The 55,484-nt window shown below is 61.3% G+C and carries 60 protein-coding genes (1 of these 60 running past the window's edge); 10 read left to right on the forward strand and 50 right to left on the reverse strand.

Annotated elements, in window-relative coordinates; all coding sequences use genetic code 11:
• Nucleotides 1–123: 123 nt before the first annotated feature.
• The 23 genes from ATY75_RS12815 to ATY75_RS12925 form a co-directional block, all read right to left on the reverse strand.
• A complete protein-coding gene (locus tag ATY75_RS12815) occupies nt 124–663 on the reverse strand; it encodes a hypothetical protein (RefSeq protein WP_064836609.1) in 540 nt (179 codons plus the stop codon).
• Complete coding sequence (locus ATY75_RS12820; protein ID WP_003570277.1) at nt 663–1,028, reverse strand: hypothetical protein; 366 nt, start codon at nt 1,026–1,028, stop codon at nt 663–665. Before ATY75_RS12820 ends, ATY75_RS12815 begins: the two co-directional genes overlap by 1 nt.
• Nucleotides 1,029–1,151: 123 nt before the next feature.
• Complete coding sequence (locus tag ATY75_RS12825) at nt 1,152–1,715, reverse strand: rod-binding protein (RefSeq protein WP_064836607.1); 564 nt, start codon at nt 1,713–1,715, stop codon at nt 1,152–1,154.
• 31 nt (nt 1,716–1,746) lie between these two features.
• The gene (locus ATY75_RS12830; RefSeq protein ID WP_088937854.1) at nt 1,747–2,160 is read right to left on the reverse strand and encodes a hypothetical protein; all 414 of its coding nucleotides are present in this window, start codon (nt 2,158–2,160) and stop codon (nt 1,747–1,749) included.
• 4 nt (nt 2,161–2,164) lie between these two features.
• Complete coding sequence (locus tag ATY75_RS12835; protein ID WP_064836602.1) at nt 2,165–2,917, reverse strand: flagellar biosynthetic protein FliR; 753 nt, start codon at nt 2,915–2,917, stop codon at nt 2,165–2,167.
• Nucleotides 2,914–5,001 carry a flagellar biosynthesis protein FlhA gene (gene flhA / locus ATY75_RS12840; protein WP_064836600.1) on the reverse strand — a complete coding sequence of 696 codons (2,088 nt, stop codon included), beginning with the start codon at nt 4,999–5,001 and terminating at the stop codon, nt 2,914–2,916. Before flhA ends, ATY75_RS12835 begins: the two co-directional genes overlap by 4 nt.
• 88 nt (nt 5,002–5,089) lie before the next feature.
• Entirely contained in the window at nt 5,090–5,356 is a 267-nt protein-coding gene (gene fliQ / locus ATY75_RS12845) for a flagellar biosynthesis protein FliQ (protein WP_064836598.1), read from the reverse strand.
• A gap of 87 nt (nt 5,357–5,443) precedes the next feature.
• On the reverse strand, nt 5,444–5,896 hold the full coding sequence (flgD, locus tag ATY75_RS12850) for a flagellar hook assembly protein FlgD (protein ID WP_088937855.1): 453 nt from the start codon (nt 5,894–5,896) through the stop codon (nt 5,444–5,446).
• The gene (gene flbT / locus ATY75_RS12855; RefSeq protein ID WP_003570292.1) at nt 5,887–6,336 is read right to left on the reverse strand and encodes a flagellar biosynthesis repressor FlbT; all 450 of its coding nucleotides are present in this window, start codon (nt 6,334–6,336) and stop codon (nt 5,887–5,889) included. Before flbT ends, flgD begins: the two co-directional genes overlap by 10 nt.
• The gene (gene flaF, locus ATY75_RS12860) at nt 6,333–6,680 is read right to left on the reverse strand and encodes a flagellar biosynthesis regulator FlaF (RefSeq protein WP_003570294.1); all 348 of its coding nucleotides are present in this window, start codon (nt 6,678–6,680) and stop codon (nt 6,333–6,335) included. Before flaF ends, flbT begins: the two co-directional genes overlap by 4 nt.
• A gap of 36 nt (nt 6,681–6,716) precedes the next feature.
• Nucleotides 6,717–7,769, reverse strand: a complete 1,053-nt coding sequence (locus tag ATY75_RS12865; protein WP_088937856.1) for a flagellar hook-associated family protein — start codon at nt 7,767–7,769, stop codon at nt 6,717–6,719.
• Nucleotides 7,770–7,772: 3 nt separating this feature from the next.
• Complete coding sequence (flgK, locus tag ATY75_RS12870) at nt 7,773–9,260, reverse strand: flagellar hook-associated protein FlgK (RefSeq protein WP_064836592.1); 1,488 nt, start codon at nt 9,258–9,260, stop codon at nt 7,773–7,775.
• Between the two features lie 19 nt (nt 9,261–9,279).
• Complete coding sequence (locus ATY75_RS12875) at nt 9,280–10,590, reverse strand: flagellar hook protein FlgE (protein WP_064836590.1); 1,311 nt, start codon at nt 10,588–10,590, stop codon at nt 9,280–9,282.
• Nucleotides 10,591–10,716: 126 nt separating this feature from the next.
• Nucleotides 10,717–11,388 carry a winged helix-turn-helix domain-containing protein gene (locus tag ATY75_RS12880; RefSeq protein WP_049733072.1) on the reverse strand — a complete coding sequence of 224 codons (672 nt, stop codon included), beginning with the start codon at nt 11,386–11,388 and terminating at the stop codon, nt 10,717–10,719.
• Between the two features lie 280 nt (nt 11,389–11,668).
• On the reverse strand, nt 11,669–12,226 hold the full coding sequence (locus tag ATY75_RS12885; RefSeq protein ID WP_003584276.1) for a lytic transglycosylase domain-containing protein: 558 nt from the start codon (nt 12,224–12,226) through the stop codon (nt 11,669–11,671).
• On the reverse strand, nt 12,174–13,607 hold the full coding sequence (locus ATY75_RS12890; RefSeq protein WP_088937857.1) for a flagellar hook-length control protein FliK: 1,434 nt from the start codon (nt 13,605–13,607) through the stop codon (nt 12,174–12,176). The genes ATY75_RS12885 and ATY75_RS12890 overlap by 53 nt, the downstream gene beginning before the upstream one ends.
• Nucleotides 13,604–14,899, reverse strand: a complete 1,296-nt coding sequence (gene motC, locus ATY75_RS12895) for a chemotaxis protein MotC (RefSeq protein WP_088937858.1) — start codon at nt 14,897–14,899, stop codon at nt 13,604–13,606. Before motC ends, ATY75_RS12890 begins: the two co-directional genes overlap by 4 nt.
• Nucleotides 14,900–14,903: 4 nt before the next feature.
• Nucleotides 14,904–16,256 carry a MotB family protein gene (locus ATY75_RS12900; protein WP_088937859.1) on the reverse strand — a complete coding sequence of 451 codons (1,353 nt, stop codon included), beginning with the start codon at nt 16,254–16,256 and terminating at the stop codon, nt 14,904–14,906.
• Nucleotides 16,253–16,882, reverse strand: coding sequence for a hypothetical protein (locus ATY75_RS12905; RefSeq protein WP_088937860.1), 630 nt, complete (start codon nt 16,880–16,882; stop codon nt 16,253–16,255). Before ATY75_RS12905 ends, ATY75_RS12900 begins: the two co-directional genes overlap by 4 nt.
• Nucleotides 16,883–17,083: 201 nt before the next feature.
• Entirely contained in the window at nt 17,084–18,046 is a 963-nt protein-coding gene (locus ATY75_RS12910; RefSeq protein ID WP_088937861.1) for a flagellin, read from the reverse strand.
• 299 nt (nt 18,047–18,345) lie between these two features.
• A complete protein-coding gene (locus tag ATY75_RS12915; protein WP_049733079.1) occupies nt 18,346–19,257 on the reverse strand; it encodes a flagellin in 912 nt (303 codons plus the stop codon).
• A 248-nt stretch (nt 19,258–19,505) separates the two neighbouring features.
• A complete protein-coding gene (locus ATY75_RS12920) occupies nt 19,506–20,414 on the reverse strand; it encodes a flagellin (protein WP_088937862.1) in 909 nt (302 codons plus the stop codon).
• A 281-nt stretch (nt 20,415–20,695) separates the two neighbouring features.
• On the reverse strand, nt 20,696–21,601 hold the full coding sequence (locus tag ATY75_RS12925) for a flagellin (RefSeq protein ID WP_049733081.1): 906 nt from the start codon (nt 21,599–21,601) through the stop codon (nt 20,696–20,698).
• A 430-nt stretch (nt 21,602–22,031) separates the two neighbouring features.
• Here ATY75_RS12925 and ATY75_RS12930 point away from each other — a divergent pair, with 430 nt between their 5' ends.
• Nucleotides 22,032–23,948: a glycosyl transferase gene (locus tag ATY75_RS12930; RefSeq protein ID WP_088937863.1), complete on the forward strand. Its 1,917-nt coding sequence runs from the start codon at nt 22,032–22,034 to the stop codon at nt 23,946–23,948.
• A 93-nt stretch (nt 23,949–24,041) separates the two neighbouring features.
• Here the strand turns inward: ATY75_RS12930 and fliP are convergent, their stop codons facing one another.
• From fliP to flgF, 13 genes are all read right to left on the reverse strand, one after another.
• Entirely contained in the window at nt 24,042–24,779 is a 738-nt protein-coding gene (fliP, locus tag ATY75_RS12935; RefSeq protein WP_064836570.1) for a flagellar type III secretion system pore protein FliP, read from the reverse strand.
• Entirely contained in the window at nt 24,776–25,282 is a 507-nt protein-coding gene (locus ATY75_RS12940) for a flagellar basal body-associated FliL family protein (RefSeq protein ID WP_064836568.1), read from the reverse strand. The genes fliP and ATY75_RS12940 overlap by 4 nt, the downstream gene beginning before the upstream one ends.
• A 12-nt stretch (nt 25,283–25,294) precedes the next feature.
• Entirely contained in the window at nt 25,295–26,011 is a 717-nt protein-coding gene (gene flgH / locus ATY75_RS12945) for a flagellar basal body L-ring protein FlgH (protein WP_064836566.1), read from the reverse strand.
• A complete protein-coding gene (locus tag ATY75_RS12950; protein WP_064836564.1) occupies nt 26,008–26,547 on the reverse strand; it encodes a MotE family protein in 540 nt (179 codons plus the stop codon). The genes flgH and ATY75_RS12950 overlap by 4 nt, the downstream gene beginning before the upstream one ends.
• Nucleotides 26,544–27,665: a flagellar basal body P-ring protein FlgI gene (locus ATY75_RS12955; RefSeq protein WP_064836562.1), complete on the reverse strand. Its 1,122-nt coding sequence runs from the start codon at nt 27,663–27,665 to the stop codon at nt 26,544–26,546. The genes ATY75_RS12950 and ATY75_RS12955 overlap by 4 nt, the downstream gene beginning before the upstream one ends.
• The gene (flgA, locus tag ATY75_RS12960) at nt 27,662–28,144 is read right to left on the reverse strand and encodes a flagellar basal body P-ring formation chaperone FlgA (RefSeq protein WP_088937864.1); all 483 of its coding nucleotides are present in this window, start codon (nt 28,142–28,144) and stop codon (nt 27,662–27,664) included. Before flgA ends, ATY75_RS12955 begins: the two co-directional genes overlap by 4 nt.
• Nucleotides 28,145–28,160: 16 nt before the next feature.
• Nucleotides 28,161–28,949 carry a flagellar basal-body rod protein FlgG gene (gene flgG / locus ATY75_RS12965; RefSeq protein WP_088937865.1) on the reverse strand — a complete coding sequence of 263 codons (789 nt, stop codon included), beginning with the start codon at nt 28,947–28,949 and terminating at the stop codon, nt 28,161–28,163.
• Nucleotides 28,950–28,968: 19 nt separating this feature from the next.
• On the reverse strand, nt 28,969–29,310 hold the full coding sequence (locus ATY75_RS12970; RefSeq protein WP_088937866.1) for a flagellar hook-basal body complex protein FliE: 342 nt from the start codon (nt 29,308–29,310) through the stop codon (nt 28,969–28,971).
• 2 nt (nt 29,311–29,312) lie between these two features.
• Nucleotides 29,313–29,729: a flagellar basal body rod protein FlgC gene (gene flgC, locus ATY75_RS12975; protein WP_064836556.1), complete on the reverse strand. Its 417-nt coding sequence runs from the start codon at nt 29,727–29,729 to the stop codon at nt 29,313–29,315.
• Nucleotides 29,730–29,734: 5 nt separating this feature from the next.
• Nucleotides 29,735–30,127, reverse strand: a complete 393-nt coding sequence (flgB, locus tag ATY75_RS12980; RefSeq protein WP_064836554.1) for a flagellar basal body rod protein FlgB — start codon at nt 30,125–30,127, stop codon at nt 29,735–29,737.
• 166 nt (nt 30,128–30,293) lie between these two features.
• Nucleotides 30,294–30,836, reverse strand: a complete 543-nt coding sequence (locus ATY75_RS12985; protein WP_064836552.1) for a hypothetical protein — start codon at nt 30,834–30,836, stop codon at nt 30,294–30,296.
• Nucleotides 30,837–30,838: 2 nt separating this feature from the next.
• Nucleotides 30,839–32,236, reverse strand: coding sequence for a flagellar protein export ATPase FliI (gene fliI / locus ATY75_RS12990; RefSeq protein WP_088937867.1), 1,398 nt, complete (start codon nt 32,234–32,236; stop codon nt 30,839–30,841).
• A gap of 95 nt (nt 32,237–32,331) precedes the next feature.
• Nucleotides 32,332–33,066 (reverse strand): flagellar basal-body rod protein FlgF, encoded by a 735-nt coding sequence (flgF, locus tag ATY75_RS12995; protein WP_003588556.1) that lies wholly within the window; start codon nt 33,064–33,066, stop codon nt 32,332–32,334.
• 254 nt (nt 33,067–33,320) lie between these two features.
• Between flgF and motA the strand changes: the two genes are divergently transcribed.
• The 6 genes from motA (at nt 33,321) to ATY75_RS13025 (ending at nt 38,682) form a co-directional block, all read left to right on the forward strand.
• Nucleotides 33,321–34,193: a flagellar motor stator protein MotA gene (gene motA, locus ATY75_RS13000; RefSeq protein ID WP_012556597.1), complete on the forward strand. Its 873-nt coding sequence runs from the start codon at nt 33,321–33,323 to the stop codon at nt 34,191–34,193.
• The gene (locus tag ATY75_RS13005; protein ID WP_088937868.1) at nt 34,194–35,144 is read left to right on the forward strand and encodes a FliM/FliN family flagellar motor switch protein; all 951 of its coding nucleotides are present in this window, start codon (nt 34,194–34,196) and stop codon (nt 35,142–35,144) included. It abuts the gene before it with no gap.
• Nucleotides 35,145–35,209: 65 nt separating this feature from the next.
• The gene (gene fliN / locus ATY75_RS13010) at nt 35,210–35,794 is read left to right on the forward strand and encodes a flagellar motor switch protein FliN (RefSeq protein ID WP_088937869.1); all 585 of its coding nucleotides are present in this window, start codon (nt 35,210–35,212) and stop codon (nt 35,792–35,794) included.
• A 28-nt stretch (nt 35,795–35,822) separates the two neighbouring features.
• On the forward strand, nt 35,823–36,863 hold the full coding sequence (gene fliG / locus ATY75_RS13015) for a flagellar motor switch protein FliG (protein ID WP_064836543.1): 1,041 nt from the start codon (nt 35,823–35,825) through the stop codon (nt 36,861–36,863).
• 290 nt (nt 36,864–37,153) lie between these two features.
• Nucleotides 37,154–38,233 (forward strand): flagellar biosynthesis protein FlhB, encoded by a 1,080-nt coding sequence (gene flhB, locus ATY75_RS13020; RefSeq protein WP_088937912.1) that lies wholly within the window; start codon nt 37,154–37,156, stop codon nt 38,231–38,233.
• A 5-nt stretch (nt 38,234–38,238) separates the two neighbouring features.
• Nucleotides 38,239–38,682 (forward strand): hypothetical protein, encoded by a 444-nt coding sequence (locus ATY75_RS13025; RefSeq protein WP_064836541.1) that lies wholly within the window; start codon nt 38,239–38,241, stop codon nt 38,680–38,682.
• Between the two features lie 100 nt (nt 38,683–38,782).
• Here ATY75_RS13025 and ATY75_RS13030 read toward each other — a convergent pair whose 3' ends face one another.
• From ATY75_RS13030 to ATY75_RS13090, 13 genes are all read right to left on the reverse strand, one after another.
• Nucleotides 38,783–39,529, reverse strand: coding sequence for a helix-turn-helix transcriptional regulator (locus tag ATY75_RS13030; protein ID WP_088937870.1), 747 nt, complete (start codon nt 39,527–39,529; stop codon nt 38,783–38,785).
• Between the two features lie 9 nt (nt 39,530–39,538).
• On the reverse strand, nt 39,539–40,285 hold the full coding sequence (locus ATY75_RS13035; protein WP_064836537.1) for a helix-turn-helix transcriptional regulator: 747 nt from the start codon (nt 40,283–40,285) through the stop codon (nt 39,539–39,541).
• 344 nt (nt 40,286–40,629) lie between these two features.
• Nucleotides 40,630–42,321: a flagellar basal-body MS-ring/collar protein FliF gene (gene fliF, locus ATY75_RS13040; RefSeq protein WP_088937871.1), complete on the reverse strand. Its 1,692-nt coding sequence runs from the start codon at nt 42,319–42,321 to the stop codon at nt 40,630–40,632.
• A gap of 110 nt (nt 42,322–42,431) precedes the next feature.
• The gene (locus ATY75_RS13045) at nt 42,432–42,821 is read right to left on the reverse strand and encodes a hypothetical protein (protein WP_003584234.1); all 390 of its coding nucleotides are present in this window, start codon (nt 42,819–42,821) and stop codon (nt 42,432–42,434) included.
• A 16-nt stretch (nt 42,822–42,837) separates the two neighbouring features.
• On the reverse strand, nt 42,838–43,392 hold the full coding sequence (gene cheD / locus ATY75_RS13050) for a chemoreceptor glutamine deamidase CheD (RefSeq protein ID WP_088937872.1): 555 nt from the start codon (nt 43,390–43,392) through the stop codon (nt 42,838–42,840).
• Nucleotides 43,389–43,778 (reverse strand): response regulator, encoded by a 390-nt coding sequence (locus ATY75_RS13055; RefSeq protein ID WP_003556488.1) that lies wholly within the window; start codon nt 43,776–43,778, stop codon nt 43,389–43,391. Before ATY75_RS13055 ends, cheD begins: the two co-directional genes overlap by 4 nt.
• Entirely contained in the window at nt 43,779–44,822 is a 1,044-nt protein-coding gene (cheB, locus tag ATY75_RS13060; RefSeq protein WP_088937873.1) for a protein-glutamate O-methylesterase CheB, read from the reverse strand.
• The gene (cheR, locus tag ATY75_RS13065; RefSeq protein ID WP_064836531.1) at nt 44,819–45,727 is read right to left on the reverse strand and encodes a protein-glutamate O-methyltransferase CheR; all 909 of its coding nucleotides are present in this window, start codon (nt 45,725–45,727) and stop codon (nt 44,819–44,821) included. The genes cheB and cheR overlap by 4 nt, the downstream gene beginning before the upstream one ends.
• A complete protein-coding gene (locus ATY75_RS13070; protein ID WP_088937874.1) occupies nt 45,724–46,191 on the reverse strand; it encodes a chemotaxis protein CheW in 468 nt (155 codons plus the stop codon). The genes cheR and ATY75_RS13070 overlap by 4 nt, the downstream gene beginning before the upstream one ends.
• 4 nt (nt 46,192–46,195) lie before the next feature.
• The gene (locus tag ATY75_RS13075) at nt 46,196–48,499 is read right to left on the reverse strand and encodes a chemotaxis protein CheA (RefSeq protein ID WP_088937875.1); all 2,304 of its coding nucleotides are present in this window, start codon (nt 48,497–48,499) and stop codon (nt 46,196–46,198) included.
• Nucleotides 48,500–48,515: 16 nt separating this feature from the next.
• A complete protein-coding gene (gene cheY1 / locus ATY75_RS13080; protein WP_003570362.1) occupies nt 48,516–48,881 on the reverse strand; it encodes a chemotaxis response regulator CheY1 in 366 nt (121 codons plus the stop codon).
• Nucleotides 48,878–49,174, reverse strand: a complete 297-nt coding sequence (locus ATY75_RS13085) for an STAS domain-containing protein (RefSeq protein WP_003588585.1) — start codon at nt 49,172–49,174, stop codon at nt 48,878–48,880. The genes cheY1 and ATY75_RS13085 overlap by 4 nt, the downstream gene beginning before the upstream one ends.
• 63 nt (nt 49,175–49,237) lie before the next feature.
• Nucleotides 49,238–50,866, reverse strand: coding sequence for a globin-coupled sensor protein (locus ATY75_RS13090; RefSeq protein WP_088937876.1), 1,629 nt, complete (start codon nt 50,864–50,866; stop codon nt 49,238–49,240).
• Nucleotides 50,867–51,491: 625 nt separating this feature from the next.
• On the opposite strand from ATY75_RS13090, the gene ATY75_RS13095 reads away from it, so the two are divergent.
• Nucleotides 51,492–52,913: a glycosyltransferase family 39 protein gene (locus ATY75_RS13095; RefSeq protein ID WP_088937877.1), complete on the forward strand. Its 1,422-nt coding sequence runs from the start codon at nt 51,492–51,494 to the stop codon at nt 52,911–52,913.
• A gap of 24 nt (nt 52,914–52,937) precedes the next feature.
• Here the strand turns inward: ATY75_RS13095 and ATY75_RS13100 are convergent, their stop codons facing one another.
• Entirely contained in the window at nt 52,938–53,237 is a 300-nt protein-coding gene (locus ATY75_RS13100; RefSeq protein WP_088937878.1) for a helix-turn-helix transcriptional regulator, read from the reverse strand.
• A 34-nt stretch (nt 53,238–53,271) separates the two neighbouring features.
• Here ATY75_RS13100 and ybaL point away from each other — a divergent pair, with 34 nt between their 5' ends.
• Together ybaL and ATY75_RS13110 are read left to right on the forward strand one after the other, a co-directional pair.
• Nucleotides 53,272–55,092, forward strand: a complete 1,821-nt coding sequence (gene ybaL, locus ATY75_RS13105) for a YbaL family putative K(+) efflux transporter (RefSeq protein ID WP_088937879.1) — start codon at nt 53,272–53,274, stop codon at nt 55,090–55,092.
• A 54-nt stretch (nt 55,093–55,146) separates the two neighbouring features.
• A protein-coding gene (locus ATY75_RS13110; protein ID WP_088937880.1) for a hypothetical protein crosses the window boundary here: on the forward strand, nt 55,147–55,484 show its 5' portion. Its footprint extends 43 nt past the window's final position; 338 of the gene's 381 nt are visible here — the first part of the coding sequence; the start codon lies at nt 55,147–55,149; the stop codon falls past the right edge of the window.

A 55,484-nucleotide genomic window follows, 5' to 3' on the forward strand; every position in this document is an offset into this window, starting at 1 on the left:
GACGAACGAACCGTTGAAACTACATGGAGACGCATTGGAGAACTCTTGAAGGCGTTCAGTCCCCAGGAGTGCTCCAACTACCTCAGACATGCAGGGTATGGTTCAGAATAACCCTGACAGACTCTAGTGGGCGGCCGGCGCCGGCGCTTCGCCGGCCGGTGCGGTCTCGAGGATCTTGACGGGCGTTCCCACCTTCTTCGGCTGCCCGGCGGAGCTTTCCTTGACGTCCTCCTTGGAGAGATAGTCGAGCTGCTCCAGCATGACCTCGGCGACATAGTCGCCACCGAGACGCTCGTTCATGCCCTTCTTGATCTCTTCGCGGAAGACCTTCGGATCGAAGGATTTGATATGGGCGATGTCGACCATCTTGTTGCCGACGAGCAGGCTGAAAAGCTCGTCCGTGGTCATCTCGGCCAGCGGCAGCGTTACGCCCTTCAGCATCTCCTTGTTCATCATGAAGGAAACGCGGCCGAGGAAATAGCCGGTGATCGCACCGTTACCGATGATCGGTACGGTGATCGTTTCACCCTTCACCAGTTCGAGCGCGCTCTGCTTGGAATCAGTGGCCGCGGGCGCCGGCGCGGTCGCCAGGTACACCGAGAAGTAGACCGATGCCAAGGTGATGGCGCAAACCCAGACACCGGTAAGGACGAGCTTGATCATCAGTTTCCACGCGCGGCGAATTGTTCCTGGGAATAGGTGCCGTCGGCATCGGCATCCTGAACGGCGTTCTTCAGCAGATCGGCGACGGCGCGAACCGCTTCGAGATGCGCCTCGACCCGACGGGCGTTGAGAACCAGCTTCTTCTTCAGTCCATGCAGCTGATCGAGATGGGCAGCGGCAAGCTCGGCCGGATCGGTGTCACGGAAAAGCATCGACAGCTCATAGAGGCAGCGGCTCTTATGCGCATTGGAGACTTTGAGATCGAACTGCGGATCGCTGCCGATCCGGGTGTTCTCATTGTCGATGATCATTTCGAGGCGTCCGAGAACGGATTTGATCCTGTATTCGTTCGAAACTATTTCCATTGTACCCTCGGTTATGCGTCGCTTGGAGCATGATGCCGAAACTGTGCCCGGTTTTCGGGCGACAGCATGCTCTAACCATTTAATTGTGAAGAGGATTCATATTTCAGGCCAACCGGCCTGAAATCATCCTGTTCTATCGGTCTTGGCTTCGGCGGTCGGCGTGCCGAATGTCTTGCGCTGGAAGTCGTCGATCATGCTGATCGCAGTGTTGCGGTCATCGTTATCGGTCGAGGCATTGACGATCTTGCCTTCCTGCCGGCGCAGCTGCTCGCTGTACATCTGCTTGGCGATGCCGATGCCGTCGCCCTTGGCCATGGTGTTGCCGAGCTGTTCGGCCATCATGCCTTTCCAGATATCGCCGGTCGCGCCCTTGCCGTAGACATCTTCGCTTTCGCTCGGCAGCATGGACTTGACGAAATTCTGCAGAACCATGGCTTCGAACTTCCGGTAGCTTTCCGGGACTTCCTCGGCCTTGGTGCGGTTCTGGATGCTGTTGAGGCCGCTCTTCTGGCCGATATGGTCGAGAACATCGACCGTATTGGAGAAACCCTTGCCGTTCTCGGCGAGGCTCGTTGCGGCAAAGGCCGCACGATTTGCCTTCAATTTTTCCTGGGCCGCCTGAACCTCCATGGGGTCGGCAGCTTTGACAACGTCCAGGACCAGATCACTGGGGGGCGAAATAGCCACGTTACAATCCTCTAATTTAAGATTGCAACGATTATGGGTTTTGAAGCTTGCTGGAGGCTGGCGTTGCGAATTGCTGGTCGATGACGTCGTAGACGGCATTGTCGTCGGCCTCGCGGCGCTCGGCCTCGAGCGCCTCCTTCATGCCTTCTTCAAAACGGTCGCCCTTGGCGCGCTCGCGTGCCAGCCGCATTTCGTGGACCTGCTGCATGCCGGTCAGCTGCTGGTCCTTGATGGAGAGCCTGCCGAATCGGTCGGCGTAATTCTGCGAGAAGGCGTGGTGGACCGGGTCCATCGAGCCGAGCGCGACGATGACGTCGTCCATCGCCGCATTGACTTCGACGCGCTGGCGGCTGGTCTCGACCAGATCGTTCTCGGCCATCCTTTCGATATGCCGCTGCACCGAGAGCAGTCGCTTGAGCTTCTGGGAACGGTTCTTTTCGACCATCGTCTCACCGTCCGATATAGATCGAGCCGAAGGACTGGCCGAACTGGCTGACCAAAGCCGCAATCGAGAAATAGATCAGGAAAAGCCCGCCCATCAGCAGATAGGGGGTGGAGATGAAGTAGACCGGGATCTGCGGCGCCAGCTTGTTGATGAAACCGATCGAGACGTTGAAGATCATGGCGTAGATCAAAAACGGGCTCGACAGGCGCAGCATGATGTAGGTCGTCTGCTCCAGCGTGTCGGTAAAGGAGATCAGCGTCGCGCGCATCTGCATCAGGCCGCCGAAGGGCATGGTCGTGTAAGAATCGATCAGCGCGCGGAAGACGATGTGATGAAAATCCATGATGAAGAGGATCATGATGCCGGCAAAGGTGATAAAGGCGGAAAGGCTGGTCTCCGGCGTATCTTCGACGATGTCGGCGGAGCCCGGCTGGGTATAGCCGACCATCGTGGCAAGGATCGAGGCGGCGAACTGCATGCCGAGCGTGTAGATTCTCGCCAGCATGCCGTACATCACGCCGATCAGCGATTCGCTGAAAATCAGGCCGATATAGGTTCCGGAACCGGTGTGAACGGCCGGATAGACGGTATCCCAGAGCAACGGCACGACGGCGATCGAGAGCGCGACGGCGATGAAGACGCGCAACTGTTCAGGCACGCGCGCCGAGGAAAAACCCGGAAGAGAAAGCACACAGCCACCGATCCGGCAGAAGACCAGAAACAGCGCGAGAACGGTCCCTTGCGGGTCTGTTATCATGAAATAGAGCCCAAAATCTTTATCTCGATGCCCTTGGCCAGTTCGACATGCGACAGGACCGGCAGCGTGGCGAACAGCCGTTCGATGATCATGCGCACATAGGAGCGTGTTTCCGGCGAGGTGACAAGTGCGAATGGCAGGCCGCGATCCATGAACTCACGGATAACTTTGGTGGCCTGCTCGCTGAATTCCTCGAGGCTGCGCGGATCGATGTCGAATTCGATCACCTCGCCCTTGGCGTCGCGCTTCAGCGCCTGGTGGAAAGCAAGATCCCATTTGCTGCCCAACCTCAGCACGCGCAGCACGCCGTTGTCGGCGAGGTCGCCGCAAAGCTGCTGGGCCATGCGGATGCGGACATGCTCGACGATCTGCTCGGTCTTTCTGACATGCGGGGCGAGTTCGGCCACCGCTTCGAGAATGAGGTGCAGGTTGCGGATCGAGACGCGTTCGGCCAACAGCAGCTTGAGCACCGCCTGCAGACCCGAATAGGACATATGCGACGAGCAGATCTCGTCGGCGAGCTTCTTGTATTCGGGGTCGAGGCGATCGATCAGCACCTTGACGTCCTTATAGGACAGAAGCTGCGGCAGGTTGTTGCGGATGACCTCGCTCATATGGGTCAGCACGACGGAGACGTTGTCGATCGGCTGGAAGCCTTCACGCTTCAGATCGTCGGCGAAGTTTTCGAGGATCGAGACGGCCGGCATGCCAAAGGCGGGTTCGCGGATTTCGTCGCCGGGGATGCTCGGCCGGCGGCCGGCGCCGGTCACGACGAGGACTTCGCCGACGCGCAGCAAGTTGGAGGCGACCGTCGTGCCGTGGATGCGGATCTGGTAGGACTTCTCGGCGATGGCGATATCGTCGGTGACCTTGATCTCCGGCACGACGAAACCGTATTGCGTCGCGAACTTCTTGCGCATCTTGCCGACGCGGAAGGCGAGTTCCTGGTGGGCGCCGAGCAGGCGGGTCGAGACCATCTTGCCGAGTGCGAGCTCGATCTCCGAGGTGCGCAGCACCGACTTGACCGAATCCTTTTCCAGCTCCTTGTTCTGGACGACCTTCTTTTCCTCCTGCTCGCGGCGAAGCTTGTTTTCAGCCTCGACCTGACGCGGGATGAACCAGGCGCCGAATGCGAGAAGACTGCCGAGGATCACGAAAGGGACGAATGGCAGGCCCGGCATCAGCGCCAGGACAAACATCAGCACGGCCGAGACCGAGAGCGCGCGGGGATAACCGCTCAACTGGTTGACGACAGCCTGGTCGGTGGAGCCGGTGGTGCCGCCGCGCGAGACGAGAAGGCCGGCGGCGAGCGAGACGATGAGGGCCGGCATCTGCGAGACGAGGCCGTCGCCGACGGAGAGCTTGACGAAGACGTCGGCTGCTTCGCCGATCGGCATGCCATGGCGGAAATAGCCGATGATGATGCCGCCGAAGACGTTGATGGCGGTGATGATCAGGCCGGCGACGGCATCGCCGCGCACGAATTTCGAGGCACCGTCCATCGCACCGAAGAAGGAGCTTTCCTCTTCGAGTTCCCTGCGCCGGCGCTGGGCTTCCCTTTCATCGATGATGCCGGCCGAAAGATCGGCGTCGATCGACATCTGCTTGCCGGGGATGGCATCGAGGGTGAAACGCGCGCCAACTTCGGCGATACGCGTGGCGCCCTTGGTGATGACGATGAAGTTGATGGTGATGAGAATCAGGAAGACGATCAGACCGATGACGAAGTCGCCCGACATCACCAGGCTTGCGAAACCGGCGATGACACCGCCGGCCGCGTCGTGACCTTCATTGCCGTGGGACAGGATGACACGCGTCGTCGCGATGTTCAGCGCCAGCCGGGTCATCGTCGCGATCAGCAGAATGGTCGGGAAGGACGAGAAATCGAGCGGTTTCTGGATCCACAGCGCGACCATCAGGATCAGCACCGAGAAGGCGATCGAAAAGGCCAGACCCATGTCGATCAGGAATGGCGGGATCGGCAGGAAGAGAATGCAGATGATGCCGATGATGCCGAGGGCAAAACCGACATCGCGCAGGCTCGGGGCGACCTTCGGAAGGGGTAATGCAGGTGGTTGCGCCATAACAATTCCGTCTCTTCATGAGAGGAGGCAGACTCGGTCCGCCCAATTCGGATCGAGAGTTAAATGGCGAAGCTTGCGCGAAGGTGGCTCAGAATCCGGACTGGATGCGCGAGAAGACCAGATTGGTGAAAATCGAGACCTGCGAGCCAACGAAGGGTGCGGTGACGCCGACGGTGATCAGCACCGCAACGATCTTCGGCACAAAGGTCAGCGTCGCTTCCTGCACTTGGGTCAGCGCCTGGATCAAGGCGATGATGAGACCCACCACCATTGCGGCGAGGACCGCCGGACCGGAGGCAATCAGGACGGTCCAGATCGCGGCCTGGAACAGATCCAATGCATCAGCTTCATTCATCTGAAGGCAACCTCATATCGCCTTGAAGCAGCCCCGCCGAGGCCGGGCTGCTATGATTGGTGTCACCGGCGCGTCGGCGCCGTGCTATCAGGTATCGCTGCTGCCGCTGGTCGTGGTCGTCGTGGTCGGCGCCTTGTCAGCAACGGTGATTCCCGCCTGCACGAGTATCTTACCGCCATCCGTGGTCGTCGCAATGATGCCGTCGGAATAAACCTTGACGGATTCGATGGTGCCTTTGACGGTGCCGTCGGCGCTTTCCATGTATTTGCCGACGTAGCTGCTGGCCTGAGTGAGGCTCGAGCTTGACAGAAGCGTATCCAGCTTGGTGTTCGTCTGGATCGTCTGCTCCACCTGCGAAAAGCTTGCCAGCTGCGACATTTGCTCACTGGCGTCGACCGGATCGGTCGGATCCTGGTTCTTCATCTGCGCAATGAGCAGCTGAAGGAAATTGTCGTAGTTCAGCGTCGCTTTCTGCTGGGCGGAATTCGTCGTGCTCGTGGTGCCCGCCGAGGTCACGCTCGATGTTGCATCTACCGCCATGGTGCAATCTCCCTGCGAATCTGCTCGACCATCGTCGGCGGCATTTCGTGGTTGTTGAGGATATTGTCTTCGATCGCGTAGAGGCCGCGGATCGCCTTCAGCGCGTCGAAGGCGCGGCCGGTCGAGACGAGTGCATCGATGCGCTTCAGTTCGGCGAGGATTTCCTCGTTCTTGAAGCAGGTGAGCAGCATGGTGATCGACTTGCGGAACATCGCCGTCGAGTGGTCCTTGCCCTCGGGATTGATGAGGATCATCTGCGCGATGAAATAGAGCTGGCGCAGCGGTGTGGTGGCGCCCTCCGGCTGGAGGACGTGGTTTTCGAGAAGGAACGTCACATCATTCAGGAATTCCAGCGCGACCTTGCGGTCGACACGCAGGACGGCGCCGTTGATGAAGATTCTTTCTCCGGCTTTCAGAGAAATGCGAAGTGTACTTTTCATTTAAGTCCATCCCTGATGATGGTGGTAACGTCGATGATGCCCTGATAGTTATTCGACAGACGTTTTCGGATCCTGTCGCATTCCTTCAATATCCAGATCGCGATCGAGATGAGGTTGGCCCTGAGCTCGATCTCCAGCTGGTTGTCGGGATGTTTCAGATCCTCGATGAAGCTGATCCACACCCGGCGCGTATAAAACAGGGCTTCGATGGCTTCCCGGCCGTATTTTTCCTTGTCGCGCGCCAACGACAGCAGATCTATGGACCGGTCAAGAACCTGCCATTCCCGCTCTTTCGCGTCGGCCACCGAGTCCTGCATGACTTCGGCATAAGAGAACTGATACATTCATGCATCCTTCTTAATCTTGCGCGCCTTTGCTCATCAAAGGTAGTTTACGAGACTCAACTGCTGGATCTTCGAGACGATCGTGTAAGCCGTTTCAAGCTGCGTTTCCAAAGTCTTGACGAGGGTCGAAGCCTCGTAGGGATCGACGCCCTGGAGATCGACGAGCTTGTTCTTGATGATGTTCGACTGGGCGTCGAGGGCGTCGTTGGACTTCTTGACGCGCTCCTGGGAAAGGCCGAGCTGGCTTGCCTGCGTCACCAAGCCGCTGGTCGCCTTCGTCGTGTAGGTGATCGCCTGCTTGGACACCGTGGTCATTGCATCGCTGCTGAGGTTCTGGCCGAGCAGCGCCGAGGTCATCACCGAGGCGAGCGCCATGTAGCGCATGCCTTCGGAATTGGCGTTGGTCGAGGATTCGATCACTTCGGAATTGCTGATGCGGCTCGTCATGTTCTGGCTCGATGCCTGCGACCAGCCGGTCGCCGCATTGGTCCAGTTTGCCTGGCTGAACATCGGCTCCACCGTCCCCGTGATGAAGGTCTGCATTTCGGCGCCGGTAAGAGCGCTGACCGCCTTCGGGGGCGCGAGACCGGCTGCATAGCTGTTCAGCGCCGTAACGATGGCGGCACTCGTCGCCGTCGTCTTGTCGGTCAGCGGCTGCACGTCGGTGTTGATGCCGGAGAACAGATATTCGCCGTTCACCATGGTATTGGCGGTGTCCATCATGGTGGAGAGCGCGCTGGTCGCCGACTGGATGGCGACGGTGACGCTGCCGGGATCGTGGCTGCCCTGGAGCGCCGTCAGTTTCGAAACCAGGCCGTCGCCGACGTCCTTCATCTTGGAGAGGCCGAGCTGGGAGGATTCCATGCGGGCGGTGACGAGCGAATTGCTCGCCTTGATCGAGTCGATCCGGTCGGTCTCGCGGGTGAAGTCGACGCTTCTTGCGGCATTGCCGCCGAGCGAGACGCCGATATCCGCATAGACACCCGTCGTTGCTTCCATCGTCGCCTTGGTCATCTGGTTCTGCCCCTGACGGATCGTCAGTCGCATCGCATTCTGAATGGCCGAACTTGAAATAAATGAGCTCTTCATGGCTTAACTCGCAATATCCAGCAATGACTTCAACATTTCGTCGACGGCGTTCAGGATCTTGGTCGCCGCCTTGTAGGACTGCTCTATGTCGAGGAGCAGCGTCAGCTCCTCGTCGAGGTTGACGCCGGTCTCATTGGAATAGGCTTCGTCGGAGCGCGACAGCGCCGCCGAGCTGTTTTCCGCCGCGGTCGTGGCATTGCTGCGGTACTGCTCGAGCCAGCCGAGGGAATTGGTGGCGTATTCCATGATGCTGACGTTGGAATCGATGCCCGTCGTGGCGTCGAAACCGACGGCCGGTCCTGCCGCCGGATCGAAATCGATGTCGGAGCCCAAGGCAGTGTAAAGACGATCGAGGTCGGTCGTATAGCCGCTGAGGTGGGTAGGATTGTTGACCACGCCACCGGCGTTGACGCCGCCATCGCGCAGGCGCATCGGATCGCCACCCTGCGCGGTGATCACGCGGCTGCTGACGGTGATGGTCGAGGCCATGCCGGCAACCGCGGTGGTGCCGGTATCGACCGTGCCGCCGCTCCAGGTGAAGAGACCGGGCACATAGGCCGGGGTGCCCGACGTGCTCTGCTCCTTAAAGAGCGAGACCAGGCCGCGGGCGATTTCGTCGAGCTGCTTCTGGAAGTTGGGAGCGATCTCGTCACGGACCTGCAGGAGCGACTGGAGGCTTCCCTGTGCCGTCGTCGTCGACCCGCTGCCGCGTGGCAGCGCCACACCGTCGATATAGACGGAATTGCCGGTGACCGTCGCGTTGTAAACATCCTGAGACTTGAACGTCACCTTGCGCGGAACGGTCTCGAAAAGGATCGTTCCGTCGGAGGTGCTCAGCACCATGTCGTTGTTGTCACGCGTCGTCGCGTTGACGCCGACGATCTGCGAAATCTGCTTCAGAGCCTTCTCGCGTTCGTCGAGAGCGCCTGAGGCATCCGCACCCGAGGACGTGGCGGTCTTAACCGCGTTGTTGGCCTTCTCGAACTGGCTGAGCAGCGTGTTCAGCGTATCGACATCAGTGGCGATCTGCTTATCGGCGGTGGCGCGGACATCCTGAACGGACTGCGAGGCATTGTTCAGCGAATTGGCGACGTCCTGGGCGGCGGTGATGGCGCCCTGGGCGGCGACGGTGCTGCCCGGCGTCGTGCGGAAGGCCTGAAGCTTCTGCTGAAAAACACTGAGATAGGTGGATGGCGACGTTTCGTAGTCGTTGCCACCCATAATCGACTTGAGATCTTCGAGACCGCCCAGCAATGCCTGTTGGGCGCTGTCTTGCGAGGAGGTCTTCAGGTACTGGCGCAGCAGGGCATCTTCCTGTGCCCGGTCGATCTTGACGACCTGCGCGCCGTTCAAAGACGTGGTGAGCATCGCCTGCCGGCGCACGTAATCTTTATTGCCCGCATTCGAGATATTGTTCGATACGACACTGCTCTGCGTGCCGGTATTGTTGAATATTCCCTGCGCGGTATTAAGTGCGGATGTGAGCGACATAGCTTACCCGTTACCCTGCTTATCTCTTGAGGTTGACGAGGACGTCCATGATGTCGGACCCCGTCTGGAAGACCTTGGAATTGGCGGTATAGCTGCGCTGTGATTCGATCATCTCGGTCAGCTCGCCGGCGAGATCGACGTTCGAACCTTCGAGTGCGCCCGATTTGATCGTGCCGAGGCCGTTGGTCTGCGGGAAGCCGGTGACCGTGACGCCCGACTGGCCGTTGGCGCTATAAACGTTGCCGCTCATCAGCGTCAGCTTGTCGGGGCTTGCGACGTTGGCGAGCGGAATGCGATAGAGCGGCTTCGTGCTGCCGTCTTCGTATTTAGCGTAGACGATGCCATCGCCATCGATGGTGACATCCTTGACCGGGCTTGCTGCCTGGCCGTTCGGCGTGCCGGTGCCGGCAAAGGCGGCGCCGAGCTGCGTGAAGCCGGAAAGATCCATGCTGATCGACAGCGCGTTCCTTGTATCGGCGATCGTGAGGGCGCCGCCCGTCAGCATCTTGCCGTTGCGGTCGAATGTAAGGTTTCCGGAGGAGACAACGGCACCGGCACCACCGGTGTAGGGGAAGGAAGTCGTGCCGCCCGTCGCCGCATCGGCGTTGCGGAACACCGCAACCTCCCAGGTGCTGGCAGTAACACCGCCGGCGGCCGGCACCGGCGTTACGACCGAGCTCTTCGTGAAGTAGAAGTCATACATCACCTTGTTGCCGAGATGGTCGTAGGCGACCATCGAGAACTTCTTGGTATCGGCCGTTGTGGTGGCGGCGTTCGCGCTCGGCGCCGTCGCGGGGGCGACCGGAGCGATATTGGCGCCGGAATCAAGGTTGCCCTTGAAGACACCCGATGTCGAGGCGATAGCGGTCAGCCCTTCCTGATTGACGTTGATAGGCACGAGGCCGTCGAAGCCGTTAACGACGACGGCGGGAGCGCCGGAGTCGTAGGAATAGCCCATAAGGCCAAAGCCGGCGGCGTTGACGAGGTTGCCTTCGTCGTCCTTGGTGAAGTCGCCGGCACGGGTCAGCACCGGCGTGCCGTCAGGACCCTGAACGATGAAGAAGCCGTCGCCCGAGATCGCGAGGTCGGTGGTCGAGGTGGTGTAGGAGATGTCGCCCTGATCGGAGACGGCCTGGCGGACGGAGGTCTGAACGCCGCCGGAATTGTAGTTGCCGCCCGAGGAAGGCAGGACCAGCGACGAGAAGCTCGTCGACACAGCCTTGTAGCCGGTCGTGTTGACGTTGGCGATGTTGTCGGAGACCGTGCTGAGGCGGTTCGCCTGCGCGTTCATCCCCGATACCGCCGTCTTCATGCTGCCGAAAATGCTCATCTGAAAACCTCGTTTTACCTGTTAAACTCGAGAGTATTTGTCGGGCCTTGCGTGAAGCTGTCTGTCATGGCGCGCTGCAAGGCCAATATCGAGGTTCAGCCGGGCGCTGCGGCCCGGCCGGAAAAATCAGGCCCAATCGATGCAGTAGCCGAGGAAGCGCTTGGAATCGACCGGATCGACGCCGAGTTTTTTGCGCAGCTTCTTGCGCAGCTTCGAGATATGGCTTTCGACGACGTTCTCCTCGACCTCTTCGTCGAAGATACCGTAGATAGCGTTGAAGATCTGGGTCTTGGTGACCCGGCGACCGCGATTGGCGATCAGATATTCGAGGATGCGGCGCTCGCGCCGGGGAAGCGCGAAGACTTCGCCGTTAATCTCGGGGTCGCGACCATCCGAGAAAACGCGGATGCCGCCGATCTCGGTGTAGTTGGCGATCGCCTTCAGCCGGCGCCGGATCGCGGCCGCTCTTGCGAGGATTTCGCGCGGATGCACTGGCTTGCGCACCACGTCGTCGACGCCGCAATCGAACAGTGCAAGGGTGTTTTCGAGCGAGGGCTGGTCGCTGACCGCAATCACCGGCGCCATCGACCGATCCCGGATCGCCCGGGGGAGTTCGAGGCTGCGCTGGCCCTGACCGATCAGGAAGGCCTCGACTGCCGCAATATCGGAATCGGCAGCGGTCTGCACCCACTCACCGAATTCCGTCGGATCAAAGCCGGTGGAGGGAATGCCCTCACGGCCAAACAGAGATGTGTATCCATCTTTCACGAGCTCACGCTCATCAACCACGACGATCATTCGTCCGCCTCCGAATCAGTGTGGCACTTCGATGATCTATGGGTACGAATCGCACGAATCGGCGACAACTCGTTAAAGTTAATGGCAGAAACTAATAATTGATTAAGATCCGGGTGGCGATTTGATCTATATCTAGTGGGTACGGTGATTTATGCACACCAAAATTTCGTGGAAAAGTTAACAGTCTCTTAATTATGACTTGCACAAGGGATTCACGCCGGATTCCTGCCATATTGTGACACAGTTTCGTCACAATAGGCCAATTCTATCTTTGGTTGAATTAATTTCGGCAAAAGTTACTCGCATTAGGAGTCCATTTGCCGTAACCGGTGGCGACCAGATTGGCAATGACGCGGCAGACATATTGCTTCTGCGCGGGGTCATTGTTTGGGCCGGCATGGTATCTGGCTACCGCCATTGTCCATGTCTCGTGACGGTCATGCAGGTTGCGGAGGAATTTTGCCGCATACTCGACGTTGCGATGGGGGTCGAACATATCCTCGGCCGAGCCGAAATTTTCGCCATGATAATAGTGGTTGATCTGCATGCAGCCGATGTCGATGAGCTTGGCGCCGCTGCTGCGGGCAACATCGAACTGCCTCATGGCGTCCTGCTCCGAGGGCGGAAAGATCGCCTTGCCTTCGACGTTCATGGCATAGGGATAGAGCGAGCCCTTGCGGCCGGTTTCCGTCAGGCCGACCGAATAGAGGATGCCTTCCGGGATGCCGTATTTGGCAGCGGCCGACTGGATTTCGCGTTCGCAGGCACCGGTGGAGGCTTTCGCCTCAGAGGTAAACGCCGCCAGTGCCGCCGCTGCGGCCAGCAGAAACGTCTTCAATACCGGTCTCGCCTGCGCCATTGAAGCCTCCATCCGCCCGCTGTGCCGTCTGATTATGGCGCTCGCGCGCCTCGCCGCCCTGCCCCTGCTGGGGCAGCGACTGCTGCTGGGAGGCCTGGCTTTGGCCGCCTGCCTGGTTGCCGGCGTCGCTGCGCTCGACCGGCGCCATGCTGATGGTGACATTGTCGACGGCGTAGCCCTGGCTGCGCAGAGCTTCGAGAATCTTGCCGTGATCTTCCTTCATCTGACGATAAGCCGCGCCGGTTTCGACCTTGAGATCGACGTTCAGGGCGTCGCCGGACAGGCGCATGGTCGCCGTCACCATGCCGAGATCGAGCGGGTTCATCTGGATCTTCAGCGTATTGACCACCTTGCCGGTGCTCGTCCATTCCGCCGCGTTGGAGAGAGCCGAGCTCGGCTCCATGGCGCGCGCCCATTCGGAATCGCCCGAGAGCGCGGCAGTGACGGCGGCAGAATTCGAATTCTGCGCCAGGCCGATATAACGGCGAGATTCGAGCACCGAGATGTTTTCGACATTGGCCTTCTTTCCGCCGTCCTTAGCCCCGGCCTCTTCGGTGCCGAGATGAACATCCATCGACACGCCACGGCCATCGGCGCGGCTGAGCCTGAATGTCCTGCCCTCGGTGGCTTCGGCATTCTCCGATCCGGGAACCTTGACATCGTCGGTCTTGCCACTCTCGACGCCGGTGACGGCCGCCAGGGCGTCGGATGCATGTCCGCCTGCCTTGGCTTCGATGCCCTCGATCTTCTTGTCGGCCGGCTTGACCTCATCGGCTTTGGCGGACGGATGGACGCCTGCTGCCGCTGACAAAGCGACCGCGCCGTCGGCGGGATCCTGCTTCAGCAGGCCGAGGACATCGGAAATGGCCCCGTCCTCATCGCCGCTGTCCTTGTCCGTATCGGTTTCCAACGCCTCGGCCTTGGCGTGCTTGCCGCCTTTGGCTGCCTGAACGACCTCCTCGGCAGAGCGGTCTTTCGCATCGAGCTTCAAGGCAAGATCCGCCGGCATTTTGACCGCAGCCTTTCCAGGCTTTGCCGCGGCTTTTTCTGTATTGGCGATGGTTTCCGGCTGCGCTTCAGCCTGCGCCTTCAACGCGGCGTCGCTGAGATCGATCAACGGCTTGGTGCGGCTGCGGATCGTCCGCGCCATGGTCTCGGCGCCGGCATTGGCAACCGCGCCCTGATCCGGCTGCGCATCGTCGGCGTCGTCATTTGCAGTACCGCCGCTTGCCTTGGCAAGCGCATCGGAGAAGCCGTTCTTTTGGCCGGCAGCATCGTCTTTACCAATCGGCCGCGCAGATTTCGCAGCCGCCGCGGCATCCGCACCGGCGGCGCCGCCCAAGACGCTCATATCCATCATTGTTCGTTGCCTTCCTGCGCCAGAAGACCGTCGATCTCGTCGAGCTTGGACCGATTGGTCGTCACAAATGCGTTGAATGAGGGGTCGGTACCCTGGCTCTGGCCAGTCGATGCCACACCTCCCGGAACAGGCTCGGGAAGCGCGCCCGGCGCTCCCGGTTGCGGATCTGTCGCCGCAGCCTTTTCAGAAGTGATTTCTTGATCAGAAGTGTTAGGGTTCGAGGCTTGCGTCAGGCTTGCCGGGTCGGGAGCGCGCAGGATCTGCTCGGCGACCGATCGCGCCGCTTCCTGCAGCGCCTGATCCCGCGGCGAAAGCGTGTCGCCGGCGATGCCGCTGACATTCTTCGCCGCCCGGTCGACATCCTCCGTGGTAAGGCCGGCCATACCGCCATAGAAATCCGCCAGCGGACCGAAGGCATTGTCGGTGCCGGCGCCGAGCGACTGCACACGCTCGACCGCCATATGCGTCAGCTCCGACTTACCCGCAATCGCGGCAGCGCGGGCGATGCGCAGATAGACCTCGCGCTGGCGCGGCGCGTCCATGAAGGACAGGATGTCGACGACATCCTGCGGCTTCACGGCGTGATCATGGCCGACGACGAGCGTCACGAAAAGATCGGCGAACTGGCTGGCATAGGGCGAATGCAGGAAACGCCTGACATAACGCTGCGAATAGGCCATGCCCTTGTCGAGCATGCCCTTGTCGACGCAGATGGCGACGGAGCGGCGTAACGCTGCCTCCTCGACGATCGTGCCGGGTGCTGCAAGGCGCGCCTGGTCGTAGAGATCCAGCGCGTCCGTCGGTTTCGTCGCGATCAGCACGTTGCCGCCGATCAAGGCAAGGTAAGGGCCGATCTTCTTGTCGCGGTATTCCCTGGCCGTCTCTTCCAGCGTCTTGGCGACGAGCAGTCCCTTGCCGCTCAGATATTTTCTGAGCACATCGGTGACACGATTGTCGAAATAGCCGTTGACGTCGTGGGCGATCAGATATTCGAGCGTCTGCGGATTGCCGCCGCTCATCGCGTAGATCAGCGCGGCATCGACATTGCGGTCGTCATCGAAGACCGACGTGTCGACGGTGCGCAGCCGCTCGTCGATCGTGCCCAGCATGAAGCGCTGCATCTCACCGGCCGAATGATCGCCGGAGACGACGGAATCCTGCACGAACTGCAGCGACCGCAGCATCTTGTACGGCGCGAGATCGTCCGGATCCTGCGCCTTGCCTGCGGCTGGCGACAGTATCGCCAGGCCGAGGGCCACAAATCCGACATAACGATGCTGCCGACGCGCCATCCTGTTATCCTCGATCCGCCTGCACCAGAATCTCGATCCGGCGGTTGGTCGCGTTGAACGGGTCGGCCGGCAGCTTCAGCCGACGGTCGGCAAAGCCCGAGACCTGGGAGATGCGCTTCTCGTCGAGCCCGCCGCGCACGAGCATGTAGTAGGCGCTCTGGGCGCGATCCATCGAAAGCCGCCAGTTCTCGTTCTGCGTGCCCTTATACTGGCGCCCGTCCGTGTGGCCGCGGATCGCGACCGCGCCACCCCGCTCCTTCAGAATGGCGCCGATCTTTTCCATGGCGAGCACCATTTCCTGGCGCGGAACCGCGGAACCGATATTGAACATCGAATCGTCGCTCTGGTCGGAGATGCTGACCAGCAATCCGCCTTCGGATGCCGTCACGGTCAAGCCTTCGGCAAGCTTGCCGGCAACGCCGCCGATCTGCTGGGCGATCTGCTGCTGCAACTGTTCGGCTTGCTTCTGCTGCTGCTCGGTCTCGTCGGCGTTCTTGTCCGCATCCTTCTGATGATCGGCGTCCTTCTGCGCTTCGGCGTTCTTGTCGCCAACCTTCTTGTCATCCGCCTTCTTGTCGCCGGACTTCTTGTCATCAGGCGCCTTGCCGTCCTTGGCCTCGGCGGCGCCCTTGGTTTCCTTGGCTTCCGGGGCGACCGCCTTCTGGTCCGTGGTCAGCGGTATCGGCTTCATATCCTCGACCTTGGCGACCTCGGTTGCCCCGCTCTCGGCCGCCTGCTCGTCGCTCTTGCCGGGAGGCGCCGACTTGCCGGCTGTCGTGACCTCGACCTGTTTCGTCCAGAAATCCGGATCGAAGGGATCGCGATAGGCCTCGCCGCCATCGGCGCCGGTGGCCGGGCCGGAATCGGCAGCTCCCCCGTCGCCCTTGGCGCTGACATTGGCCTGCTGGCCGACTTCCTGGGCGATCTCTGCCAGAACCGAATATGGATTTTCGAAGAAGTCGGCCTCGGAATAGTTGGTCTGGTCGCCCGATGTCGATGTCTGGTCGTCACCATCCGCCGAAGCCTTGCCGTCGTTCGGATTTTCTTCCTTCTGTTTCGACTTTTCCTGCTTCTCCTCGCCCTCGGCGTTGTCGACGGGCTTCTTCAGACCCTTTTCGGTCGGCTTTTCGTCGGAGAGCTTGATCGGATTGAAATAGGTCGCGACCGAGGCCTTGGTCTCCTCGTTGGCGGCATTGACCAGCCACATGACCAGGAAGAACGCCATCATCGCCGTCATGAAGTCGGCATAGGCAATTTTCCACGCACCGCCATGGGAGCCATCGTGATCACCGCCGCCATGTCTTTTGACGATGATGATCTCGTTCTTGCCGTGGTGGTGGTTTTCGCCTTCGCTCATTCGAGAACTTTCTTCAAGCTGGCTGCCCAGGCGGACATGCGGGTGACGATGACGGATTCGCCGATTTCGACGGCAAGATCGATATCGTCAGTCTCAATGTGTCGAACCGCCCCGGCATGTTCGCCGAGTTCGGCCGTCAATCGTTCGAAAAGCCGGGTCGGCCCGCGGACGACGATCGGTCCGGCAGCACCCTCGAGGATCGCGTCGCGCAGCAGGACGGCGAGGCTCTCGGTAGCGCGCGCGGCAAGCGCTTCGGTCATCACGGGCGCGATCGCTGCGGCGGCGCCGGCACTGACCAACTGCGCAACCTCTTCGGCGATATCGCGGATGCGGGAGGCAATGACCGCTGCCGCCTCGACTTCGTAGCGAAGCTTCAGCTCCTCGAGCTCACGTGCATGAACGTCGGCCAGTGTCTGCGCCTCGAGTTCGTATCTCTCGGTCAGATCAGCGGTGGCTGCGGCATGCCCTTGCGCATAGGCATCGCGGCGCTCCGCCTCGACGTCGATCGCCGGTTCGCTCGGCATTTCGGGAAAACCGTCGCTGCCGAAATCGTCCATCGCGATGATCGGCGCTGACGGTTCCGGTTCACCGAAATCCTTCAAATACCGGGAAAGCGTAATGCTCATAAAAAACCATCCAGTATTCGGGAGGCATGCGGCATAGCCACCCCCGCTGAAAACGACCTAGCGCGCCGGCATACCGCTTCGAAACGGGCAAGGGCTTCGCCTTGCGCCGGCACGAATTCGGACGATGCCTTCATGCCGGAAACTAGGAAGTCAAACTTGCGCGAGGATGAATGGCGCCGCCATCCGCGATCGCGCCCACCTTTATTCCAGCAGGATCAGAATCTTGCTCGACGCCGTATTGAGGATTGAAATCGCTTCGACGGCCATCTGCTTCTGGGTTTCGATCGCCTTCTGCCGGATCGAAGCCTCGTCCATATCGGTATCGACGAGCGCACCGACGCTCTTGTCGATCGAATCGGAGAGGTCGGCCGTATAGTCAATCTGATCGTCGATGCGCGTCTTCATCACGCCGATGGATGCGGCTGTCGTCGTCAGCGTGGCGAGCAGCGAGTCGGTCACGTCAAGCATGTCGGTAAGCTGCGCATCGGTCGTGTTATTGCCGATCGCAATTTCCGTTCCGGTCGCCGGCGTGGTCGAGTTGGCGTTGAGTAGGTAGTAGTTGCGCGCCGTCGCGCCGCTGTTGTTGATCGCATTGGCATCCACCGCCTTGGTCAACAGCCCGCCGCTCGCATTGTTCTTGTCGATGAGGATGGTCTGCGACGATGGGAAATCGATGGTCCGGGCCTGATATTCGCCGGTCGGAGCGCGCACGAAGCTTGAGATCACAGACCATGTCGGGGGCGCGGTGGTATTGCCGTTCAGCAGCCAGTTCTCACCCGCAAACGAGGTCGATTCGACGATCGTCTGCAGTTGCTCTTTATATTCACCGATCTCGGCGTTGATCTTGTCCTTGTCGGTGCCAGGCTCTCTCGCTGCGACCAGCTTGGCGCGAATCTGGCCCATAAGATCGATGGCCGAATTCATCGCCGTGTAGGTCGCGTCCACCTTGGCAGCTCCGAGACCGAGCGCATCCCCGATCGTCCCGAGATTGGTGCTGTCCGAGCGCATGACGGTCGCGACCGACCAGTAGGAGGCATCGTCGGCGGCCGTCTCGATACGGTATCCCGAGGACACTTGCTGCTGGGTCTGGCTGGCTTCTTTGTTGATGCTGCGCAGCACCGCAAGCGCATTCACCGCGGCCGCGCTGGTAATCTTAACGGTCATCGACAGGGTCTCGGAATAAGGTCAAGGGGCAGGCCGGAATACCGGCGGCGACTGAAGTGGCGTCATGCCTCCGGTAGAGTTTCCACCGGCGTGTCGCAAAAGCAAATCAACTGAAAGCGAAGGTAACTCGATATCAACCTATTGGGCAAGAGCGCGGCGCGGAACGCGCTGCCTCGATCGCAATGCAACTCAAGCCTATGATATAAAAGAAAGAACCGCGCCGTTTCGGACGCGGTTCAGAGGCTTTTTGTTTGTTGCCGGACGAAGGCGCAAGATTCGGTCCAGCTTCAGCGCCTGGTTTAGCTGCGGAACAGCGTCAGGATGTTCTGCGCGCTGGAGTTGGCGATCGACAGCGACTGGATCGCCAGCTGTTGCTGCGTTTGCAACGCCGTCAGCTTACTCGATTCTTCCTCCATGTCGGCATCGACGAGGCGGCCGACGCCCGAGTCGATCGAGTCGCTGAGCGCCCCGACGAAATTTTCCTGCAGTTCGATGCGCGTGGAAATGGAGCCGAGCTGCGATGCAGCCTTGGTCATCGCTTCCAGGCCGGCCTCGATCGACGTCAAGGCCATGGAGATCTCAACCGAGCCGAAGGTGCTGATGTCCATCGAGTAGATCGAGCCGATCGTGCCGTATGAGGTGCCGATAATGCCGGCGGCCGTGTCGATCGTGCCAGTCGAGGTCATGCCGAAGAGAACGTTGCCCGCGGAACTCGTGTCCAGGATGTAGTCCGTCGTCTTGACCGAGACATTGCCGTTGCCATCACGCACGAAGGTGGAAACCACGCTCTTGGTGCCGTCGGCGCCGGCGACCCAGTTTTCACCGGAGAAGGAAGCCGACTGCGCGATGCTCAGGAGCTGCTGCTGCAGCTGGCCGATTTCCTCCTGAACCTTGGTCTTGTCGACGCCCTTTTCGGTCGCAGCGACGATCTTCGCCTTGATCTCGCTGATGACGTCGATGGCGCTGTCCATGGCGGAGTAGGCAGTGTCGACCTTGGCGGCGCCGAGGCCGAGAGCGTCGGAGACAGCGGAGAGCGCCTTGTTGTCCGAACGCATGGTCGTTGCGATCGACCAATAGGCGGCGTTGTCGGACGCCTTTTCGACGCGATAACCCGACGATACGCGATTCTGCGTAGCCTCGAGGCCGTCATTGATTCCGCGGAGTGTCTGAAGAGCGGCCATCGCCGCAACGTTGGTCAAAATGCTGGTCATGAAATGATTGCCCCTTGTCGGCAGTTGATAAAAAGGGACATTCCGGAAAGCTACCGGGAACGGGGACCAGCCTCATGCCTGTTAACCGGTTCTTAAATTTGGTTAACCCGCCGTCTCGTTGACCTGAGAAAACAGCATTATGGTTAATCAATCATTAACGGACATTAAAAAAAGCCGCGCTCCATCGAAGCGCGGCTTGTTTCCGACCTGCCCGCCGGAGACCGGCGGGCCAATATTTCCGAGGGTTATTAGCCGCGGAACAGGGTGAGGATGGTCTGCGAAGAGGAGTTCGCAATCGACAGCGACTGGACGGCCAGCTGCTGCTGGGTCTGCAGAGCGCTGAGCTTGGAGGATTCTTCTTCCATGTTGGCGTCGACGAGACGGCCGACACCGGAGTCGATCGAGTCGCTCAGAGCCGACACGAAGTTTTCCTGCAGTTCGATGCGCTTGGAGATAGAGCCGAGAGCAGCACCGGCGCTGGTCATGGACTTCAGAGCGGCTTCGACGTTGGTCAGAGCCGTCTGGATCTGGCCGAGGGTGAAGTTGGTGATGTCCATCGCGTAGACAGAACCGGTCGCACCATTCGACGTGCCGAGGATACCCGTGGAGGTTTCGACCGCACCGCCGCTCATGCCGAACAGAACGTTGCCTGCAGAGCCGTCGTCGAGAACGTAGTCGGTCATCACGACCGATACGGCGTTGGAGCCGTCACGGACGAAGGAGGCAACGACGTTCTTGGTGCCGTCGGCGCCGGCAACCCAGTTTTCACCGGAGAAGGAAGCCGACTGAGCGACGCTCAGGAGCTGCTGCTGCAGCTGGCTGATTTCTTCCTGGACCTTGGCCTTGTCGACGCCGTTTTCAGTGGCGGCAACCAGCTTGGCCTTGATGTCGCCGACGACGTCGATGGCGCTGTCCATGGCGGAGTAAGCGGTGTCGACCTTGGCGGCGCCGAGGCCGAGAGCGTCGGAAACAGCGGAAAGCGCCTTGTTGTCCGAGCGCATGGTCGTTGCGATCGACCAGTAAGCAGCATTGTCGGAAGCCTGGCCGACGCGATAGCCTGAGGAAACGTGAGCCTGGGTTGTCTGGAGACCCTGGTTGATGCCACGAAGAGTCTGGAGGGCTGCCATTGCAGCGTTATTGGTGTTGATGCTCGTCATAGTTTGTTTGCCCCTTGTTGGCAGATTTTAAAAAGGGACATTCCGGATTTTCGGCCGGCCCACAGCGATCAGCATCATGCCTGTTAACCATTCTCGTTAAGGTTAACTCGCCGTTTCGATGGGCCTAGAAAACAGCAAGATGGTTAAGGAAAGCTAAATTCAAAATGGAAATAGCGTAAAAATATCTGACACTTAGGAGGATTTTCATTAACCTTATGTTAAAACATTTCGCGGCCGGGGATGACCCGGCCGCGAAACTTGAAAGCCTTTGCCGACCGCTCTTAGCGGAAGAGCGACAGGATGTTCTGCGAAGAGGAGTTCGCAATCGACAGCGACTGGATCGCCAGCTGCTGCTGGGTCTGCAGGGCGCTGAGCTTGGAGGATTCTTCTTCCATGTTGGCGTCGACGAGACGGCCGACACCGGAGTCGATCGAGTCGCTCAGAGCCGACACGAATTCGTCCTGGCTGTCGATACGCTTGGAGAGCGAGCCGAGAGCAGCACCGGCGCTGGTCATGGACTTCAGAGCCGCTTCGACGTTGGTCAGGGCCGTCTGGATCTGGCCGGCGGTGAAGTTGGTGATGTCCATCGAGTAGACAGAACCGGTCGCACCATTCGACGTGCCGAGGATACCCGTGGAGGTTTCGACCGAGCCGTTGCTCATGCCGAACAGAACGTTGCCTGCGGAGCCGTCATCGAGAACGTAGTCGGTCGTGGTGACCGAAACGGCGTTGGAGCCGTCACGGACGAAGGACGAAACGACGCTCTTGGTGCCGTCAGCGCCGGCAACCCAGTTTTCGCCGTTGAAGGAAGCCGACTGAGCGATGCTCTTCAACTGCTCCTGCAGCTGGCTGATTTCTTCCTGGACCTTGGCCTTGTCGACGCCGTTTTCAGTGGCGGCAACCAGCTTGGCCTTGATGTCGCCGACGACGTCGATGGCGCTGTCCATGGCGGTGTAAGCGGTGTCGACCTTGGCAGCACCCATGCCGAGAGCGTCGGAAACGGCGGAAAGTGCCTTGTTGTCCGAGCGCATGGTCGTTGCGATCGACCAATATGCCGCGTTGTCAGATGCCTTGCCGACACGATAGCCGGACGAAACGTGCGCCTGGGTTGACTGGAGACCCTGGTTGACGTTGCGTAGCGTCTGGAGAGCGGCCTGTGCGGAAGTGTTGGTGTTAATGCTTGTCATAAATCTGTCCCCTGGAAACTAGATACAAAAAGGAGGACATACCGGACTAAGTACCGGCGATGACGGACCAGCTTCATGCTACTCGGCGCCTTTTTTTGTTTGGCCCAAACCCGTCATGTCCAGGGCAATCTCGCAGCCAATGCTTGCCAACTTCTTAAAAATAGAGGCCTCGTGCCGGCTCCTTACATCGCATAGTTAATGCCGGCTGAATCTATTCCTTCGCATGCTAACATACGGGGAAAGAAACCGTTTTCTCTCATGAAAGGAAGCGTCTTCATGAGGCGCACCGGTTTCAAGCAAGCTTCACATGACAATGTGGCAGGCGCCGGGATAGCATCATCGGATCGACCCACCCGTTTTCGGGGAGGACGGCTCGTGCGTGTCGGCAATCGACAGCCATGCCAGAACATTTCCTTCACGGAGTTGGGTTTTGAACAGCAAAGTTTCGTTCTCTGCGGCATCCAGAGATTACCAGGCGGGCCGCTACACACAGTCCTTGGCGACGCTCAACCAGCTCATGGATATCCAGCAGGACGCCAAGACCTACGCGCTGCTGGCCAAGAACCTCGTGCAGCTCGGCTTCAAGGCCGATGCCGCGAAAGCCTATGGCCTGGCCGGCAACTGCGAAGGGCCGAATTCCTACGAATACCAGAAACAGGCTGCCAAGTTGCATTATGAGATCGGCAACGAGGATGATGCCCTGCTGATTGCCATGCGAAACCTCGCCAAGGCGCAGGACGACGCGGAACTCGCCTTCATCATCACCGCGATCTATCTGAAGCGGCAGCAGCGGGATATCATTCGCCCGTTCAAGACGGTGCTGTCACAGAGTGCCAATCCCGATCATATGCGCCTGGCTGCCCTGCTCCTGAGCGACGATCTGAACGACGCAACCAACCAGAGCCTTTCGCGCAACCTCTTCAAGCGGTTTCCCGGCAATCACGCATTCCGCTTCCTGCATCTGGTTTTCGCGCGCGAATTCAACGATTTCGAAGAGGCCAGCAAACATCAGGCGGTGATCGACGCGGCACTGGCAAAGGGCGACATCGAGATCCTGCGTAAGGACAACCCGTTCTATCATCTGCACTGGTGCGGCAATGAGGATTTCAACCGATATGCGACGATCGGCACCACCCCCCTCAACCCGGAACGGGTGGCCCTCCGCCGCAACCAGCCGCATACATGGTCAAACAAGATCCGGATCGGTTACATGTCGTCGGACTTCTGGGATCGCCACGCAACGATGAAGCTGTTGCAGCGCATCCTCGAACTGCACGACAAGGATCGGTTCGAGGTGACGCTGTTTTGCCATACGGGTCCGGAATACCTGAAGCACAACGTTACCGACCGCGGCCGCTGGGGCCGGATCGTCGACATCCAAGGTTTCTCCGACCAGGCGGTGCTGGCAGTAGTGCGCGAGCACAATATCGACATCATGGTCGACCTGAAGGGCCACACCTCCGGCAGCCGCGCGACAGTGTTCAACCAGCCGCTGGCACCGGTCCACGTCGGCTGGCTCGGTTTCCCCGGCAGCACGGTCAATATCGATCTCGACTATGTTATCGGCGACCATTCGGTATTGCCCGAGGTGGCCAAGCCCTTCTACCATGAGAAATTCTGCCGGCTGCCGGAAAGCTATCAGCCGAACGACCCGATGCACCGCCCGAAGCCGCGCCCGGTTACCCGCGAGCAGCTGGGTCTGCCGGAAGCGGCCTTCATCTTCGCCTCGTTCAACGGCAACCGCAAGATCACGCCGGAGACGATCGACAGCTGGTGCCGCATTCTCAAGCGGGCGCCGAACAGCGTGCTTTGGCTGATGGCGAACACGCCGCGCAACCAGGCGAACCTGTTGAAGCAGTTCCAGACGGCGGGCATTTCGCCTAAGCGCATCATTTTCTGCCCGCGCGCGCCCTACGAACAGCATATCGACCGCCAGCAGGCGGCCGATCTCGGCATCGACACCTTCCCGGTTAACGGCCACACGACCACCTCGGAGCAGCTCTGGGGCGGCCTGCCGGTGCTGACCGTCAAGGGCACCAACTTCGCCTCACGCGTCAGCGAGAGCCTGCTGCGGGCCATCGACCTGCCCGAGCTCGTTGCAACCGACCTGCAGGCCTACGAGGATCTCGCCGTCGAACTGGCGCAGAATCCCGGACGGATCGCCGAGTACAAGGCGCATCTGAAAGAGAAGCGCTATATCGCGCCGCTCTTCGACGCCGAACGTTTCTGCGACCATCTGGAGCAGGCTTACGAAATCATGGCCGAGCGCGCCAAACAGCGCCTCGAACCCGAGCACATGGATATTGCGGCGCTGCCGCCGCGCACGGCGCCGTTCGCCGCCGAGTAAACTTTCAATCATCAACGAGAAAACCCCGCCGGAGCGATCCGGCGGGGTTTTCTCGTTGACGACGATAGGAGCGAATAAATGAACGGTGGCCGATCAGTTGAACGAGCGCACCAGACTGCCGACGAGCAGGTTCCAGCCGTCGATCAGCACGAAGAAGAGAATCTTGAACGGCAGCGAGATCGACGTCGGCGGCAGCATCATCATGCCCATCGCCATGGTGATGGTGGCGACGATGAGGTCGATGACGAGGAACGGCAGCACGACGAGGAAGCCGATCTCGAAGCCGCGGCGGATTTCGGAAATCATGAAGGCCGGGATCAGCACGCGGTAGTCGATCGGACCTGATGTCTGGATATTCTGCCCGCGCTCGCGCGCCAGATCGACGAAAAGCGCCAGATCCTTGTCGCGGGTATTGGCCGCCATGAAGGTGCGGAAGGGTTCGGCGATGCGCTGGACAGCCTCGGTCTCGTTGATCTGATTGGCAAGCAGCGGCTGCACACCGTTCTGCCAGGCCTGATCGAAGGTCGGCGACATGACGTAGAAGGTCATGAACAGCGACAGCGACAGCAGGATCATGTTGGAGGGCGTCGAGGAGAGGCCCATGCCCGAGCGCAGGATCGAGAAGGCGATGACGAAGCGCGGGAAGCTCGTCACCATGATCAGGATGCCCGGCGCGACCGAAAGAACGGTCAGCAGGCCGAATGTGCGGATGATCCAGGCGGCGACGGAGCCATCGACCGGCACGTTCAACAAGTCAGTCGGCAGCTGCTGTGCCACCGCCAGTTCCGGTACCGCCATCATGGCGGCAAGGAAAACTATGAGACGAATCATTCGATGACAAATGTCCTGAACATGACCTTCGATACCCGCCCTTGCGAGCGAAGGTCAACACGTTCCTGTATGTCATCCTTGAGATATTGAAAGCCCCGCGGCCCCTCGATCTGCTGAAGGGAAACGGTCCTGATATAAGCGAGGATATCCTGGTGAATATCCTCGGAAACCTTGACATCCGGCGGCCCGTTGAACAGCAACGCGACCTCGAGTCGAACCCAGTTTTCCGAGGGGTAAGCGAGGTTCGAGGTGATCGGCTCGAGCTGGACGACGTTGTTGGCCTCGGTGGAAATGTGGGCCAGGCCTTCCTCGGCCTTTTTCTTGGCCTCGGCGTCCTTGGCCTGCTCGGCCTCCTTGGCGCCCTTGATGTTGGGCGCGACGATCGTGCCGACCGCCCAGCCGCCGCCGGCGCCGAGCAGCGTCAGGACGGCGATGCCGATGATCGTCATCAGCGTGGCGGATTTCTTCTTCGGTTGACCTGCGCTTACGTCTGGCTCTGCCATCGTCGTTCAGCCTCAAAGCGGCGAGAAAAGATCGACGGCCTGCTGGCCGCGCGGAGGCTGCTGCACTTCCATCAGGCGACCGCGGCCACCGTAGGAGATGCGGGCTTCTGCGATCTTGTCGTAGGAGATCTGGTTGTCGGCATTGACGTCCTGCGGACGAACGATACCGGCGACGTTCAGGATGCGCAGCTCCTGGTTCAGCCGGACTTCCTGCGAGCCCGAGATGACGAGGTTGCCGTTTTCGAGAATGCCGGTGACAACGGCGGCGACCAGAAGGGTGATCTTGTCGGTGCGCTCGATCTTGCCCTTGCCGTCGGTGCTGGTGTCTGAGCCGTAAGTCAGGTCGGTCTTGGACTCAGGCGTCCAGCCGAAGATCTGGGCGTTGACGTCCCAGTTCATGCCGCTCGAATTCGTGCGGCTCCGATTGGTCTCGTTGTCGAAGGAGGCCTTGTCGTTGATCTGGATGTCGACCGTCAGGATGTCGCCGACGTTGAGCGCGCGCGCGTCCTTGAAGAGCGCTGCCTGCGAATCGCTCCACAGCGAATAACCCTGCGCCACGGCGCGCGGCTGCTTCGGATAAAGCGCCATCTGCGGCGTCTGGCCATAGGCCAGGCCGCTGCCGATCGGGCTCATGGCGGGCGCGCGGCCGATCTCGCTGACTGCCGTCGGAGACTGGCAACCTGCAAGGAGTGCGAGGGCGGCGATCGCGGCCGAAAAACGCATATTCATGAAGGATCCTTCGACGTATTGGGATCGGACGCACTGGCGATGACGCTGGCGATGGCCGCGGCCTTCTTCGCGTCCATCTCGTTGAGGATGAGGCTCGACTGGCGCGGTCCGAGCCGCATGATCACGGCGGAGGCCACCTCGATATTCATATCCTGCAGCTGCTGTGCGGCCGCATCCGGCTTCATCTTCTTGTAGATGTCGGTCAAGCCGGCTTCCGCCTGCTTCAGGAAATCGTCGCGCCGTTTCAGCCAGTCCTGGTATTCGGCCTTGCGCTTGTCCATCTCGGCCATGCGGGCGTCGATGTCGGCGCGAAGCTTTTCCAGTTCCTGCTTCTGCAGCAGGTAACGCTGGTCGCGAGCGGGGTCGGCGATGTTGGTGCAGAACTGCTTGACCTCGTCCTGGGAAGTGATGTCGCCCGCCGGCGCATGCTCCTGCGCGAAGGCGCCGGGGATCGACAGAAGGACGAGGCCTGCTGCCGGCAGCGCCAGCCGACGCAGCAATTGCAGGACCGTCATGTCTTTGATGATCTTTATCATTGCAGCACAAGCTCCGCCTGCAGGGCGCCCGCCGATTTGATGCCCTGGAGAATGGCGATGATGCCATCCGGTTTCACACCGATATTGTTGAGGCCGGCGACGAGGGTCCTGAGGTCGGGACCGTCGATGATGGCGACGCGCCCGCCGGTCTGCTCAGCCGCGATATCGGTCTGCGGCTGGACCGCGGTCCGGCCGCGCGAAAAGGGCTCGGGCTGGATGATCTGCGGCGTCTCGGTGACCTGCACCGTCAAGGTACCGTAGCTGACGGCAACCGGCGAGACGCGGACGTCGGAGCCAATGACGATCGTTCCGGTGCGCTCGTTGATGACGACCTTCGCCGGTGTATCGGTTTCGACGATGAGATTTTCGATGTCGGCCATCAGCCGGGTGAGATCGGCCTGGCGCGGCTTCTGGATCACCACTTCCTGCGAATCCTTGGCTTCCGCCACCGGGCCGCCGAAACGCGCCGAGGCATAACCGTTGACGATGTCGGCGATGCGGATCGCCGTCGAGAAATCGGGATTGCGCAGCTGCAGGACGAGATTGACCGAGTCCTTGAAGCGGGACGGCAGTTCGCGTTCGATAATGGCGCCGCCGGGCACGCGGCCGGCGGTGGTCACACCTTCGGTCACGGTCGCGGCCTGGCCCTGGGCCTGGAAGCCGGTGACGATCGCCGCGCCCTGCGCGACGGCGTAGATCTGGCCGTCGGCGCCGGAAAGCGAGGTCATGACGAGCGTGCCGCCGCGCAGCGACGTTGCGTCGCCGAGCGAGCTCACCGTCACGTCGATGCGGCTGCCGGGGCTTGCGAAGGGCGGCAGGTTGGCGGTGACCATGACGGCCGCCGTATTCTTGGCGTTGGACTGGCCGCCCTGCGTCGAGATGCCGAGGTTCTGCAGCATCGCCCGCATCGACTGCTCGGTAAACGGCGAGGCACGGAAACCGTCGCCGGTCCCCTGCAGGCCGACGATCAGACCATAGCCGATCAGCTGGTTGTCGCGGCCGGCCTGAAGCGAGGCGATATCCTTGATGCGGGAAGTCAGCGCGAAGGCGGGCGCGACGTCGGCCAGGCTCATGGCGAGAACCGCGACAAGGGTCAAAAACCGGAAGAACAATTTCATTTTGCCCTCACATGGACCGTGCCGTCCGCAAGCACCGTGCCGCTGACGATGACGCCGGAATCCATATTGCGCGCGCGGATCAGCTGCCCGGTGGCGCCGTCTTCGAGCGGCGAGCCGGCGGCTGAGATGGTCATCGCGCCGAGCGAGAAGACGAGGCGGATCGAGGAGCCGCGTGTCACCGTATAGGGCTCACGCAGGCCTGCAACCGAAATCGTGCGGCCCGGCAGCAATGTGCGCTTGGAGACCAGGCCTTCGACCTGGGAAATGGATTTGGCGAAATCGCCGGCGAGGTTGGGGTTGGTGACCTCGACCTCCTGAAGCTGGCTGGCCGACAATGTGTCGCCGGGGTAGATGATCGTCGTCGGGACGACGGCATAACCCATGCCGGCATACACGTCCGCGGGCGCGAAAATGCCCGCGATTGCGATCGTGGCTGCCGCCACCCATCCTGAGATGTGTCCTGCCCGGCAAAACATCATGTTTCGGCCCTTCCCTTTACTTCAGGTTCTTGCTGACGATGGTGGCCATTTCATCAGCGGTGGTGATCACCTTGGAATTCATTTCGTAAGCGCGCTGGGCCGAGATCAGCTCGGTGATTTCCTTCACCGGGTCGACGTTCGAGGATTCCAGATAACCCTGCTTCATGTAGGCGAAACCTTCCTCGTCGGGATTGCCGACGACGGCTTCGCCGGAGGCCGCCGTTTCCTGGAAGAGATTGTCGCCGAGCGGCTGGAGGCCCGCCTCGTTGACGAAGTCGGCAAGGGTCAGCTGGCCGAGCACGGTCGCATCGGCCGCACCCGGCAATTTGGCCGAAACCTGGCCGGAGCGGCTGATCGTCAGCTCGGTCGAGCCCGTTGGAATGGTGATGCCCGGCAGGACCTCGTAGCCGTCGATGGTAACGAGCTGGCCCTGGTCGTTCTTGTTGAAGGCGCCGGCGCGGGTGTAAAGCGTCGTCCCGTCGGTCGACTGGATCTGGAAGAAGCCCTTGCCGATCAGCGCCACGTCGAGATCGTTGCCGGTCTGGGTCAGTTCGCCTTGAAGATGCAGATTGCGGACCGCCGAGGTCTGGACGCCGAGGCCGATATTGGCGCCTTCGGGAACGACGGCCTGGTTGGCGCGGTTGGCGACACCCTTGGCGCGTTCGGTCTGGTAGAGAAGATCGGAGAACTCAGCGCGCGCGCGCTTGAAACCGGTCGTGTTGATGTTGGCGATATTATTCGCGATGACTTCCAGATTGGTCTGCTGGGCATCCATGCCCGTTGCTGCAATGGCGAGCGCTCTCATGTGTTCGTCCTCAAATCAGTTACATCTGCATCTTGGTGACTTCGAGAAAGGCCGAGACGACCTTGTCGCGGATGGCGATCGCCGTCTGCAGCGTCTGCTCGGCCTGGAGCATGGAATCGACGACTTCACGCGTCGTCGCCGTGCCCTTGATCCCGGCAAAGGACATGCTTTCCGCACCCTTCAGGCTGGTGACCGCGTCGGTTGCCATATTGCCCATGACGGAGGCGAAGCTCATATTATTGGCCGCACCAGCGGTGCCCGGCATGGTGGCGGCAGACGACGAGGCGGAATTTTCGGTGTCGACGGCGCCGAGCGCGCGCGTCATCGAAAGGTTGCTGACATTCTGGACGCTGCTGATCATTATTATTGGCTCTTCAGGAGATCGATCGTGGAGGAGATGAGATCGCGGGTCTGCTTGATGGTCTGCAGATTGGCGTCATAGGAGCGGTTGGCTTCGCGCATGTCTGCCATCTCGACCAAGATGTTGACGTTCGGCAGCTTGACGACGCCCTTCTGGTCCGCGGCCGGATTGCTCGGGTCGAATTCGGTGCTGAAGTCGCCTTCGTCGACGCCGACCTTCTTGACGTCGACCGTCTCGACGCCGGTGACGCGATCCATCTGCTGGCCGAAGGTGATCGTCTTGCGGCGATAGGGGTCCGCACCGGGCGTGTCGCCGGTCGAGCGGGCGTTGGCGATGTTTTCCGAAACGATGCGCAGGCGCGTCGACTGCGCCTCGAGCCCGGAACCGGCGATTTTCATTGCTGCTGAAAGCGGATCCATGACTTTTACTTCCTGACGGTCATCAGCATCATGCGGTTGAAGGAACTGACCAGCGAGGTGTTCAGATCGTACTGGCGCTTGATATCGCCAGACTTGGAGAGCTCCTCGGCCAGACCGACCGTGTTGCCCGATTCCTGGATGCCGATTTCCTGGTCGAGTGCGGCGTCCTTGACGTCGATATCGCCGCTGGCGCTGAAATCATTGCCGCTGAGATGGGCCGGATTGGTGCGCGTCATGGTGATGTCTGATTTGTCGAGCACGGCGTCGAAAGGCGTGACGTCCTTGGCGCGGAACTTCGGGGTATTGGCATTCGCGATGTTGCCGGCAACAACCTGCTGACGGATCGTCAGCCATTCCGCCTGTCGCGAAGCCAAGTCGAAAAGTTGGATCGGTTGCATGAAACTCTCCGTTTTTACTGTCCCGAACCTAGTGCGGTAATCTTGCGTGGGACTTACGGGAATTCAGGTTTCAAGCCGCCTTTCGGGGAGCGCCGCGCGCCCAAAAAAACGGGGCTCCTGCCGGTTTTCGGCGGAGCCCCTGTTGCCTTCTGATCTGGCCGCAGGTTCAGTTGTTCTGGTAGGTTTCACCCTTGGAGGTAACGATCATCCACTTGCCCTCGCGCTGTTCGATCGTCGCAAGGCGGCTCTGGTCCGGAAGGATCGAGCCGACGCGCACCACATACATGCCGGAGGTATCCTCGATCAGCGCCCGGCCGTTGGAAACGTGCAGCAGGCGGAAGGGCGACTTGCCGGGGAAGGGCTGATCTTCCAGGATGGGGCGGCCGTCGCGCTCCTTGCCGAGGTCGGAGACCGTCGCCGTCGTTAGCGGATCGATCGGCGGCGCTTTCTTGTCCGGCTCGTTCTTGTTGACCATGGCCAGCGGCGAGACGCTGAAGACGTTGCGGGCCGGCCAGTCCGGCAGTTCGCGCGAATTGTCGCTGGCGGCGACGTTGATGCCGAATTTGTCTTCGTTGAAGAACACGTACCAGGGGAAAAAGGCGGAGGCGCCGGCGAGCGCCAGGCCGGCAAAGGTCAGAAACCGATCCAGGCCGGCAGCCTTCCTGCGCTGCTTCGGGGCGGCAATGCGTTCGTCGTCGAATTCAGCCACGTCTATCTCCTCTGGATGGCTCCGCCCTGATTGCCGATACCGGCTGCAGCCTTGAGGGCACCGGCGAGATCGGCAAAGGCATCGGGCGAGTCGCGATCGCCCGGCGACTGTTTCAGGACGTCGTAAATGATCGGTACCTGCTTGACCGCCATATCGAGATCGGGATCGGCGCCCTGGCGGTAACCGCCGATCAGGCGCAGGTCGCGCGTTTCCTCGAAGCGGTGGATCAGCACTTTCAGCCGCGACACCAGCTTTTCCTGGTCCGGCGTCCAGGCCTTGCGGGCCAGGCGCGAGATCGAGGCGAGCGGATCGATCGGCGGATACCGCCCTTCCTCGGCGAGGCTGCGCTGCAGGACGATATGGCCGTCGAGAATGCCGCGCGTCGAATCGGCGATCGGATCGTTGTGATTGTCGCCATCGACGAGGATCGAGATGATCGCCGTGATGGTGCCGGCGCCCTCGGGGCCGGGACCGGCGCGCTCCAACAGGCGCGGCAGCTCGGTGAAGACGGAAGCGGGATAGCCGCGGGCGATCGGCGGTTCGCCGGAGGCGGTCGCCACTTCGCGGATCGCATGGGCGAAACGCGTGACGCTGTCGACGATGAACAGAACGTTCTCGCCCTTGTCGCGGAAATGCTCGGCGATGGTGACCGCCGTCAGCGGCGCCATCTTGCGCAGCATCGGGCTCTCGTCGCTGGTGGCGACGACGGCGATAGCCTTCTTCATATTGCTGCCGAGCGTATCCTCGATGAATTCGCGCACCTCGCGGCCGCGTTCGCCGACAAGCGCTATAACGACCTTGTCGAAGGCATCGGCGCGGGCGAGCATCGACAGAAGCGTCGACTTGCCGACGCCGGAGCCGGCGAAGATGCCGAGACGCTGCCCAAGGCAGAGCGGCGAGAAGATGTCGATGGCGCGCACGCCGGTCTTGAAGCCGGCCTCGACGCGCTTGCGGGTCATCGAGGGCGGGGCGGTATTGGAGATCGAGCGGCGGTCGAGGCCCTCGGCGATCGGCCCCAGCCCGTCGATCGGTTCGCAGAGCGAGTTGAGAGTGCGCCCGCACCAGCTGTCCGACGGCGAGATCCGGAAGGCGCCCTTGCGGATCACCGTATCGTGGATGCCGATCGGCTCGCCCGGCTCGATCGGGCAGACATAGATCAGATCAGGCTCGACGCGAACGACCTCGCCGAGATGGATGCCGGTCGCCGATTTATGAGCGACGAACTCGCCCAGGCGAACATGGCGGGAAAGACCGCGAACCGTGTAGTGGCCGGCGGCGATGGTCTGCACGCGACCGCCATGGGCAACCGAGAACTCCGGTGATGCGTATCGGTCGACGAGGCCCGCCAGATGCGCCAGCTTCGGGGAAAGGGCGTCCTCGGACAGTAGCGTCGTGCTCATGCTTCAATCCCACCCGAAAATGCGACACATTTTCGGTCTTTGTTCTTATGCATGCCGTCCTCCCAAAACCGCTGCACACTTTTGGGCGACAGGCATTAGCGGCTGCCCCCAAGCGTCTGAACGGCTTCCTTGAAGGAATCTTCGCTGTCACGCATCAGCGACGAGACGCTTTCGAAGGCGCGGTTGACTTCGATCAGCTGGGTGATCTCGCGCATGGCGTTGACGTTGGAGTTTTCGAGATACCCCTGCTCGACACCGACATTGAAGCGGTCGACGACGGCGCGCGGCTGGTCGGTGGTCATGATGCCGCTGTTTTCGTAGCGCAGATAACCCTTGCTGATATCGGCCTCGAACAGGCCGAGCGAACCGACCTGGCGGTCGCCCTGATAGATGATGCCGTCGGTGCCGACGGCCGGCTCGCCGCCCTTCGAGTTGAGCTGGATCGGCGCCCCGCCGGCGTCGAGAACGGGATATCCGCGGATCGAGACCAGTTCGCCTGTGTCCTTGAGCGTGAAGCGGCCGTCCCTCGTCAGCACGCGGCCGGCGGGCGTATCGAGCGAGAACCAGGCGTCGCCCTTGATGGCGAAATCGAGCATGTTGCCGGTGTGCTGCAGCTCGCCGTTCGACTCGTTCAGATAGTCGTTGCCCTGGGAAACGAAGGCGACCTTGGTGTTCAGCTTGTTCTTGGTCGCCGCCACCATCTCGTCGAACTTCACCTCGGTGGCGCGAAAACCGGTCGTGTTCACGTTCGCCATGTTGTCCGCAATAGTGTTCAGGCGCTTTTCGAGGGCCATCTGCGACGACAGAGAAACATAAAGACCGGATTGCATGTCGGTAGGCTCCAAGCATTGGCGATGAACGGAACGAAAAGCCGGGCGTCGTCTTAAGGGGTTCGGCCGGGATTTCGCTGAGGCGGCATCTCAGAAACGGGTACGGGTACCCATTCGTCTCCTTTAGATTGACGGCAGATGCTTGCGCGAAGCTGGCACGCGGAAATGCCTTGCGCGCGGCCCGTTCATCAGCCTCACGCAAGGCAGAAACCCTAACCCTCTTAGAGAAAAGTAACGTTCAGATTGGGCTGACGATGAATATCATTATCGGATTTATAGTGACTTGCGGCTGTGTCATCGGCAGCTTCATGGCAATGGGCGGCCACGTGGACGCGCTGTTCCAGCCCTTCGAATTCGTGATCATCGGCGGCGCCGGCCTCGGCAGCTTCATCATGGCGAACCCGATGAAGGTGGTGAAGGATTCCGGCAAGGCGCTCGGCGAAGCCTTCAAGCACGCCGTGCCGAAGGAACGCAATTATCTCGATACGCTCGGCGTGCTCTATTCCTTGATGCGCGACCTGCGCACCAAGTCGCGAAACGAAATCGAAGCCCATATCGACAATCCGGCAGAATCGACGATTTTCCAGTCGGCCCCGACGGTTCTGAAGAACAAGGAACTGACGGCGTTCATCTGCGACTACGTGCGCCTGATCATCATCGGCAATGCCCGCAGCCACGAGATCGAAGCGCTGATGGACGAAGAACTCAACACCATCATGCACGACAAGATGAAGCCCTACCACGCGATCCAGATCATGGGCGATTCCTTCCCGGCGATCGGTATCGTCGCGGCGGTTCTCGGCGTCATCAAGGCGATGGCCCACATCAACGATTCGCCCGAAGTGCTCGGCCATCTGATCGGCTCGGCGCTGGTCGGCACCTTCCTCGGCATTCTCCTGTCCTACTGCGTCTGCTCGCCGCTGGTCTCCCAGATCAAGATCGTCCGCAACAAGCAGCACCGCCTCTACGTCATCGTCAAGCAGACGCTGCTTGCCTACATGAACGGCTCGGTGCCGCAGGTCGCTCTCGAATACGGCCGCAAGACGATCTCGGCTTACGAGCGTCCGTCCATCGATGCGGTCGAACAGGAAATGATGAATCCAGGCGGCGAGAACAAGGCGGCTTAAATGACCATGAGCAATGCTTCGCAAGACAAACCGGCAATGGATCCTGCCCTTCTCGCCAAGCTGACGGGCGGGCTCGGCGACCGAGGCAGGGTCGCCAAGATCTGCAGCTCCTTCGGGGCAATCTACAGCGAATTCTTTCCAGACGTCATCAAGAGCGAGACCGGCCTCGACGTGACGGTCAATTATCTCGGTTGCGAGATCGGCTATAAGAACCATCTGATCGACGACCTGAACTCGAACGTCACGCTCGCCGACGTGACGCTGCGCAACTGGTCGCAGAACATCACGCTTGCCTGCGGCAACGGTTTCGTCATCACGCTGATGGAGCACCTGCTCGGCGCCACCGCCGATACGATCGAGGAGCCGGCCGACCGGCTGCTGTCGATCATCGAAATGGACTTGGCGGTGATGGTTTTCGACAAGATCGCCAAGGTGCTACGCTCGGCCGTCAATGCGCCTGGCGGTTTCGAACCGAGCCTTTCGGTCCCGCACGCCCTTGAGATGCGCGCCCGGCCGCCGGAGGACCGCCCGGACGAATTCGCCGCCGCCATCAATATGTCGATTACCCTTGCCGGCATCGTTTCGGAATTTTCGTTGATGGTTCCGCAGACGGCGCTGCTCAAGACCAAGGTGACGCCGCCTAAGCCGAAGCGCCAGTCCGGCGGCAGCTCGGCGGAATGGACCGAACAGCTCGGCGACCAGGTTCGCCGTTCGCATGTCACGCTCGAGGCCAAAATCAGGCTGCAGGACCTGACATTGCGCACCATCTCGAAGCTGATGGTCGGCGATGTCATCCCCTTCCGCGATCACGGCGACGTACGCGTCGAGGTCAGCGCCAACAGCAAGGAATTGTATGTGTGCGAGTTCGGGCGTTCAGGCGAAAACTACATGGTCCGCGTCAAGGACACGATGAACTCGGATGACGAACTCATCCGTCATTTAATGAATTAATCGGTTCTCTGGCTTTTGGGCTGCAAAGGCAGTTTGAGGCAAGTTTCAACTGGAATAGTGATTTCATGGCTACGAAGAAAACACAGCAGAACGACCTCTCCCTGGATATGCCGGGCAGCGAAGCGGATCTCGACCAGGCGATCGACGATCTGCGCGGCGTGCTGAAGCAGGATGCCGATGGCGACCTGCCGCAGTTTGGCGACGACCTGCAGAACGACGCCTTCGCAGCCGGAACCGATCTGGCGGCCTTCGGCGGCGAGATTTCGGACAGCCCGTTCGGCGGCGACGATTTCGGCGGCGATTTCGGTGCTGGCAATGCCGATTCCCCCGCCGGCATGGATTTCGGCAGCAGCGCTTCCTTCGAGGCGTCGCCGGCGCCGCTCGGCAGCGCTTTGAATTCCAATTTCGAATTGATCATGGACATTCCGATCGATGTCCAGATCATGCTCGGCACCAGCCGCATGCAGGTCTCCGGCCTGATGAACCTCAATGAAGGGGCGACGATCGCCCTCGACAAGAAAATCGGCGAACCGGTCGAGATCATGGTGAACGGCCGCAGGATTGCCCGCGGCGAAATTACGGTGCTTGATAACGACGACACCCGATTCGGTGTGAAACTGATAGAAGTTTTGAGTACGAAAAAAGCCTGATCCCTGTGTGGGACGGAGAGGTTAGACCATGATGGACTTTGACGATTTCGGCGGCGCGCTAGCCGGGAAACCGTTGACCCAGGCTGAAAAGGCGGCGGCTGTTCTTCTCGCTATGGGAAAGGGCGTCGCCGGCCGGCTGTTGAAATATTTCACCCAGGCTGAACTGCAGACCATTATCGCATCCGCCCAGTCGCTGCGCGCCATCCCGCCGGACGAGCTCCTGATGCTCGTCGGCGAATTCGAAGACCTCTTCACCGAGGGCGCCGGACTGATGGACAATGCCAAGGCGATCGAAGCCATTCTGGAAGAGGGCCTGACGCCCGACGAGGTCGACAGCCTGCTCGGCCGCCGCACGGCGTTCCAGGCCTACGAAACCTCGATCTGGGATCGCCTCAGCGAGGCGGAGCCGACATTCGTCGCCCAGTTCCTGCTGCGCGAACATCCGCAGACCGTTGCCTATATTCTTTCGATGATGCCGTCCAATTTCGGCGCCAAGGTGCTGCTGCAGCTTCCCGACAACCGCCGCGCCGACATCATGAACCGAACCGTCAACATGAAGACCGTCAGCCCGAAGGCTGCGCAGATCATCGAGAACCAGGTGATGACGCTGCTTGCCGAGGTCGAGGCAGAGCGCAATGCCGCCGGCTCGACGAAGGTCGCCGATCTCATGAACGAGCTCGACAAGCCGCAGGTCGACACGCTGCTCACCTCGCTCGAATCGATCAGCCGCGAATCCGTCAACAAGGTCCGCCCGAAGATCTTCCTGTTCGAGGACCTCATGTACATGCCGCAGCGCAGCCGCGTCCTGCTGCTCAACGACATCTCGACGGATGTACTCACCGTCTCGCTGCGCGGCTCGCCGGCCGAAATCCGCGAATCGGTTCTCTCCGCCATCAGCCCGCGCCAGCGCCGCATGATCGAATCGGATCTGCAGAGCGGCATGGGCGGCGTCAATCCGCGCGAGATCGCCATTGCTCGGCGCGCCGTGGCGCAGGAAGCGATTCGCCTGGCCAACTCCGGCCAGATCGAGCTCAAGGAGAAGGAAGGCGACGCTTCGGCAGCCGCCTAAAGCGCGTCGCGCATCGAACTTCGTTCATGCGACCCGCTTTGGCTCCTTGTCTTATGCATGTCGTTATCCCGGAACCGCGACGCACTTGCGGGCGACATGCATTGGAACTCCGAGACTGTTGACAAATCCGGCGTGCGGCAAAGCGGCCGTTGATCGCCGTGTCGCAGGCGACTACCCTTCAAGTGACTGGCTGCGCTTTAAAGCGCGTCGCGGAGAACCTCGGTTCCGGCGACGCGCTTTAGCTCATTGTTTTGATGCTGCGGCCAATTTCATTGACGGAGGGCCGCGTCTTGGCAGACGATGACAAGGACAGCAAAACAGAAGCCCCGACCGCGAAAAAGCAATCCGACGCGGCTGAGAAAGGCAACGTGCCGTTTTCGCGCGAGCTGTCGATCTTCGCCACCATCCTTGCCACCTATATCTATCTGGTGTTCTTCCTCCCCGACGGCGTCGGGCGCATGACTGAAACGCTGCGCGACATCTTCGAGCAGCCCGACCAGTGGAAGATCGAAACGGGGCCGGATGTCCTTTCGCTGTTCGTCAGGCTGGGCTGGGCCACTGCGGCGCTGCTGGCCCCTGCCCTCATCCTGTTCATGGTGTTCGGCATCGCCTCCTCCGTCTTCCAGAACCTGCCGACGCCGGTGCTCGAACGCATCCGGCCGCAGGCCTCGCGCATCTCTCCCGCCAAAGGCTGGGAACGGCTGTTCAGCCTGCCGGGCCTCGTCGAGTTCGGCAAATCCCTGTTCAAGGTCGTCGTCGTCGGGGTCATCCTGTTTTTCGTGCTGAGGAGCGAGTATTTCAGCTCGATCGACGCGATGTTTTCCGACCCCCAGACGATCCTGGCGCGGATCTCGACGGCGATGCGCAAGATCATCATCGTCGTGCTGATCGCCACCGCGGTCGTGGCGATCGCCGATGTCTTCTGGACGCGCCATCACTGGTTCACCGAGCTGAAGATGACGCGGCACGAAATCAAGGAAGAAAACAAGCAGGCGCAGGGCGACCCCTTCGTCAAGGGCCGGCAGCGCTCGCTGATGCGCGACCGCGCGCGCCGGCGCATGATCGCCAACGTGCACCGGGCGACGCTCGTCATCGCCAACCCGACGCACTATGCCGTGGCGCTGCGTTACGCGCGCGAAGAAAACGACGCACCGGTGGTGCTGGCCAAGGGCCAGGACCTGATTGCGCTCAAAATCAGGGAGATTGCCGAGAAAAACGGCATCCCGGTGTTCGAGGATCCGCCGCTTGCACGCTCCATGTTTGCGCAAGTCTCGATCGATAGTGTCATACCGTCAGTCTTCTATAAGGCCGTTGCGGAGCTGATCCACCGGGTCTACGCCGCAGACGCCAAGAACAAACGGGTAAGATAAGCCGAATGAAAAAATGCCCCCACTCTACCCAGCGTGAAAAAATCCTCGCAGTTGCGATCAGCCCGGTCGCCACGGAACTGCGCCTTCTGGATGCTTCTGACCTTATTTCGCTGCTGCGCTTCGAGTATTACGGCAATCTTTCCGATCTCGTCGCTTCGGCGGCAGAGCTTTTCTTTCATCCGGGCACGGTGAATTTCGGCCTGGGCGGCAATTATACGCTGGAGTGGGGCGGCAAGCCCGAAGTCGTTCTCGATCTGGAAATCAAACCGCGCGGCGTCACCGTCTATGCGCAGCTGACCCTGGCCGAAGATCACGCCGGCATCGAGATCAACCATATCGCGTTCCAGGATCCCTCGGCCGATCCCGATGAGAACACCCGCTTCCTCGAAAAGAGCCTTCGGGAATCGCGCTACAACGTCAACCAGGCGCCGCGGGCGCTGGCGGGCTGACCTCTCATCAAGACATAAGAGCTTTCATCCGGTCTTTCGAGAGCAGATCCATCCGCTTCAGCTGAGCTCGGCGGGGCTCAACTGAAATGGCTGAGCGGGCTCAGCTGATATAGCCGAGCCGGATCGCCTTGGCGATCGCCTGGATGCGGTTGACGGAATCGAGCTTGATGGTCGCCGAGCCGAGATAGGCGTTCACGGTGTGCACGGAGAGGCCGAGCTTGTCGGCAATCTCTTCGCTGATGCGGCCGTCGCCGGCAAGCTGGAGACAGGCGATCTCGCGTTCGCTGAGCGCTTCGGCGGCCGCCGTGCGGCGTTCGTCGAGCGAGAGCAGATCCATCATGATATGGCAGCAGCGACCGTGCAGCTCGACGATCGTATCGCTCGACGGATCGAGCTCATCGCCGGTGAAAACGATGAAACCGTTGCCGACGGCGCCGAGCCGCACCGGAAAGGCAAGGCCGGAAAAAGGCACGATACCGTCCTGCAGCCGCGTCATGAACGGCGCGAAGTCGGCAGGACCGGGTGCGGCACGGTCGTGACCGCCGGCCCATGAGAGCGGCAGCAACGACTTTTCGATGTGGTCGAGAAGGATATCGCCGTAGGCGTCGGTGAAGGCCTTGCCGAAACCGGCATTGGAAGACCCCCAGTTCTCGAGCTCGCAGACAAGGCGCTGTTTTGCCGGAAGGCCTGCCCCGCTGACGCGGAAGATCGCGAAGCCTTGAGCATCGGCGAGCTTCTGCATCGCAATCAGCCGCGGAAAAAGATCGGACCGGCTGGAAATCCTGTTCACACGCACCATGCGCAGCTGATCGGCGCTGCTCATCGTCCTGGCTGATGGATGCGCCATGGATTCCCCCTACACGAGATTATTGCGGACGGCGAAGGCAATGGCCTCGGACCGGGTCTTGGTCGCCGTCTTGCGCATCACGCTGGTAATGTAGTTGTTGATGGTATTGCGGGAAATGCCGAGGATCATCGCGATCTCGTCGCTGGTCTTGCCCTCGGCGATCCAGAACAGGCATTCCAGCTCGCGGTCGGTCAAATCGAAATCGCGATCGACCTTCGTCCCGCCACAGCGCAGGAAACTCGCGACATAACCTGCAAGCAGGCCCACATCCCGCAGGCGCTCCGGCGACAGGATGAACCCCTCGCCGAACAGGAACATCAGGGCCAGCCGCGACCGGCCGACATTGAAGGTGACAGAACAATACTGGCGGCTGGCGCCGTCCGGCACGTCGGCATTGTCAGGCATGAGAGCAAAATTCGGCTGGAACACCTGCATGCATTTTTCCAGCTCCGTCGAACGGGCATAGCCGCGAACCAGGTCATTGGCGATATCCCTCACCAGGTCGAAAGGCCAATCCGACGAAACAATGAAATCGAGACCGCTTTCCTGGATGAGATCGCAGCGCGCCAGAAGGTAGTGCGAAGCGCCGACATACTCCGTCAGTGCGCGCAGACCGGATTGCAACCTGCCAGTGTTGGCGACGCCGTGCAGGCGCTGGAGCAGTTGATCACGCGGCAACAAATCCGGCACTACCGCGCTCGCGAAATTCGCCATTTGCCTCTCGCCTTTGCTCGCCTGAATTACATCCATATCCATTGGCAATGTCCTGCGGCTGAGAAACGATCAAACTCGGTGCAACAGCAATTTTTCTGCAAGGGATTCAATTCAAGTCCCGCTCGAATCCCATTTCGAATCACCCAAGGGTAAGCCAGCCGATGCAAATCACCATCTCCGACTTCTAGGGATTTACTTACGCTGCCGCCCATGCACTGATTCGACGATCATTTCCAGCCCTCAAGCTATTGGGAAGGCTACGGTGATTCTGGCTGCATCGCAACTTCATTCGCGTTTTACGCGAGTCCGGGAGCCGACATCTATCCTGTTGGAGGAAATAACGCGGGGCACCAATATGAAAAAGGCCGGTTGCCCGGCCTTTTGTCTTACGCTGCCTCGTCGATCGCCCATTTCCGGAGGATTTTCGCGGCGCGTTCCTCGTTGATCTCGACCATGCGGGAGAGCTTGCGTTCCGGGCCTTCCTTGACGCGGCGGTTGAAGTTCCCGTCGTCGTCGCCGAGGCTGAGCAGATCCTCGGTGCTGTCGAAGCCGAAGTCGGATCCGAAGCCGTCCATGAGGGCACCTCCGGGGGCGCCGGCTGCCGGCGCAAAATCCGGAAGCTCGAGGCCGGCCGCCTCCGGCGTGGCGTCGCCGAGAACCGACGAACTGCCATTGCCGCTGACGCTGCGCACCAGAGGCCGCAGGCCCATCCAGACCACCACGAAGGCGACGGCGACGAAGGCGAGCGAGTTGATGATGCCGGCAAGGTTGCGGCTCAGCATGTCCATGACGCGGACACCGCCGGTGGCGTCTTCGAGCAGTTGGTTCTCGAGGAAGTCCATGGCCGTGACGGTGACGACGTCGCCGCGCTTGGCGTCGATGCCGGCCGCCGAAGCGACGATCGTCTTCATTTCGGCAAGATAGGCATCGATCTTGGCCTGATCGGCAGGCTCGCCGACCATCTTGGCGATGCGGCCCTTGTTGACCACCACGGCGATCGAAAGCTTCTCGACCTTGTAGCTGTTGCGGGTCGTCGCCGTCGTCCGGCTGTTGATTTCGTAGTTGGTCTGCTCTTCGCGCTTGTCGGACTTGTCCTGCGATTCAGGCCCCGCCGAACCACCGGCCTCGGGGGCCGCCTGCGGAATGTTCTGCTCGACCGTCGTCGCGCTGTCGGACTGCTTCTGCTGCGACTGCTGGGCTTCCTTGGTCGAGCGGACCGAGCGTTCGACCTTGGATTCGGGATCGTAGGTCGTTTCCTGGATCTGCTGGGCGTCGGTATTGAGGTCGGCGGTGACGCTGGAGCGGAAGTTGTCCATGCCGAGGAAGGGTGCGAGCGCCTTGTCGACGTTGGATTCGACTTCCTGCTGGACATTCTGGACGATGTTGAGCGAGCGGTTCAGCGAGCTGTTGCTGGCTTCGTCGCCGGAGGCGAGCAGCTGACCGGCGGAATCGAGGATCGTCACGTCATCGACGTCAAGCCCCGGCACGGCCGAGGCGACGAGATGGCGGATCGAAGTCGCAGCACTTCGTCCGGTGGCCGCACTCGCGCGAATCATGACGGAAGCGGTCGGCTTCTGCTCCTGCTTGCGGAAGTTTCCGACCTCCGGCATGACGATATGTACGCGCGCGGCCGTGATACCCGAGATCGACTGGATGGTGCGGGCGATTTCGCCTTCCAGCGCGCGAACCCGCGTCACTTCCTGCATGAAGGAGGTCAGGCCGAGCGAGCCGACATTGTCGAAGAGTTCGTAACCGGCATTGGCGCTGTTCGGCAGGCCGCGCTCGGCAAGCATCAGGCGGGCCTTGCCCGTCATCCCCGCGGGGACACTGATGCTGGAACCGTCCGTGCCGACCTGAAAATTGATGTTGGCTTCGGCGAGCGCCATGCTGATCTGGTTGAGATCGGGAGAATCCAGGCCGACGTAGAGCGTTTCCTGTGCCGGTTTGTTGACGAAAAGGGCGGCCGCAAGGACGATTGCGATGGAGACGGCACCAACGCCTCCGAGAATCATCAGGCGTGTTCGGCCAAGGGAGCCGAAGTTCTTAAAGATCTGAACTAATTGATTTAACAGATTCATTCTGTTCTCGCACGATTCGTCAAAGACAAAGCAGGCTTATTGCCTCATCTGACGAATAATCGGCGAAACTTGCGCGAGCGTTTCGTAAAGGGGGCGCCGCCCCTGGAGGGTCAGAAGAAATCGAAGTCGCCGGCTGCCTTGCTCAGGGGCTGGGAATGGCCGTGGCGTGTGGCGCCGCCCAGCGCCTTCTGCATTTCCGCCAGCTTGACGAGGCTGAGCGCGGTCGCGACGTCGACTGCCCAGCCGTGCGGGATTTCGCCGGTGATGGTGTCGATGAACTCGGCGAGGCCGCGCGATTTCTGCACGGCGAGATCAATGCCCTGCATGACCTTCATGGCATCCGGCGAATTGAGGATTTCAGCGCCGCCGAGATCGAGAAGCTGCGGCTCGATGCGCTCGATGAGATAGGCGACATCGTGCAGTTCCGAAACGATGCGCATCAGGATGTCGCTCAACGCTTCAACAGGCGCAGGCGGCTCCATCACCGGGTTAAATGTCATATGAAAATCCTCGCCATCAAAAAAATTCGATACTGGTTTCGACGGGCTTCGGCGGAGCGGCGGGGCGTTGCTCGAGAGCGACGGTTCTCTGCGTTTCGGCGCCGGTCAGCGGATATTGCCGGGCGCGACCGGAGACCGGCCAAAATTCAAGCTTGCGTCCATGGTCGCCGCCTGTGGAGGAGCCGACCACCGGAATGCCTTCATCCCTGAGGAACTGCATGGCGAAGGCCGCGTTCTGCTCACCGACATTGGAGAATGTCGAGATCGTCTTGGCGCCGCCGAAGATCTTGGCTTCCAGCCGGTCGCGCCGGGCGCCCTGCTTCAGGAGACCGTTGATCAGCAGTTCCATCAGATGCACGCCGTAACGCGTGGCATCGCCGCCGGAGGTCGGCGACGTCGCCGAACCGGGCAGCAAGAAGTGGTTCATGCCGCCGATACCGGCGACAGGGTCTCTGAGGCACGCAGCCACGCACGAGCCGAGAATGGTCGAGAGGACCGCATTCGGATCGCTCAGAACCTTGTACTCGCCCTGAATGATGTGCACGCGGCGGGCTGCCCCCTCAGTGATCATTTCAGGGCTCCAAACACGGCTTCGATGGCCGCTTTCATCTTCTCGATCGTGAACGGCTTGGCGAGCACGTTGTTGGCGCCGAGCTGGGCCGCCTTCTGCACCAGTGCGCGGTCACCCTGGGCGGTGAGGATGATGAAGGCCGCCTTCTTGGTGTTCGGGTTGGTGCGCACGGCCTGAAGGAAGCCGATGCCATCCATCTTCGGCATGTTGAAGTCCGAGATCACCAAGTGATGCGGCTGCTCGGCCATGATCTTCATGCCCTGCTCGCCGTCGCCTGCGGACGTGATCTGCTTGAAGCCGAGCTGGGTCAGCGCGTCGCTGAGCAGCAAGCGGCTCGTTACCTGATCATCGACGATCAGAACTTTGATTTTCTCCGCGATCGACATTTATTCGGTCCCTTCCTTTCGGGCGGCTGTCATTTTCAATATTTCTTCACCGATGGCAGACAGGGGCAACTGCTGCTCAACGGCGCCAAGTTCATGAGCAACCCTTGGCATTCCGTAAACGACACAGGTTTTTTCGTTCTGGCCGAGTGTTCTGGCGCCGGCGTGGCGCATTTTCAACAATCCGGCGGCGCCATCGCGGCCCATTCCGGTCAAGATCACGCCGACGGCGTTGCGGCCCGCCAGCTCGGCGACCGAATCGAACAGCACGTCGACCGATGGGCGGTGGCCGTTGACCGGCGCCCGGTCGACGAGGCGGCAGCAGGGCGCCGCGGCGTTGCTGACCTGGAGATGACGCTCGCCGCCCGGCGCCAGATAGATCTTGCCGATTTCGAGACGCGCGCCGTCCGTCGCTTCCTGCACCACCGGCGCACAGAGACGGTTCAGGCGTTCGGCGAAGCTCTTGGTGAAGGTCGGCGGCATATGCTGGGTGATGACGGTCGGCGGGCAATTGGCCGGAAACTTCTGCAGCACGGTGATCAGCGCCTCGACGCCGCCTGTGGACGAGCCGATGGCGACGATCTTGCGACCGACGCGGAAATCGGCGACGGAGGGCGGCGGCGTTGGAGCAGCAACCGGCTGGGAAAACTGGCGCTGCGTGCGCGCGGCAGCCTTGACCTTCTCGGCGAGGTCGCCGAAGGGCCGAGGTTCGCCCGGCGCCGGTTTGCCGACGCAGTCGAACGCGCCGATCTCGAGCGCGGCCAGCGACGCCTCGGCGCCGCGATGGGTCATTGTCGATACCATGATCACAGGCATCGGACGCAGCGTCATGATCTTTTCGAGGAAATCGAGGCCGTTCATGTTCGGCATCTCGATGTCGAGCGTCACGACGTCGGGGTTCAGCCGCTTGATCGCCTCGCGCGCTTCCAGCGCATCGCCGGCCTGGCCGATGACGTTGACCTCGGGATCGGAACTCAGAACGGCGGTGATCAGCCCCCGCATCGTCGGGGAGTCGTCAACGACGAGAACCCTTGCCGGAGCGCTCATGCCTTCCTCCCGTGACCTTTGGCGGTGTAGCGATAGGTGGTGATGCCGATATTGTCGAAGACGTGTTTCGCCTCGCCGGACACACGCTCGGAATGGCCGATATAGAGATGACCGCCCTCCGGCAGCAGGCCTGCGAAACGCTGCCAGATCTTCATCTGCGTCGGCTCGTCGAAATAGATGACGACGTTGCGGCAGAAGATGACGTCGAACTTGCCCTTGAACGGCCATTGCGCCATCAGGTTCAGCTCGTTGTAGGTGATCAGCCGCTTGACGCGGTCGTCGACCTGGAACTTCCTGCGGCCCTGCACCTCGACTTCGCTGAACCATTGCTTGCGCATGGCGGGCGAAACGGTTTCGAGCGCATTTTCGTCATAAGCGCCGGCCCGGGCGATCGCCAGGATCTTCGGGTCGATGTCGGTTGCCAGGATCTTGAAGTCGTAATCGGCGACATTCGGCATCAGCGACAGCACGGTGAGCGCGATCGAATAGGGCTCCTGCCCGTCGGAGGAGGCGGCCGACCAGATGCGCACCCTGCCGCCCGATTTCGCCCGCTGCAGAAGCTCCGGCAGGACATGGTCGCGCAGGTGGTCGAAATGATGGTTTTCGCGAAAGAAGCGGGTAAAATTGGTCGTCAGATGCGACAGCATCTCGCGGCGGGGCGCAGCACCGGCCGGCGAAGCGACAAGCTCGCAATATTCCCGGAAGCCGGACAGGCCGAGATTGCGGATATGCTTCGACAGGCGCGAATAGACCAGCGAGGCCTTCGTCTCGTTGAGGAAGATGCCGGCATCCGAATAGATCATCGCGGCGATCTCGGTGAGATCGCGGCGCGTCAGCGGATATTCTCCGCTTGCCAGAACCTCGTCGGCTCCCTGCCTCTGATCTTTTGCGCCCATTGCGTTCATGCGGCTTCGCTTTCGGTCTCGGGAAAGAGGGATTCGAGTTCGATCAGGCAGATCATGCGCTTCTCGATGGCGAGAATGCCGCGGGCAAATTGACGCTCGAGCTCAGAGGAGATCTCGGGCGTCGGCTGGATGGTTTCGTCGGTCACCGTCAGGATATCGGACACGGCGTCGACCAGCAGACCGACGACCTTGCGCCGCACCTGGGCGACGATGATGACATGACGGGCGGTCGGATCGGCCGGCTTCATGCCGAGCCGGGCGGCAAGGTCGATGATCGGCAGCACCGCGCCGCGCAGGTTGATGACGCCGAGCATATAGCCAGGTGAGTGCGGCATCGCGGTCGCCGGGGTCCAGCCCCGGATCTCGCGAACCGACATGATGTTCACGCAAAATTCCTGATCCCCGATGCGGAACGCGATCAGCTCGCGATCCCCCTCGTTCAGATTTTTCACGGCGTACGACATTCCCTTACCCTACCGCTGCTAACGACATTTCTGCTTTGAGCGACTGGCCGCGCGAGGCGCCGACAACCGCGTCGACATCGAGAATGAGAGCGACGCGTCCGTCACCGAGAATGGTGGCGGCGGCAATGCCCGGCACATGAGTGTAGTTGGCTTCCAGGCTCTTGATGACCACCTGGCGCTGGCCCTGGATGGCGTCGACCATCAGGGCGCGCTGGCCGCCGCCTTCGGATTCCACCAGAAGCGCCACGCCCTCGACCGGATTGGCCTGGGTCGCACGGAAGTTCAGGATGCGGCCGACATCGACCAGCGGGCAGAACGAGTTGCGGATCGAGATCAGCCGGTGGTTCGCACCGAAGGAGTGGATCGCGGAGGCTTCCGGCTGCAGGGTTTCGACGATCGCCGTCAGCGGCACGACCAGCGTCTGGCCGGCGACGGTGACCACCATGCCGTCGAGGACGGCGAGCGTCAGCGGCAGGCTCATGGTGAAGACCGAGCCGTGGCCCGGCTTCGACGTGATGTTGATGCGGCCGCCGAGCGCCTGGATCGAACGCTTGACGACGTCCATGCCGACGCCGCGGCCGGAAATGTCGGAGATCTTGTCGGCGGTGGAGAAGCCCGGCAGGAAGATCAGGTTGTCGATTTCCTCGTCCGACAGATTGGAATCGGCCGGGATGAGGTCGTTGTCGATCGCCTTCTGGCGGACCTTCTCACGGTTGATGCCGGCGCCGTCGTCGGCGAGCTCGATCAGGATGCGTCCCGAACGATGCTTGGCGGTCAGGCGGACCGTGCCTTCGGTATTCTTGCCGGCGGCGGCGCGCTTTTCCGGCGTTTCGATGCCATGGTCGACGGCATTGCGGATCATGTGAGTCAGCGGTTCGGCCAGCTTGTCGATAACCGTCTTGTCGACTTCGGTGTTCTCACCTTCGGTGATCAGGCGGATCGACTTACCGGTCATGTCGGCGATTTCGCGGACGATACGCGACATGCGCTGGAAGACGGGCTTCACCGGCTGCGCGCGGATCGCCATGACCGAGTCCTGGATCTCGCGGGTGAGCTGCTGCAGCTCCTCGAGGCCCATATTGATCGAGGAGGTGCCGGTCGTGTCATTCTCGATGACGCTCTGCGACAGCATCGCCTGGTTGATGACCAGTTCGCCGACGAGGTTGATGAGGCGGTCGACACGGTCGAGATCGACGCGGATCGTCTGGCCGGCGCCGGCGGCATTGTTCTGGGCGGCGGCGGCACTGGCAGCGGCCGCTGCGGCGGCTGCCGATTCCTTCTTCTCGACGCGGGCGGCGGCTGCAGCCATCTGCGTGACATTGGAGGCAGTCTCGGCAGCGGCAACGGCGGCGGCCGTATCGGCGGCGGCAGCGCCGGAAACGTCTTCGGCTGCGCCGGCTTCATCCAGGATCGACAGATCGAAGGGAACCGGCACCATCGGCAGTTCGTCGTTGCTGGTCGCCTCAGCCCGTGCGTCCTCGACCGGCTTCACCGTCAGTTCGCAGTCCCATTCGGCGAATTCGAAGACGGTGCGAATGGCGTCCTCGCCCTTGTCCGTCTTGATCGTGACGTTCCAGAAGAAATACGCGCCTTCCGGATCGAGTTCATCGAGGCCCGGCAGAGCATCGCTGTTGCAATAGATGGTCATTTCGCCGAGGCGCGAGAGATCGCGCAGCAACAGCGTGGCGTCATTGCCCTTGGAATAGAGTTCGTAGCGCGGCTTGAAGATGACTTCATAGGCCGGCATGGCCGAGCCCGCATCGCTCTCGCCGCCAAAATCGTCGAAGGAAAAGGGCACCGGCTGGAAGCCGCTGTCGTCGGTCGGCTTGGGGGCGGGTGCGGCAGCGGCCGGGGCGGCCTTGGCTACAGGCTTTGCGGCGGCCTTCGGCGTCGGCGCCTCGGCCAATGCCGAGGGAGACGGCAGTTCGCCGTTGGCCAAAGCCTCGAGTTCCTTGACCAGGCCGCGGCTGCGGCTTTCATCGACGCTGCCGCCGTCGCGCGCAGCATTGGTCAGGTCGGCGAGCACGTCGGCCGACTTCAGCATCACCTTCAGGACGTCCTGGGTCGGCTCAAGCTTGTTGGATCGAACGCAATCGAGAGTGGTCTCGAAAACATGGGCGAAGGCGACCAGATCATCAAGGCCGAAGGCGCCGGCGCCACCCTTGATCGAGTGCACGGCACGGAACACCGCATTGACGGTTTCCGGATCGCGATCGCCATCATTCATTTTCAGAAGACCGGATTCCAGCTCGGCGAGCTGTTCCTCGCACTCCTGGAAAAAGATCTCTTTGATTTCGTTCATATCCATAGGAGAAAATCCTGGTTTAAGCGGTTACACGCTCAATGGCATCGATCAGCTTGGCCGGGTCGAAAGGCTTGACGATCCAGCCGGTGGCGCCGGCCTGGCGGGCGCGGTTCTTCTTTTCCGCGTCGCTTTCGGTGGTCAGGACCAGGATCGGGATCGCCCGATATTTCTCGTTGCGGCGGACACCTTCGATAAAGCCGAAACCGTCGAGGCGCGGCATGTTGATGTCGGTCACGATGACGTCAGGATTGGACTCTTCGAGAACTTCCAGACCCTCGACGCCGTCTTCCGCCTGGATCGTCTCGAAGCCGGCATTGTTGAGCGTCACGAGAAGCATGTTTCGGATGGTGCGGGAATCATCCACGGTAAGAACTTTTTTCTTCATTGCCGAATCTCCTTGGCAAGCAGGTGATCAATATTGACGCCCACCAGCTGCATGGTTTTCTGAAATGCGTCGGACACCTTGGAAAAGGTGAATGGCTGCTTGTCCTGTTCCCAGGTCTTCTCGGCGGACATCAGAACCTGGGCGCAAAGAGCACCGATCCGTTCGACACCGGAAGCGTCGATCGACAGACCGCTGCCCCTGAGGGAGAGGAGTTTATCGCGCAAGGCGGAAGCCTCGTTGAGGTCGAGCACCGCTGTCAGATCCAGCGTCTTGCCACTCTTCTTTGCTACCATCAGCTTTTCCTTGTCCCCTTGTCCCCGGCTCGAGAAGACGAGCTGCGGCAATCATCCGATAGGTTAGTAAACATTCCGCCCACCTCCGACGCTTGCGAAGGGCCGCGGAAGGCTAAAATCACCATTTTCATATTCGTCTTCAACGACAGCCGGTCGGGCGGCGGCTTCGATGGGGCGCGGCGGCGTCACGCGAACCGGTGCCGGGCGCCCGGCATTGGCGTTTTCCCGGGCGATGCGGAATTCGCGTATCGTCTGGCCGAGCTCGAGAATGACGGTGTGGAGGTGGTCGGCGCCTTCGGCCGAGCGCTCGGCAAGGCTGGCGCTATCCGCCACCTCGCCGCCCAGGCCCCTGACGTCCGACGTCACGCTGTCGAGGCTGGCGGCATGTTCGCCGGTCCGGGTGGCGATGCCTGAAATGGCGGCATTGATGTCGGTGACCTGGCGCACGATGCTGCCGATCGAATCCTGTGTGCGGCCGACCATCTGCACGCCGGCATCGACCTGGGCCTTGGTCGTCGTCACCAGCGTCTTGATCTCGCGGGCTGCTTCCGCCGAACGCTGGGCCAGTGCGCGGACCTCCTGGGCGACGACGGCAAAACCGCGGCCGGAGTCGCCGGCGCGGGCGGCCTCGATGCCGGCGTTCAGCGCCAGGAGATTGGTCTGGAAGGCGATCTCGTCGATCGCGCCGATGATCTGGCCGATCTTTTCGGCCGACTGCTCGATATCGGCCATGGCGCTGATCGCGCGGCCGACGACCTCGCCGCTTTCCTCGACGGCGGCGCGCGTCGAGGCGGCGGCCTGTTCGGCGGCGCGGCTGTCGGCAGCGCCGTCGCGCACACTGCCGGCGATGCCGGCAAGGGCGGCGGCGGAAAGCTGCAGCCGGTCGGCCTGGCCGGAGGCGGTGCCGGCGAACTGCCGCGACAGGCCGGCAAGCGAACCCGTCGCCGCTTCGGCCTTCAGCGTACGTTCGGTAATGGCGGTGAATTCGGCCTGGAGGCCATCCAGTGCGCCGTTCAGCGCGGCGGCGATCTCGGCATGGGCGCCATCGACGGGCGCGCGCCGCGTCAGGTCGCGGGCGGAAAGGCCTTCGACGACATCGCCGAAGATCCGGGCGATCTCGGCCTCGTTATCGGCGCGCTGTTCGGCGAGCGCGCGGCTCTGAGCGGCGCGCTGGGCGTTGAAGCGCAGCGAGACGGCGATTTCCACATCGACCATGACGATGCGGATGATCGCGGTCATCAGATCGGAGATTTCGCGGGTCCGGCGCTTGGCCGACGGCAGCAGGGGACGGCCGGCAATTTCCTCGGCGAGACCGGAAACGACATGCTCCAGCATGACGCCATGGCCGGCCACATGCCAGCGCGGGTCGAGGCCGATCTTGCTTTCGGTGTCGGAAAGAACCTTGACGCGTTCGGCATAGAGGCTGTCGAACCGCGCATCCGTCAGCACGTCCCAATGCGAGGACTGCAGATCATGCAGGCGCTCGACCTGGCGCTCGCTGTCGAAATTGCGCGCCGCGTCCGGGAATGACTGGAACCTGTGGAAGAGATCGCGCAGACCTGCCTTCAGATGCGCTTCGAGGGCCGGCCGGTTGCGGCGCACGAGCTCGCACTGGTCGGCATCGAGACCGGCAAAGCGCAGGCGGTCGCGCAAGCTGCCTGCCTGCGCTCCACGAGCCTGATCTGATGGCATGTCCTGCCTCAACGCCTGTCCCCGACCCACTGCCCAGGCGAATGCCTGGTTAAAAACTTTTGCAGCATCCGGTGAACGCAAGCCTGGAGACGGTCCTCGCCACCGGTGACAACCGGCGGGTCGAAGCCCCCTGATCAGCTATATCTCGGAGCTGTCTGAAGTGATGGATACCGGATCAACCCGGTACGGCGGGACGGCGTCATGCCTGGTGGGAACGAGTGCATCTTCCCATTCCGACGTGTAAACCAATGTTTATGGTTAATTCCTTGCTTGAAGGTTAATAAGCCCTTCGCAGTGCCGGCTTTTGACGCAATTCAAGGCCGTTCGCAGCAAATACTGCGGCGGAGTTGCACGGCTGCTACAAGGCACACGCAAGCTCCGTGTTATAGGCCGGTCGATAACCAAGACATGACGTCGACAAGGACAGAGCAATGATTGTTCTCGGATTGGGTGCCTGCTTGATTGCAATGACGCTGCTTGCCGCCGTCGCCCGCCTCGATTTTCTGGCTGCAAACCGCGATATCCGCGCGCTGCGGGTTTTCTAAAACCCGTCCCTGCCCGTTGGCAGTCCGGCACCTATGGTGTATCGCACTGGCGCCTTTCATGTCAGCGGAACACTTGGTTCATGTCCCCCAGATCTGGTCTCCTCATCGTTCTCGGCTTCACGCTCTGGCGCGTCGTCACGCTAGCTTTCGATCGGACGGACCTTTTCGTCGATGAGGCGCAGTACTGGTTCTGGGCGCAGAATCTCGATCTCGGCTATTATTCCAAGCCGCCGATGATCGCGTGGGTGATCCGTGGAGTGACCGAGCTTTCCGGCTCCAACGCCATCTACTGGATCAGGCTCTCCGGACCGCTGATCCACATGGCGGCGGCACTGGTTTTGATGAAGGTCGCAAAGCGCTTCGCCGGGCCGGAGATCGAAGGCGGGACGGGCGCCACCTATATTACCCTCCCGGGTGTCGCGCTTTCCTCGGTGTTTTTCTCGACCGACGTGATCCTGCTGTTTTTCATCGCCATCACCTTGCTTGCCTATTTCGGCCTGACGCAGCGGCGCTCGGTCGGGCTGGCGCTGGTCATGGGCCTCGGCGTCGGCCTCGCCTTCCTGACGAAATATGCCGTGCTGTTCGTGGTTCCCGGCGGCGCGCTTGCCCTCCTCCTCATTCCGGCGGCGCGCATCGCCATCCGGGATTTCATCATCGCGGTTGCGGTCGCGGCGGTCGTCGCCCTGCCGAACCTCTGGTGGAACCTGCAGCACAACAATACGACGGTGCGGCATACGCAGGACATCGCCCATTGGAGCGACCTCGGCATCAATCTCCGTCGCGGACTTGAATTCTTCTCCGCCCAATTCGGCGTCGTCGGGCCGATCATCTTCTTTGCCATGCTCTGGGCGGTCTATCGCATGATCAGCGGCAGGAGCGACGACCGCGAAAAGATGCTGGTCTGGCTGTCGATGCCGGTGGTGGTGCTGATCACGCTGCAGGCAACGGTCGCCAAGGCCTATGCCAACTGGGCCGTGACCGCCTATGTCGCCGGCACCATCCTGGCCGTCTGGCTGCTTTATCGGATGTGGCCGAAAGGCTTGAGGCTGTCGCTCGCCATCAACGGCATCGCCAGCCTGCTCTTTCCGCTTGCGACGATCTTTCCGCACCAATTGCTGCTGCCGAATGGCGACGAGTTGATGAAGCGCTATCTCGGCCGCGCCGAGGTCAGCCGCGAGGCCGCCGCACTCGCCGCTCAGGCCGGCACCGACATCATCGTCACCGACAATCGCGACATGGTCGCCGATCTTTTCTATACGCTGCGCGATGCATCCTACAGGATCTATGCGCGGGCGCCCGCCGGCCTTCCCGAGAGCTATTACGAACAGGAATTCGCCCTGCCCGCCGACGTCACCGGCAAGGTTCTTTTCCTGACGGACGGGTCCCTCACCTGCGCCGCCGAGACGCCCGAGGTGCTGAAGACCTGGCAGCCGACGGAAGGCTATTACCGGGGCAAGTCGCTGTCGGTCTACCGGGTCTCCGCCGCCTGCCTGGCGCCTTGAGCCAATCAATTCCGATCTAAGGAATTATGCCGTGGGCAGGCAGAGGCCGGTGCCTGCCCCTTCGATCTCGACGAATCTGACGCCGCCGTCCTCGAAGGCGAGGCGCAGCTGCGCCTCGGTCGCGCGGTGGATGTCGTGGTGACGTCCCTCATAATCGCGGATGGTGCTGCGCGAGACGGCAGCCCTTTCGGCAAGATCGGTCTGGGTCCAGTCGAGCAGGCCGCGCGCCGCCCGGCAGAGAGCCGGTGTCAGAATTGTTTCCCTTGCGCCTTGACCCATGATTACAACTTGCCCATATTGGTCGACATAGACCATATATGTCATATTACAAACAGGATTTCCAGATCGGGAGACAGCAATGCCGCACGATACGCCCTTGATTTCGACAATCGTCGGCGGCCTCGTGCTGGCTTTCATCTTCGGCGCGTTTGCCCATCGGCTGCGCATGCCGCCGCTGGTGGGCTATCTGATTGCCGGCGTGCTGGTGGGACCGCATACGCCGGGTTATGTAGCGGATCAGAGCCTGGCGCCGGAGCTTGCCGAAATCGGCGTCATCCTGCTGATGTTCGGCGTCGGGCTGCACTTCTCGCTGAAAGACCTGCTGTCGGTGCGCGGCATCGCCGTGCCCGGCGCGATCGCGCAGATCGCCTTTGCGACCCTGCTCGGCTGGGGGCTCGGCGCCTTCCTGGGCTGGCCGACCGGTGGCAGCCTGGTGTTCGGCCTGGCGCTTTCGGTCGCTTCCACCGTGGTGCTGTTGAAGGCGCTGCAGGAGCGGCGCCTCGTCGAGACGGAGCGCGGCCGCATCGCCGTCGGCTGGCTGATCGTCGAGGATCTCGCCATGGTGCTGGCGCTGGTGCTGATCCCGGCCGCAGCCAGCATCGGCGGTGAGGGGCACGCGCCTGTCGAGCCGCTCTCGGCCGGCTTGAACCGGTTGTTCGGCCTCGATCTCGGCATCGGCGGCATGATCGCCATGACGCTGGTGAAGGTGGCGCTGTTCGTGGCGCTGATGCTGGTCTTCGGCCGCAAGCTCATTCCCTGGACGATGCATCGCATCGCCCATACCGGATCGCGCGAACTCTTCCGGCTCGGCGTGCTGGCGATCGCGCTCGGCGTCGCCTTCGGGGCGGCCAAGCTCTTCGGCGTGTCGCTGGCGCTCGGCGCCTTTTTTGCCGGCATGGTGCTTGCCGAAAGCGAGCTCAGCCATCGCGCCGCCCAGGAAAGCCTGCCGCTGCGCGACGCCTTCGCCGTGCTGTTCTTCGTCTCGGTCGGCATGCTGTTCGATCCGAACATCCTGATCGACAAGCCGCTGCTGATCCTCGCCACCATCTTCATCATCGTCATCGGCAAATCCGTCGCCGCCCTGCTGATCGTGCTCGCCTTCAAGAAGCCGCTCGGGACGGCGCTGACGATTTCGGCCAGCCTCGGCCAGATCGGTGAATTCTCCTTCATCCTCGCCGCCCTCGGGGTCGAACTCGGACTGCTGCCGGAGGAAGGCCGCGATCTGATCCTTGCCGGCGCCATCATCTCGATCATCCTCAATCCGCTGCTGTTTTTCCTCTGCGACCGCATGCGGCCGTTTTTCGAAAGCAAGCGCGAGGAAAGCGCAGCCGAGCCCGCTGCGCCCTCCGCCGATGCGACCATCGCCCAGGAGACGGCGACGCCTGAGGATGACGACGTGCATCCGACCGCCCTCAGCGGCCATGCCATTCTCATCGGTTACGGCCGGGTCGGCCGGATCGTCGGGCAGAACCTCAAATCATCAGGCACGCCGTTCCTGGTCATCGAGGATTCCGACAAGCGTATCGGCGAACTGAAGGCGCTAGGCATCGAGACGTTCATGGGCAATGCAGTGGCGAGGGAAACGCTCGATCTTGCCAATCTCTCCGGCGCCCGCAGCCTTGCCATCGCCATCCCGAACGCCTTCGAGGCCTGCCGCATCGCCGAGCAGGCGCGCAGCGTCAATCCGTCGATCCTCATCGTCGCGCGCGCCCATTCCGATGCCGAAGTCGACGAATTGAAGCAATATGGCGCCGACACCGTCATCATGGGCGAGCGTGAAATTGCGCTGGGTATGGTTGACCGGCTCGCCCAAGTGCATCATGAGGGTGTGCCCTATGAAGAGGGGCATGGGCCTGATACACTTATTTCGACGGATGAGCCTCCGCCGCAAAGACAATGAGAGATTGGCGCGCTTTTGAGCCGATACGGGAGTGACATCGCCGGGACGGAGAAGATGGAGCTGGAGCAGCACCGTCTGACGAACCGTGTCGCCGCCTCCCTCCTCGTCGCCATCCTTGCCTATATCGGCCTGCTGTTCGGCGGCAACCTGGTGATCTCGCCGGCCGCCGCCGTCAATACGCTTTCCTCCTCCGGCCGGGATCCGCAACCGCCGCAGCTGACCGCGCGCGATGCCGTGCGCGGCGTGCTTTCCAGCGAGCGCAGGCTTGCGCCGAAGCAGGCAGCCTATGACGGCGGATCGCCGGCTCTTGCCGCTGCCCCGACCCTCGATTTCGCCGGCTGGACCATTTCAGCCGCCTTTCCGGCATTTGAAGCGCCGCTTCATGCCGCGGT

The sequence above is a fragment of the Rhizobium sp. N122 genome (assembly GCF_002211295.1).
Classification (GTDB): Bacteria; Pseudomonadota; Alphaproteobacteria; order Rhizobiales; family Rhizobiaceae; genus Rhizobium.

Excerpts from the sequence above, each read along its gene's own strand:
- ATY75_RS12815 (WP_064836609.1), bottom strand. The coding sequence starts at position 663 with ATGATCAAGCTCGTCCTTACCGGTGTCTGGGTTTGCGCCATCACCTTG.
- ATY75_RS12820 (WP_003570277.1), bottom strand. The coding sequence starts at position 1,028 with ATGGAAATAGTTTCGAACGAATACAGGATCAAATCCGTTCTCGGACGC.
- ATY75_RS12830 (WP_088937854.1), bottom strand. The coding sequence starts at position 2,160 with ATGGTCGAAAAGAACCGTTCCCAGAAGCTCAAGCGACTGCTCTCGGTG.
- ATY75_RS12835 (WP_064836602.1), bottom strand. The coding sequence starts at position 2,917 with ATGATAACAGACCCGCAAGGGACCGTTCTCGCGCTGTTTCTGGTCTTC.
- flhA (WP_064836600.1), bottom strand. The coding sequence starts at position 5,001 with ATGGCGCAACCACCTGCATTACCCCTTCCGAAGGTCGCCCCGAGCCTG.
- fliQ (WP_064836598.1), bottom strand. The coding sequence starts at position 5,356 with ATGAATGAAGCTGATGCATTGGATCTGTTCCAGGCCGCGATCTGGACC.
- flgD (WP_088937855.1), bottom strand. The coding sequence starts at position 5,896 with ATGGCGGTAGATGCAACATCGAGCGTGACCTCGGCGGGCACCACGAGC.
- flbT (WP_003570292.1), bottom strand. The coding sequence starts at position 6,336 with ATGAAAAGTACACTTCGCATTTCTCTGAAAGCCGGAGAAAGAATCTTC.
- flaF (WP_003570294.1), bottom strand. The coding sequence starts at position 6,680 with ATGTATCAGTTCTCTTATGCCGAAGTCATGCAGGACTCGGTGGCCGAC.
- ATY75_RS12865 (WP_088937856.1), bottom strand. The coding sequence starts at position 7,769 with ATGAAGAGCTCATTTATTTCAAGTTCGGCCATTCAGAATGCGATGCGA.
- flgK (WP_064836592.1), bottom strand. The coding sequence starts at position 9,260 with ATGTCGCTCACATCCGCACTTAATACCGCGCAGGGAATATTCAACAAT.
- ATY75_RS12875 (WP_064836590.1), bottom strand. The coding sequence starts at position 10,590 with ATGAGCATTTTCGGCAGCATGAAGACGGCGGTATCGGGGATGAACGCG.
- ATY75_RS12880 (WP_049733072.1), bottom strand. The coding sequence starts at position 11,388 with ATGATCGTCGTGGTTGATGAGCGTGAGCTCGTGAAAGATGGATACACA.
- ATY75_RS12890 (WP_088937857.1), bottom strand. The coding sequence starts at position 13,607 with ATGATGGATATGAGCGTCTTGGGCGGCGCCGCCGGTGCGGATGCCGCG.
- motC (WP_088937858.1), bottom strand. The coding sequence starts at position 14,899 with ATGGCGCGTCGGCAGCATCGTTATGTCGGATTTGTGGCCCTCGGCCTG.
- ATY75_RS12900 (WP_088937859.1), bottom strand. The coding sequence starts at position 16,256 with ATGAGCGAAGGCGAAAACCACCACCACGGCAAGAACGAGATCATCATC.
- ATY75_RS12905 (WP_088937860.1), bottom strand. The coding sequence starts at position 16,882 with ATGAGCATTACGCTTTCCCGGTATTTGAAGGATTTCGGTGAACCGGAA.
- ATY75_RS12910 (WP_088937861.1), bottom strand. The coding sequence starts at position 18,046 with ATGACCGTTAAGATTACCAGCGCGGCCGCGGTGAATGCGCTTGCGGTG.
- ATY75_RS12915 (WP_049733079.1), bottom strand. The coding sequence starts at position 19,257 with ATGACCAGCATTTTGACCAACGTTGCGGCGATGGCCGCTCTTCAGACA.
- ATY75_RS12920 (WP_088937862.1), bottom strand. The coding sequence starts at position 20,414 with ATGACGAGCATCAACACCAATAACGCTGCAATGGCAGCCCTCCAGACT.
- ATY75_RS12925 (WP_049733081.1), bottom strand. The coding sequence starts at position 21,601 with ATGACAAGCATTAACACCAACACTTCCGCACAGGCCGCTCTCCAGACG.
- fliP (WP_064836570.1), bottom strand. The coding sequence starts at position 24,779 with ATGATTCGTCTCATAGTTTTCCTTGCCGCCATGATGGCGGTACCGGAA.
- ATY75_RS12940 (WP_064836568.1), bottom strand. The coding sequence starts at position 25,282 with ATGGCAGAGCCAGACGTAAGCGCAGGTCAACCGAAGAAGAAATCCGCC.
- flgH (WP_064836566.1), bottom strand. The coding sequence starts at position 26,011 with ATGAATATGCGTTTTTCGGCCGCGATCGCCGCCCTCGCACTCCTTGCA.
- ATY75_RS12950 (WP_064836564.1), bottom strand. The coding sequence starts at position 26,547 with ATGATAAAGATCATCAAAGACATGACGGTCCTGCAATTGCTGCGTCGG.
- ATY75_RS12955 (WP_064836562.1), bottom strand. The coding sequence starts at position 27,665 with ATGAAATTGTTCTTCCGGTTTTTGACCCTTGTCGCGGTTCTCGCCATG.
- flgA (WP_088937864.1), bottom strand. The coding sequence starts at position 28,144 with ATGATGTTTTGCCGGGCAGGACACATCTCAGGATGGGTGGCGGCAGCC.
- flgG (WP_088937865.1), bottom strand. The coding sequence starts at position 28,949 with ATGAGAGCGCTCGCCATTGCAGCAACGGGCATGGATGCCCAGCAGACC.
- ATY75_RS12970 (WP_088937866.1), bottom strand. The coding sequence starts at position 29,310 with ATGATCAGCAGCGTCCAGAATGTCAGCAACCTTTCGATGACGCGCGCG.
- flgC (WP_064836556.1), bottom strand. The coding sequence starts at position 29,729 with ATGGATCCGCTTTCAGCAGCAATGAAAATCGCCGGTTCCGGGCTCGAG.
- flgB (WP_064836554.1), bottom strand. The coding sequence starts at position 30,127 with ATGCAACCGATCCAACTTTTCGACTTGGCTTCGCGACAGGCGGAATGG.
- fliI (WP_088937867.1), bottom strand. The coding sequence starts at position 32,236 with ATGAGCACGACGCTACTGTCCGAGGACGCCCTTTCCCCGAAGCTGGCG.
- flgF (WP_003588556.1), bottom strand. The coding sequence starts at position 33,066 with ATGCAATCCGGTCTTTATGTTTCTCTGTCGTCGCAGATGGCCCTCGAA.
- motA (WP_012556597.1), top strand. The coding sequence starts at position 33,321 with ATGAATATCATTATCGGATTTATAGTGACTTGCGGCTGTGTCATCGGC.
- ATY75_RS13005 (WP_088937868.1), top strand. The coding sequence starts at position 34,194 with ATGACCATGAGCAATGCTTCGCAAGACAAACCGGCAATGGATCCTGCC.
- fliN (WP_088937869.1), top strand. The coding sequence starts at position 35,210 with ATGGCTACGAAGAAAACACAGCAGAACGACCTCTCCCTGGATATGCCG.
- fliG (WP_064836543.1), top strand. The coding sequence starts at position 35,823 with ATGATGGACTTTGACGATTTCGGCGGCGCGCTAGCCGGGAAACCGTTG.
- ATY75_RS13025 (WP_064836541.1), top strand. The coding sequence starts at position 38,239 with ATGAAAAAATGCCCCCACTCTACCCAGCGTGAAAAAATCCTCGCAGTT.
- ATY75_RS13030 (WP_088937870.1), bottom strand. The coding sequence starts at position 39,529 with ATGGCGCATCCATCAGCCAGGACGATGAGCAGCGCCGATCAGCTGCGC.
- ATY75_RS13035 (WP_064836537.1), bottom strand. The coding sequence starts at position 40,285 with ATGGATATGGATGTAATTCAGGCGAGCAAAGGCGAGAGGCAAATGGCG.
- fliF (WP_088937871.1), bottom strand. The coding sequence starts at position 42,321 with ATGAATCTGTTAAATCAATTAGTTCAGATCTTTAAGAACTTCGGCTCC.
- ATY75_RS13045 (WP_003584234.1), bottom strand. The coding sequence starts at position 42,821 with ATGACATTTAACCCGGTGATGGAGCCGCCTGCGCCTGTTGAAGCGTTG.
- cheD (WP_088937872.1), bottom strand. The coding sequence starts at position 43,392 with ATGATCACTGAGGGGGCAGCCCGCCGCGTGCACATCATTCAGGGCGAG.
- ATY75_RS13055 (WP_003556488.1), bottom strand. The coding sequence starts at position 43,778 with ATGTCGATCGCGGAGAAAATCAAAGTTCTGATCGTCGATGATCAGGTA.
- cheB (WP_088937873.1), bottom strand. The coding sequence starts at position 44,822 with ATGAGCGCTCCGGCAAGGGTTCTCGTCGTTGACGACTCCCCGACGATG.
- cheR (WP_064836531.1), bottom strand. The coding sequence starts at position 45,727 with ATGAACGCAATGGGCGCAAAAGATCAGAGGCAGGGAGCCGACGAGGTT.
- ATY75_RS13070 (WP_088937874.1), bottom strand. The coding sequence starts at position 46,191 with ATGTCGTACGCCGTGAAAAATCTGAACGAGGGGGATCGCGAGCTGATC.
- ATY75_RS13075 (WP_088937875.1), bottom strand. The coding sequence starts at position 48,499 with ATGGATATGAACGAAATCAAAGAGATCTTTTTCCAGGAGTGCGAGGAA.
- cheY1 (WP_003570362.1), bottom strand. The coding sequence starts at position 48,881 with ATGAAGAAAAAAGTTCTTACCGTGGATGATTCCCGCACCATCCGAAAC.
- ATY75_RS13085 (WP_003588585.1), bottom strand. The coding sequence starts at position 49,174 with ATGGTAGCAAAGAAGAGTGGCAAGACGCTGGATCTGACAGCGGTGCTC.
- ATY75_RS13090 (WP_088937876.1), bottom strand. The coding sequence starts at position 50,866 with ATGCCATCAGATCAGGCTCGTGGAGCGCAGGCAGGCAGCTTGCGCGAC.
- ATY75_RS13095 (WP_088937877.1), top strand. The coding sequence starts at position 51,492 with ATGTCCCCCAGATCTGGTCTCCTCATCGTTCTCGGCTTCACGCTCTGG.
- ATY75_RS13100 (WP_088937878.1), bottom strand. The coding sequence starts at position 53,237 with ATGACATATATGGTCTATGTCGACCAATATGGGCAAGTTGTAATCATG.
- ybaL (WP_088937879.1), top strand. The coding sequence starts at position 53,272 with ATGCCGCACGATACGCCCTTGATTTCGACAATCGTCGGCGGCCTCGTG.